We start from the raw sequence: 57,671 nt of genomic DNA, 5'->3' as shown, positions 1-57,671 counted from the left end.
CCTGGGAGTCATTCGACCTCGTCACGACCTGAACCATCCGGGCCTCCGCGCCTTATCACCAGATAGCACCTCGGCGACCCTCACCCGGCGGGCACCTCGTGCCCGCCGGGTCCGGTTCCCGGCCGAACCCCTCGCAGGAGAACCCATGACACGAGCAGCCGTTCCCCGTCCCTTCCTGGTGGCGACGCTGATGGCCATATTGCTGACGGCCCTCGGCGCCGTGACCACCACCTCCCCGGCCGCCGCCGCCACCTGGACCGGCACCTGGGCCGCCTCGCCCCAGAACAGCGGCACGACCTTCAACCGGCAGACGATCCGGCAGGTCGTGCACACCAGCATCGGCGGCACCTCGGCCCGCATCCAGTTGTCGAACGCCTTCGGCAACCAGGCCGTGACCTTCGACGACGTCCACGTGGCCCGCCGCACCTCCGACTCGGGCGTCGACCTCGCGACCGACCGGGTGGTGACCTTCGGCGGCCAGCGGTCGGTCACCGTCGCCGCCGGCGGCCTGGCGGTCAGCGACCAGATCGCCTTCACCGTCCCGGCGCAGGCCGACATCGTGGTCAGCGTCTACCTGCCCTCGCCGACCGGCCCCGCCACCTACCACCAGACCGCGACGCAGACCAACTACATCGCCTCGGGCGACGTCAGCGGCAACGCCTCCCTCTCGGGCGCGCAGCAGACCGGCAGCTACTACTTCCTGGCCAACGTGGACGTGCAGAACGCCGCCTCGCAGGGCGCCGTCGTCACGCTGGGCGCCTCGATCACCGACGGCGTGGGGTCGGCCAACAACGCCAACCACCGCTGGCCCAACCGGCTGGCCTCGCGGCTCATCGACTCCGGCCGCACGGTCGGGGTGCTGAACCAGGGCATCAGCGGCAACCGGCTGCTGGCCGACGGCGCCGGGCAGAGCGCTCCCCACCGCTTCGACCGTGACGTGCTCAACCAGCCGGACGCCCGCTGGGTGATCTTCACCGACGACCCGATCAACGACCTGGGCTCCTCCAACCCGCCGCCCTCGGCGACCTCACTGATCAACGCCGCCAAGGACCTGATCAGCCGCGCCCACGCGCGCAACATCAAGTTCATCTGCGCGACGCTGACCCCGTTCCGCGGGTCGGGCGGCTGGAACCAGTCGGCCGAGGACCAGCGGGTCGCGTACAACAACTTCGTGCGTGGCTCGGGCAGCGGGTGCGACGCGGTGCTCGACGCGGACGTGGCGACCCGGGACCCGGGCAACCCGACCATGTTCCTGCCCGCCTACGACACCGGCGACCACCTGCACCCCAACGAGGCGGGGCTGCAGGCCATCGCGAACGCCGTCGACCTGGGCTGGTTCGGCGGGACCACCACCCCCGTCCCCGCGCAGATCAGCCTGCGCTCGCGGGCCAACGGCCTGTTCGTGACCGCCCCCAACGGGTCGGCGCTGATCGCCAACGGCGCGAGCGCCGGCACGGCCCAGCAGTTCGAGCAGGTGAACCTGGGCAACGGGAACTTCGCCCTGAAGGCCAGGAGCAACGGCCAGTTCGTCTCGGCCGAGGCCGCCGGGGCACAGCCCCTGATCGCCAACCGCGCCTCGGCGGGGTCGTGGGAGACCTTCCAGCTCCTGCGTAACTCCGACGGCACCTACAGCCTCAAGGCGCAGGTCAACGGCAAGTACGTCTGCGCCGACGGCGGCGGCGCCCAGCCGCTGATCGCCAACCGCGCCGCCGTCGGCCCGTGGGAGTCGTTCGACCTCGTCACCAGCTAGCCGGACCGGTGCCCGCGGTTCCGACGCCACCTGGCGCCGGAATCGCGGGCGTCACGATTTCCGTCCGGCCCGGACCGGTCAGGTCAGGGCGGTGGAGTTGCGCATGATGTCGTCGCGGAACCGGCCCTCGGGGTCGACGCGGCGGCGCACCTCGTCCGCCCTGGCCACCTGGGCGGCGTCCAGGTGCCCCTGGGGCTGGGCGTGGCTCTCCACGAAGGTGGGCGCGGTCCTGCCGGTGTCCCACGGCGCCAGCGCGGCGCGCACCCGGGCGCAGTGCTCCTGGATCGCCTCCTTGGTGAGCGGCCCGCCCGGCACCCCCGCCCCCGAGTAGGCGTACCTGGCGTCGAGATGGGTGAGCGCGCCGCCCTCGGGGTCGGGCACCGCGTAGGCGCCGCCGAGCTGGCGCAGACCCGCGGTGATCAGCGGCGAGCCGGACCCGGCGCCGATCACGCGCAGCAGCTCCTCGACGCCGTCGTCCCCGATCTCGCCGAGCAGCATGTGGTCGCCCACGATGGCGACCGGGTCGGAGGGGTCCATGTGCGACTCCAGCACCCCGGCGGGCCCGGTCAGCTCCCAGCCGTCCAGCACCGGGTCGGCCAGCGCACGCAGCGGCCCGAGCAGCTCGTCGGCGTCCCGCTGCGCGGCGGCCACGTCGGCGCCGGTCTCGACCAGGATCACCCCGTCCACGCACAGCACCGGCCCGGCGGCCAGCACGGGCGGCACCTCGGGCAGCGCGGGCAGGTTCATCACCCGCGCGGACGTCGCCACCTCGGGCGGCGCGTTCTCGGTCCACGCGCGCCACGCCCGCAGCAGCGCCGGGGCGTCGGCGGCCGGCCAGAACGCGGCGCCGGTGATGACCTTGGCCACCGGGAACAGGGCGATCTCGACGGCGGTCACGACGCCGAAGCCCCCGCCGCCGCCGCGCAACGCCCAGAACAGCTCGGGGTCGGTGTCGGCGTCGACCCTGAGCAGGTCGCCGCCGGCCGTGACCAGCTCGATCGCGCGGACGCTGTTGACGGCCAGCCCGACCTTGCGGCTGTAGAAGCTCATGCCGCCGCGCAGCAGGTAGCCGACGACCCCGACGTCCGGCGACGAGCCGTGCGGCGGGGTCAGCCCGTGCGCCGACGCCGCCGCCACGACCGCGCCCCACGGGGTCCCCGCCGGGACGCGGGCCAAGCGGCGGGCGGCGTCGATCTCGACCGCCCCCGCCAGCCGCGTCCTGATCAGCAGGGCGTCCGGCATCGGGCGCGCGGTCGCGGACGCGTGCCCGGTCGTGTGGACGCGCACGGGCAGCCGCTCGGCGGCGGCGAAGCGCAGCGCGGACCTGATGTCCTCCACCGTGCGCGCCGTCACCGCCGCGAACGGCTCGGCGGGCGCGATCAGGTTGAAGACCCGGGTCGCGGCCTCGTACGCGGGCTCGCCGGGAAGCGCGATGCCCGTGTCCCGGTCGCTGACTGTGGTCATGAGCGGATGGCCTCCAGGTCGATCGTCGGCACGGTCACGCGTCGCGGGCCGGTCAGTCCCGTACGGCGGTGACGTAGGCGAAGCAGCCGGGGCCCGAGTAGTCACGCACCGACATCCCCGCGTCGGCCAGCCACCGCCGGAGCTCCACCTCGGTGAACAGCAGCATGCCCTCGGGGCGGCTCGGGAAGAAGTGGGACTCCTGGAAGTAGCGGGCGATCGGGTCGGAGTCGAACACGAAGGTCATCATCGTGAACGTGCCGCCAGGCCGCAGCACCCGGCCCACCTCGGAGATGGCCGTGGCCGCGTCGTCGGGGAAGGCGTGCAGGGCGTTCCAGCAGTTCACCGCGCCGAAGCTGGCGTCCTCGAACGGGATGTCCAGGGCGCTGGCCCGGACCGCGGGCACCGCCGGCAGCTTCTCGCGCAGCACGGTCAGCATCGGCAGGCCCATGTCGAGCGCGATCAGCCGGTCCGCGCCGACCGTCCGCGCCACGATGGCGGTCCACCGGCCCGCGCCGGCCGCGAGGTCGAGCACCGGCCCGTCGACCGGGGCGATGTGCTCGGCCACGTAGTCGTCCTCGTCGCCGGGCGTCACCGCGCCGCCCCAGTTGGCGCCGGCGATGCGCAGGTAGGCCGGCCGCAGGACGGACTCGTAGTACAGGCCCATGCTCGGCATCTCCGCGAGCTTCTGCAGCAGGTCGGAGGTGGCCTCGTGCGTGACGTCCGAGACGTCCTCGCTCACGCCCTCGGCGAGGTCCAGGATGCCGCGCGCGATCGGGTAGGTCACCGAGCAGCTCGCGCAGCGGACCTTGTCGTCCCCGAACTCCAGCGAGCCCTTGCAGGCCGGGCAGCGCAGGGCGTCGTCGTACTGGCCGAAGGTGTCCGCGCCGAGCTCGGCGGCGGGCGCCGCGGCGGCGCCGGCGGCCGCGGCCACGCCGGGGATCTCCACCGGGACGCCGTACCGCACCGCCCAGTACGCCATGGCGCCCGAGTAGCCCAGCATGGTCCGGGTGTCGTTCTCCCAGTTCTTGGCGATCTGCGCGGGGGTGAGGCCGCGGATCCACTCCTTGTCGAACTCGCGCTCGGCGTCGGTCAGCTTCCACACCGACGGGGAGGGCCAGACGCGGCCGAGGTCGGGGTCGGCGGGGTCCAGCTCGCGCACGCCGCGCTCCAGCCGGGTCTGGTCGCCCGGCTCCAGCTCAAGGTGCTCGGCGGCGGCCAGGACGCGCTCGCGGTCGGCGGGGAAGTGCGACACCAGGTACAGCAGGGCCAGGGTCAGCGGCGTCCCGTTGACGGCGGCGCCGAGCAGCTCCAGGTACCGGTCCATCCCCTGACGGACCGCCGCGACCACCTCGCCGGCGACGGGGTACTCGGCCTCGGCCAGCAGGCCGAGCAGGACGAGCAGGTAGCCCTTGCGGCCGTCGTCGACCTGGTCCAGGTGCGCCACGAGCAGGGGGGTCGCGGCCAGGGCCTCATCGGTCAGCTCTCCGTCGTTCCACAGCGCGCCCACCAGCCGCTGGTACTCCGCGTCGAGCTCGTCGGGCGCCGCGCCGTCGAAGTCGGTCAACAGGTCGGCGACGGTCAGCGGCGTAGTGGAAACACTCATGTGCGCGTCCTTTCACGAAAGGGAGGAAGGGGTGAGTCCGCGCGGCTCATTTCGCAGCCGCGCGTCGACCGCGCCCAGGTGCACCGCCAAATGGCCGCATGAGCGGCCCAGCTCACTCCGCGCTTCCGGCAGAAAATCCGTTTGTAAAAGCTTCGCACCGGCCGCCCCGGCCGTCTTCTCCGAACGTGCTTAGCGGGGGCGCCGCCGCCGGGCGGGGCGGCGGCACCGCAACCATAAAGATGCGAACGGGCCGAACGGCGCCCACGATAGGCGACATGGTGCGCGATTCCGGTCGCGTCGCGTTTCCTCGGTTCGGTACGGCGTGCGAAGCCGCTCGATTGGAGTGACCAATTTCATGACCAGGGAACTGATCGACCCGGCCGATATCGGCACGCATTACGACGAGCGCTCCCCCATCGGGGACGAGTTCCGCAACGGCCAGCTCCACATGTGGTACTGGTACGACAACGAGGACGACACCCCGCTGAAGGACGCCGTCCACCGGATCAGCCGCAAGGTGACCGACACGCTCGGGCTGCGCCCCGGCGACCGTCTCCTCGACGCGGGATGCGGGCCGGGCGAGACGGCGGTGTACACCGCGAAGACGTTCGGCGCCCAGGTCACCGGCATCACGGTGAGCGCCTTCGAGATCGACAAGGCCAAGGAGCGTGCGGCCGCCGTCGGGGTGAGCGACCTCGCGACGTTCGAGTACGGCGACTACATGGACCTCACCTACCCCGACGACTCGTTCGACGCGGTGCTGGCCCTGGAGTCGCTGCAGAACGCGCAGGACATCGGCCAGGTGCTCCGTGAGCTGTTCCGGGTGCTGCGGCCGGGAGGACGGATCTCGTTCTCCGACTTCAGCCTGGAATCGGCCTCCGACCCCGAGCGGGTCGCGAAGTTCATGGACACCCTCAAGCTGCGCGAACTGCCGACCCTGGCCGAATGGCTGGAGCACACGCGGGACGCCGGCTTCGAGGTCGAGGAGTACACGCAGTGCGGCCCGAGGGTCTTCGGGATGAAGTCGAAGTACATCAAGGCCGCGATGGACCAGCGCGACACGATCGTCTCGAAGTTCGGCGAAGAGGCGATCGCGGAGTTCTCCCGCAGGCATCTCGGGTTCTTCGCCCCGAGAAAACACCAGATCGGGTACGTCATCGTCTCGGCGCGCAAACCCCGGCACTGAGCAGGCGCCACGCTGGAGCACCCCTATCCCCCGTGGATTCCGTTGCCGTACCCGTACCGCACTCCCGACGCACCATCAGTGGAGCTGACATGACAACGGGTACAGAACAGACCTCGCCCGCCCCGGAGGGCACCTCCGACTACTACGACGTTTCCAACCTCGTACTGGTCGAGCTGTGGGACGACAACTTCCACCACGGCTACTGGCTCTCCGAGGACGACGAGAGCTCGAACAAGGTCGCCACCGACCGGCTCACCGACCTGCTCATCGAGAAGTCCGGGCTCGGGCGGGGCGGGCGGGTGCTGGACGTCGGTTGCGGCATCGGCACCTCCGCGTTCCGCCTGGCCGGGATCTCGCCCGCCGAGGTCGTGGGCGTCTCCAACAACCAGGCCCAGATCGACGAGGCCAACCGCCGGTCCGCGGCCCTCGGCCTGGCCGGCCGCGTGACCTTCGAGTTCGCCGACGTGCTCTCCCTGCCCTACGACGACGACGCCTTCGACGTCGTGTGGGTCTTCGAGGCGCTCATGCACATGGACCGTTCCCGTACCCTGCTCGAACTGCGCCGGGTGCTGCGGCCGAGCGGCCGGATCGTCATCACCGACCTGCTGCGGCACGGCCCGCTGGACGAGGCCGACGAGCGGACGGTGCGCGAGCACCTGGAGGAGATGCACTCCAGCCCCCTGCTCCCCGAGGCCGAGTACCGGGCCCTGGTGGCCGAGGCCGGCCTGGAGCTGGACGAGCTGCTCGACGTGAGCGAGAACACCAGGAAGACCGCGTGGCGGGTGTACGACGCGGTGAACGAGCGGTACCAGGAGATGGTGGAGCGCTTCGGCCCGGAGGTCGCCGGGCTGCTGGAGGTGTTCCGCAACCCGATCGGGCTGCTGCCGCAGATGGGGTACCTCATCGCGGTCGCGCGCAAGCCGGCCTGACCGCTCCCGGCGGCCGGTGGACGAGGGACGAAATGCTCTGCCGGCCGCGCCCAGCGTCATCGATGGGCGCGGCCGGCAGGGACCGGTGACCGGTCGGCGACCTCACGCGTGCGCGTCGTCGCCGACCCCGAACCGCGCCTTGGCCAGCTCGCGCTTCGCGATGGTGGACAGGAAGACGGCGAAGCCGGCGTGGCTGTGGAACATCGACATGTCCCGCCACACGCGCTCGATCCGCTCGCCCTGGCGGACCGCGCTCGAACCGGCGGTGGGGAACAGGTAGCTCTCGACGGCGTGCCAGCAGAGGTCGACCACCTCGTGGCAGATGGACGCGATCCGCATCTCGTGTTCCTGGGTGACCGCCGACGGGCCCAGCGCGCAGGTGTCGCGCCACTGCTGGACGGCGTTCAGGATGGCGGCCTCGCCCGTGGCGATCATGCCGGCGGCCTTGCCGTACCAGTACTGGTAGTCGGGCGCCTCGGCGCGGCCCATGGACGGCGGGAACGCGGTGGTCCGCGTCCGCATCAGGTCCTCGTAGGCGTCGAGCGCGCCCTTGGCCATGCCGACGGCCAGGACGGCGTCCTCGATGACCATGAAGCTGAGCTGGCCGCCGCCGTACTCGGGGTTGCCGTGCAGGTCACGGCCGGGCGTCCCGGCGGTGACGCTGATCTGGCTGATGTGGCTGTTCAGCGTGAAGTTCGACGGGACGATCCCGTCCAGCATGGTGATGCTGTGCGAGCCGCTGCCCTTGAGGCCGAGCTGCTTGCCCCAGTCGTGCAGGCGCGTCCACTCGCTGCGCGGGGCGATGAACAGCATCGGCGCCGGCGGCTCGCCCTCGGCGGGCGACACCAGGGTGTGGCCGATGAAGTGCGTCGCGTACGGCGAGCCGGAGCAGTAGTTCCAGGTGCCGTTGAGCACCCAGTCGCCCGCGGGCGTGCGCGCCGCGGTGCCGCTGGGCATCACCGTCGCGGGGGCGATGAAGTCGCCGTCGCCGAAGATCTCGGCCTGGGTGCGGTCGTCGAACAGCGAGGCGACGACCAGCGCGTGCGCGTGGCCGAGGCAGTACATCCACCCGGTCGACGGGCAGCCCCGCGTGAGCGCCATCACCACCCGCATGAAGGTGTCGATGCCGAGCTCCAGCCCGCCGTAGCGGCGCGGGACCAGGATCCGGTAGAAGCCGGCGCGCAGGAACTCCTCGTGGGTGTCCTGGGCGTAGAAGGTGCGCTCCTCGGTCTCGCCCTGGCGCGCGACAAGGGTCGGGGCGATGGCCTCGGCCCGGGCGATGATCTCGGCCTTCGTCGGCGCGGTTTCGGGGTGGAATACGACTCCGTATTCGGAGACATTCGTGACTGCCATCGCTGCGCAGGTCCTTTATCTCGAATGGTTGGCGGGGACAGTGGTGCCTGTTACTCCCTCAAGCGCGGCGCCGCCCCTCGCGGCCTCACCTTCACATCCGCCCATGCGTTCAGCGTCGCCCCCACCGGCCGCGCGGGGCATCTCCTGGAGTGCGGAGTGACCTTCGCGCGCGTGCCGCGCGGGCAAGAGCGCACTTTGGAAAATGCGACCGGACCACCGGAATGTAATGGTCTAGTCCTGCCGGTCGATGCACGGCGGCTCGCTCACCACCCCTGAGGCTGCCGACCGCCCCCCTCGATCGAGTCAGAACCGGCCAGAGCTGAGAAGGTGCGTCACATTGGTGGAGTTAACGAAACCCGTCGGTTCCCGTCCGGTGGCCCTGCCATCCCGATTGCCGTCGCTGACCGGAATGCGGTTCATCTCGGCGGCGATGGTCTTCCTGACCCACGCCCTCGGTGCGAACCTTTTCGCGTCGGCGGATTTCACGAGCACGTACACGATGCTGGTCGTGCAGGGCGGCTGGGCGGCCGTCTGTTACTTCTTCATCCTGAGTGGGTTCGTCCTGACCTACGCCCAGCGTTCCACCGACACGCCGAAGACGTTCCTGCGGCGGCGCTTCCTGAAGATCTATCCGAACTACGCGATCACGCTGATCGCGGCCCTGATCCTGGTGAGCGTGGTGGCCAAGACGGCCATCGACGGCAAGGTGGCGTTCCTGCACTTCGCCCTGCTGCAGGCGTACTTCCCCACCATGGACATCCGGATCGCCTTCAACTCGCCCGCCTGGTCGCTGTCGTGTGAGGCGCTGTTCTACCTCTGCTTCCCGCTGCTGGCCCGCTACATCGTGCGGATCAGGCCCGAGCGGCTCTGGGCGTGGACGGGCGCCGTCGTGGCCGTGATCTTCGCGGTGCCGCTGCTGTCCAAGCTGCTGCCCGCCCAGCCGCCGATCCCCGGCTTCGGCATGACCGAGTCGACCATGTGGTTCATCATGCAGTTCCCGCCGGTCCGGATGCTGGAGTTCATCTTCGGCATGCTGATGGCGCGCATCGTCATGACCGGCAGGAAGCTGCCGCTGAGCCTCGGCGGCTCGGTGGCGCTGGGCATCGCGCTCTACGCGCTGTCGCCGCTGTTCCCGCTGGACTACAACGTGGTGGCCACCTCCATCGTCCCCCTCGGCCTCATCATCGCCGCCGGGGCCGTGCGTGACTCCCAGGGGCGGACGAACTGGCTGGGCAGCCGGCCGATGATCAAGCTCGGTGAGTGGTCGTACGCCTTCTACATGTGGCACTACCTGATCCTGATCTACGCCCGCCAGTGGTTCGGCTCCCCGAAGGGCTGGAGCACCCCGGCCGGGTTCGGCATGCTCGGCGTGCTGTTCCTGATCACCCTGGGCCTGTCCTACCTGCTGTTCACGCTGGTCGAGGACCCGATCATGAAGCGGTTCGCCTCGTCCAAGAAGCGGCCGCGGCACTCGGTGAGCCCGCCTCCCCCGCCGCCCATCTCGGGCCTGGACTCCGCCCCCAAGGCCGAGGCCACCGCCGGCGCGACGGGAGCGCCCACCACCGCCTCCTGACCACCCCTACGGAGAACGCGGGCCGGCCGGCCCGCGTTCTTTCGTGTTCCGGGGAGAGGACGGCTCGTCCAGGACCGGGGCCTGCGGCTCGTCCAGGACCGGGGCCTGCGGCGCGTCAGGTCGTACGGCTTGGGATCGTGAAGCGGTGAGCGGGCCGTGGGGCGGCGTGAACGGGCGGGGACGCCAAGACGCCCCGCCGGCCGGGGGAACCTTGCGGGGCGTCGTCTGGGGGGCGCGTGCGCGCCGGGGTGGGGTTACGCGTCGGCGACCGCGGGGATGACGTCCTTGCCGACGACCTCGACCGTGCGGACCGGGTCGGGGCCGGAGATGATGCCGAGCGCCGTCTGGACGCCGAGCTCGGCGAGCCCGCGCAGCATCCCGGCCAGCTCCCCCGCCTTGGCGCCGTCGTCGCCGACGTCGAAGGGGAAGATGACGGTCTTCTCGATCGCGTCGTAGTCGCGGCCCTCGGTCTCGCAGTGCCCGCGCAGCACCTCGAGCTTGGCGGCCAGGTCCGGCCCCGGGTAGAGGTTGCACGCGTCGGCGTACCGGGCGACCAGGCGCAGCGTCCTCTTCTCGCCGCCGCCGCCGATCATGATCGGCGGATGCGGCCGGGTGAGGCTCTGCGGCAGGTTCAGCGGGCGCTCCAGCCGGAAGTGCTCGCCTTCGTACGGGCGCTCGTCGCCGCGCTCGCCCTCCCACATGCGCAGGCAGATCTGGACGGTCTCCTCCAGGGCCTCGAAACGCTCGGCCAGGGAGGGGAAGGGGATGCCGAGGCCGCGGGCCTCGTCGGCGTCCCAGCCGACGCCGAGGCCGAGCATCGCCCGGCCCCCCGACAGCACGTCCAGCGTCGTCAGCGTCTTGGCCAGCAGTCCTGGCCGCCGGAAGTGCACGCCCGCCACCACGGGGGCGAGCCGGCAGCGCCGGGTGTGGGCCGCGAGCAGCGCGAGCGTCGTGAAGCACTCGAGCTGCGGCGCCTCAGGGCCACCCGCGTGGGGGCCCTGCCAGAGGTGGTCGCCGACGCCGATGATCGAGAACCCGGCGTCGTCGGCGGTCTGCCCGATCTCGGCGAGGGTCTCCGCCATCCGGACGGCCCCGCCCTGCCAGGCGAAGTCACCGATCACCATTCCAACGTTCATGTCAGCCTCCCATCGGCCGATCTCATGCCTTCTCGTACCTCAGGACACAGACACCGGTGTCGAACACCCGGGTCTCGGCGAGGGTGAGGCCGATCCGCTCGCCGAGGTCGCCGAACAGGCTCCTGCCGGCGCCGAGGACGATCGGGTGGACCCACAGCCGGTACTCGTCGATCAGGCCGCGCCGCATCAGGCCCTGCGCGAGCTCGGCACTGCCGTAGATCAGCATGTGCCCGCCCGGCCGCGCCTTCAGGTCCTCGACCTCCTTGACGGCGTCCGCGGCGACGCGGGAGTTGACCCACTCGGTCCGCTCCAGCGCGCGGGAGAAGACGATCTTCTCGAGGCCGTTCATCTTGTCGGCGAACGCGCCGGTCTGCTCGGGCCAGTACCCGACGAAGACCTCGTAGGTCCTGCGTCCGAGCAGGAGGGTGTCCACACCCTCGATCTGCTCGTCGGCGTACTCCTCCATCGCCTCGTCGAAGTTCCCGATGTTCCAGTCCATCTCCTGGTCGGGGCCCTCGATGAAACCGTCGACCGTCACGAACATCGCCAGGATCACTTTCCGCATGGCGGTCTCCCCGGCCGGTCAGTGCGCTTCGGCGGGCACCCGGGCGCTGAGCAGGACGGGCAGGCTCCGGTGGCCGTTCATGATGAACGTCGGCAGCGGCCGCAGCCCCTCCGCCGGCACGGCCAGGGAGATCTCGGGGAAGCGCTCGAACAGGGTGGACAGCCCGATCGAGCCGATCAGCCTGGCGATGCCGGCGCCGAGGCAGTAGTGGGGGCCGAACCCGAAGGACAGGTGCTCCTTGTCGGCGCGGGTGATGTCGAAGGTGCCGGCGTCCGGGCCGTGCAGCTCCGGGTCACGTCCCACCGCGCTGTAGTTGATCAGGATCGGGTCGCCCTTGGGGATGGTGACGCCGTCCAGCTCGATGTCGTCGGCGGCGAAGCGCAGCGGGAGACTGGCCAGCGGCGCCTCCACGCGCAGGGTCTCCTCCATGACGTGGTCCCACGTCAGCTGCCCGCTGGTGACGAGCTCGCGCTGGTCGGGGTTGGTGAGCAGGCCGGTGGTGGCGTTGTCCAGGAAGTTGATCGTGGTCTCGGAGCCGGCGCCCAGGATCGCGAAGATGGTGTCGGTCAGCTCCTCCTCGCTCAGGCGGGAGCCGTCCTCGTCGCGGGCGGCGATCAGGTCGCTGGTGATGTCCTCGCCCGGGTTGGCGCGCTTGGAGGCGATCAGCTCGGCCATCGCGTCCCGCCAGCCGGCCAGGATCGACCCGGCCTGCTCGGGGCTGACGGTGGTGTCCACCATCATGTCGATGACGACGGCCGTCTTGGCCAGGGCGTCCTCCGACATGCCGATCAGGTCGGCGACCAGGCGGGCGGGCAGCGGGAAGCAGAAGCGCTCGCGCAGGTCCACCACCTCACCGGGCTCGGTGGCCGCGAGCCCGTCGAGGAGCTGGTTGGTCAGCTCCACGATGCGCGGCCGGATCGCCTCGACGCGGCGCGGGGTGAACGCCTTGCCGATCAGCCGCCGCAGGCGCAGGTGGTCCTTGCCGTAGGAGGTGGAGATGTTGTCCATCGCGACCCAGCTGATCAGCTCCCAGTCCGGCGGGATCTCGCCGTTGCGGAACGCCGGCCAGTGGTTGCGCGCGCTTTTGGTGACCCGGGGGTCGGTGAGCATCCGCCGGATGACGGCGTGACTGCTGACGTACCACACGAGGATGCCGCCGGGCAGTTCCACCTGCGTCGCGGCACCCTGCGCCCGCAGCCTGTCGGCCTCGGCGTGGATGTCCGTGCCGGTGATGTCGAGGGCGACAGGGCAGCGTTGTTCCATGGGTGTCTCCAAGATCTTGTGGTTACTCCGGGAGCCTGATCGACAGGGAGTGACGGAACTGGTTCGTCGGGTCGTAGCGCTTCTTGACCTGCTGCAGCCGCGGGTAGTTGTCCTTGTAGTACAAGGTGTGCCACGGCACCCCCGAGGTGTTCAGCTCGGGGTCGGCCAGGTCGGAGTCGGGATAGTTGATGTAGGCGCCGTCACTGACGTCGTCCGGGACCGGGACACCGCCGCTGTGGGCGTAGACGTCGGCGAACAGGTCGCGCATGCGCGCGATGTTGGTCTCGTCCTCCCCCTCGCTCGCCCATGCCCCGAGGTAGGCGGCCTTGAGGATCGAGTCGCGCTGCGCGGTGGCCGTCGCATCCGGGGCGACGGTGTTCACCTGGCCGCCGTAGCCGACGAGCAGGAGCTGGGTGGGGTTGTACTCCTCGGCACGGAAGTGCCGGTGGATCGCGGCGATCTGCCGGTCGGTGTACCCCTTGCGGAGGTAGGCCGCCTTGATCTTGAAGCGGCGCACGCCCGGGTTGCCGGGGTCGCCGTAGCCCGGGTAGGCCGCCGCGTACAACCACGGCTGGACGTCCTGGAAGCTCATCATCGGCGGGGCGCCGACGCCTTCGCCGACCTCGGTGAGGAAGGCGGTCATCAGCTCCTCGGCGCCGTCCACGCCGTCGTCCACCAGCCCGCCGACCGCCAGTCCCGGCGGGGTCGAGTGGTGGGTGCCGTGGAAGTAGGGGAACACGTTCGCCTGCGGCGTGCCGGGGGCGCTGTTGTTCTCGCACCAGGTCCCGAAGTTGCGCAGGAGGGTGGTGAAGGACTCCTCGGTCAACCCGTCCCACGACCAGATGGCCATCCCGGTGCGCGTCGCGGCGGGGGCCTTCGGCAGCAGCTCGGCCGGGTCGGACGAGGTCGCGTCCGGGGTGCGGACCCAGTAGCGGGTCACCACGCCGAAGTTCCCGCCGCCGCCGCCGGTGTGCGCCCACCACAGCTCGCGGTGCGGGTCGTCCTCCTCGCGGGTGGCCACGACCACGCGGGCGGTGCCGTCCTCGCCGACGACCACGACCTCCACGGCGTACAGGTAGTCCACGACCGCGCCCAGGCTGCGGGACAGGGGGCCGAAGCCGCCGCCGGCGAAGTGCCCGCCCACCCCGACGTCGGGGCACATGCCCGCGGGGACGGTCACCCCCCATCCCTTGAACAGCACGCGGAAGACGTGGCCCAGCATCGCGCCGGACTCGATGGCGAACGCCCGCCTGCCGCTGTCGTAGTAGACGGCGGTCATCTCCGAGACGTCCAGCAGGACCTTGACCTCGGGGTTGGCGATGAAGTTCTCCAGGCCGTGCCCGCCACTGCGTACGGCGATGCGCCGGCCGGAGGCGACGGCCTCGTTCACGGCGTCGACGACCTGCTCGGTCGAGGTGACCACGCGCACGTAGTCGGGGCTGCCGGCGAACCGGTGGTTGGTGCCGCGCAGCATGCTCTGGTAGCGCGGGTCGCCGGGGGTGATGGTGGACGGCCCGAAGGCCGGGTGGTGCCCGCCCCGCGCGTCGCCGGACAGACCGGTGCCGGCCCCCACGCCGTTCGGATAGCCGCGGCTCTGTACCTCGGTCATGTTCGTTCCTCCAGTGGCGGCCGGCGGCGTCGACATCCCCGCGCGACCGGTCAATGGTCAGCTCGGCTACCACCAGCGTGCGGGCAGGGCGACCGGGGTGTCATCTCCGCATGTGCTCTGTGCCGGGCCCGTGAACGGCCGTTCCGCTGTTCCCGCGCGTGGGGGCGCGCGCGGCGGAAAAGACAGCAACGGCAAAGATGCGGCCCTGCCGGGCGCTGGCGAGCATTGCCTCAGACATCAGGCAGTTCTGCGTCTAGCGAGCCTGGCCGCCCGGAGGGGTGACCAGGCCGATCATGCTGCGCGGGCTCACCCCTCTTGCTCTCATGAAAGGACGCGCAAGTGAGTGAGGCGAACCGCTCCGACAAAATCGTCATCGACGCCGTGTTCTCCGAATACACCTTCCCGAACTTCCTTGACCCCATCAAGGAACGGGCCAGGGAGTTCGAGGAGCTGCATCCCGAGTACCGCATCGAGATCGGCAGTTTCTACTTCCAGAACCTCGGCGAGGAGGTCTCCAAGGCCGCCCTGGCGGGCCGCCCGCCGACGATCGCGTCGTACTACAGCGGCGCCAGCCAGCTCGCCCGCGACACGCTCACGGCCGACGGCAGGCCGCTGTTCACCACGGTGGAGAAGGCGATCGGCGGGCGCGACGAGATCCTCGGCCACCCGGTCGTGATCGACGACATCGTGACCGCGTGCCGCGACTTCTACACCATCGACGGCTCCTTCGCCGCGATGCCGCTGACCCTGTCGACGATGCACATGTACACCAACACGACGCTGCTGCGCGCGGCGGGCGTGCGGGAGGTGCCGCGGACCTGGCAGGGCATCGAGGCCGCGTGCGCGGCGGTGGCCGAGCTGGTCGACGGGCCCTCCCACGGCATCAGCTGGGCCAACGACGGCAAGTTCTTCCAGCAGGCGATGGCCCAGCTCGGCGGCCGGCTCACCGACGCCGCCAACGGGCGGACCGGGCGGGCCACGAGCATCGACCTGGCCTCGCCCGAGATGATGTCGTACGTCACCTGGTGGCATCGGATGCACCGGGACGGCCACTACCTGTACACCGGGCAGGTGGAGGACTGGGCGGGCTCGTTCAAGGCGTTCGCCGAGCAGCAGGTGGTCTTCCGGCTGAGCTCCTCCTTCGACGCCGCCTACATGGTGCGCGCCGGGCAGGAGGGCGGCTTCGGCGTCGAGGTCACCCCGACGCCGTACAACGGCGATCTCCCCCTGGCGGGGAACTGGATCGGCGGTGACGGCATCTGGCTGGCCGACGGGCTGGACAAGGCCACCGAGGACGGCGCGCTGGCGTTCATGCAGTACCTGAGCAGCCCGAGGGCCGTCGCCGAGTGGCACAAGGTCTACGGCTCCTCGCCCACCACCTACGCCTCGGTCGCCCGGCTGGAGCGTGAGGGCTGGTTCGACGGGCACCCGCACCATCGGGTGGCCATCGAGCAGCTCGACTCGACGAACGGCACGCCCGGTGCCAGCGGCGCGATCCTCGGGCACTTCGCCCAGATCCAGCACCGCATGATGGACGCCATGGAGGACGTCATGGGCCGGGGCGCCGAGCCGGTCGCCCGGTTCACCGAGGTCGCCGCCGAGGCCGCGCGGCTGCTCGACGACTACGGCTCCTTCTGCCTGGCGACCGGCCCCCGGCCCGCGCACTGCCTGCTCATCGACAGCTAGGGATCCTTCGGAAAGCCGGATGGCCGGCAGGCGCACCGCCTGCCGGCCATTTCGCCGTCCTGGTCCCGTGCGGCGCGAGGCCGCACGGGACCGTGCCGATCAGGACGCGACGACCCGCTTGCGCGAGGGGACGTCCAGGGGCCGGCCCGCCGTGTGGTACAGCCACCACTGGACGAGCATGAGGTTGGCCACCCAGCCGATCCAGCGGGCCGCTTCGAGGTAGTAGGTGAAGTTGATGTCGAGCTTGAGCGCCATTCCCACGTTGACGATGAAGACGCCCCAGAGGTTGTTCATGACCAGGGCGAAGCTGTAGAGCATGAAGCGGCGGTGCAGCTCCCAGTTGCGCCTGCGGGCGGCCACGAACGCGGCCACGGTGGTGGCGATCCACAGGGTCGTCGAGAGGGTGACGCCGATCTGGCCGATCGGGGGCGCGAAACGCACGAGGATCAGGCCCGCCACGCCGCCGACGACGGCGCCGATCACGTACACCCGGCCGCTGACCCGGTGGAAGCGGGGGAAGCGCTTGCGCATCGCCGGCCACACCTGGAAGCAGGCGCTAAGGATCGCCAGCGTGCCGGACACGATGTGCACGACCAGCAGGGGGTAGTACATCGCGAAGCCGTCGTGCGGCGGCAGCGGCGCGGTCTTCTCCGGGATGTACGGGTTGATCTGGTAGTACAGGAACGCCACGACGACCAGCAGGAGCGGGATGATCCAGGGGCGCCGCCAGAAGCGCGGCGAGGTCTGGGACGCGGGGGTACGCGGGCTCCCGGCCGGTTCTCCGGCCGGACGCGGGGGTGCTCCGGCGTTGTGGGTGTCAAGGGTCACGGTTGCTTCCTCCTGCTCGGCAAAGCCCGGGGTCGAGCCGTCGCGGGCGACAAAGTGTCCGGTCTGTCACGGTGCGACTTGCCGGAGAGTCCTGACCGGCCTCGTCGAGTCGTCCACCTGCTCCACCTGTACTGAGGGTCACACTCGACCGTTCCAGGCGCATCTCCTGGATTGCGTTAGTCGCCCCTGAAGTCCGGTATGGGAGATCGAGGTCAGGGGCGGAACACGTAGGTCACGTCGGGCGGCTGCTTCCCGTCGAGCAGGGCGGCGAAGACCTCGGCGACGGCCTCGGGGCCCTGGGCCCGCCGGACGGTGAGCCACGACGCGGTGCTGTCGACGAACCCGTCCTCGGCCTGGGTGTACCTGGCCTGGTAGGGGCCGGCGCCCTCCTCCTCGATGGCCTGGGCCTCGACCAGAGGGGTGAAGAAGAACTCCGGCTGGGGGCCGGGCAGCGGCGGCGGGACGATGTCCGAGCCCGGGTGGGTGAAGCCGACCTGCACGGTGTGGCACAGGTCGCCGGCCAGGCTGTCGTACACGGCGGACAGCCGGCCCGCGTCGCCGGTGAGGTCGACGAACACGACGGGCCCGGTGGCGGACAGTGACGGCAGGTCGCCGTAGGAGATCACCGTGCCGTACAGGCCGAGGCCCTCGACGAAGGCGCGGTTCGCCTCGGAGGTGACCCCGATGGTGGCCAGGGCCGAGCCCTGGGAGGCCAGCCGCTGGGCCAGGCCGATGGCGACCTTGCTCGACGCGCTGGTCACCAGCACCGACCGGGCGCCGAGCGCCGCCTGCCGCTCGGCCAGGCCGGCGAGGTTGAACACCGCCGGGTAGACGGCCCTGACGACGGCCCTGCGGTCGTCGCGGCCGTCGGGCTCCCCCGCGGGCTGGTAGGTCCAGTACCACGGCGGCAGGTAGTGGAGCCGCTCGGTGGTGTCGGCGAACCCCTGGGCCGAGGGCCCGGGCGCCACGACGTGGTGGGAGGACATCGGCATGAAGCCGTAGTACCGGTCGCCCACGGCGACGTCGGGGTGGCGGGACTCCTCGACGCGCGCGAAGCCCCAGATCGGCACCCGCCCGTACCCGTCGGGCCCGGGGAAGGCGTCCCAGTAGGAGAACCCGGGCTCCACGAACCTCGCGTAGGTGACGTTGTTCGTCGTGAGCCCGAACGACTCGACGGCCAGGCCGACCTCGCCCTCCTTCAGGCGCGGCCTCGGCGGCGCGAGGACCTCGGCGACCGTCAGGTCGTCGCGCTTGAACACCAGATCCCATCTGTCCGGCTGAGGCACTGGCGTCTCCTTCGTTCGGCGCGCTGCGGTGCGGGTCGGGAACTCCTATCGTTATCCTCGGCCGCCGCGTCCGGCATCTTCTGGAATGCCGACCGGTGTTTCATCCGCCATGGAAAGACTTTCCCGGGAAAGTGAAACGTCGCCGTGGCGGGCGAAAATCCCGCCACGGCGACGAATTCCGTGCGACGCCCGCGCGGCCGGGGAACGGCCGGCGCGGGAGGGGGTCAGCCGAGGAGCGCGCGCACCTCGACGCCGCCCCGCCAGGTGCCGGGGCTCTGCTTGGCGATCTCGACGGCGTGGTCGAGGTCACGCGCCTCGATCACGGTGATCCCGCCCAGGACCTCCTTGGAGTCGATGAACGGGCCGTCGACCACACCGTCGCTGCGGATGGACTTGGCCTCCGAGCTGGGGTGGAGCGCGTAGCCGCCGGCGATGCTGCCGCCGAGCTCCTCGATCTGCCCGGCGAAGACCCCGTGCGCCTCCAGCTCGGCCTCGGGGGCCTCCGACCAGTCGGCGGGGGCCGGAGCGTAAAGGAGAATCGCGAACTGAGCCATAAGGGCTCTCCTCTCATTGTTGTCGTCTTGTTCCTGCGGTGAACCGGCCGACGCCCTGCCGATGCGCACCGGCGAAACAATCGTACGGTTCGAGTCCATTTCCGTCTTCTGATCGGCGAACACGGTCGATAATCGGCACGCCGGCCGGATATCGCCTTTGGGCCGCTACGATTCCTGGACGGCCAGCGGCTTTTCCTCGGCGACCGGCTCCCCCTCCCCGGCCTCCGGCTGCGGCGGCTGCTGCTGCCCGAAGGGCGGGATCTTGCGGAGCACGATCGCGTTGGTGACGGCCACGCCCAGCAGGAGCAGGGCGCTGAGGGCCGCCACGACGTGCAGGCCACTGGTGAAGGCCTGACGGGCGGGGGCGAGCAGCGCGGAGGCGAGCTGCTCGGGGAGCGTGGTCGCCGCGGACACGGCGCCGGCGACGCTGTCGCCCGCCGCCTCGGCCGCTCCGGCCGGGAGCCCGGCGGGGGCGGAGTCGGCGATCTGCGTGCGGTAGACCAGGGCGCCGATGGTGCCGATGGTGGCGATGCCGACCGCGTAGCCGAACTCGTTGGCGATCTGGGCGAGCGACGACGCCGATCCGGCCTTCTCCGGCGGGACCGAGCCGACGACCAGGCCGGTGCCCAGGGTCAGCAGGGGTCCGCCGCCGAGGCACCAGATGGCGTATCCGATGACCAGTCCGGTGGCGCTGCCGTCCGCGCCCGCCTGGGTGAGCACCACCATGCCCGCGACCACGATGAGCAGGCCGCCGGCGATGAGGTGGCTGGGCTTGAAGCGGCCGGCGAGCTGCGGGCCGACCGTCACGCTGACGATGCCGAGCAGCAGGCCGGGCAGCAGGCCGAAGCCCGCCTGGAGCGGGGTCAGCCCGGCGACCGACTGGAAGTACTGCGCGATGAACAGCATGGTCGTGCCGGTGAGCGCGCTGTAGAACAGCATGCTGGTCAGCTCGGTGTTGAAGACGCGGTTGCCGAACAGGCGCAGGTCGACCAGGGGGTCGGTCAGCGTCCGCTGGCGCCGGATGAACACGACGCCGAGGATGGCGCCCACCACCAGGGTCACGACCGGCAGGGTCGCCCAGCCCTCTCTGGCCAGCTCCTTGATGCCGTAGATCATCGGCAGGATCGCGGTCAGGGAGAGCACCACGCTCGCGACGTCGATGCGCCCGGCGTCGGGGTTGCGGTACTCGGGGAGCAGGATCGGGCCGGCGATCAGCAGCACGACCATCGGGGGCACGCCGACCAGGAACACCGAGCCCCACCAGAAGTGGTCGAGCAGCACGCCGCCGATGATCGGGCCGATGATCGCGCCGATCGAGAAGGAGCCGGCCCAGATGCCGATGGCGGAGGCGCGCTGCCTGTGGTCGCGGAACATGTTGCTGATCAGCGAGAGCGAGGAGGGGCCGAGGGTGGCGCCGCAGACGCCGAGCGCGGCCCGCGCGAGGATCAGCAGGAAGGGGCTGGTCGCGTAGGCCGCGACGACGGAGGCGACGCCGAAGCCCGCCGCGCCGATGAGCAGCAGCTTGCGGCGCCCGATGCGGTCACCGAGGTTGCCCATCGTGATCAGGAAGCCCGCGACCATGAACCCGTAGATGTCCACGATCCACAGCTGCTCGACGCTGGTGGTGCCCAGGGACGAGGTCAGGTGGGGCAGCGCGAGGAGCACCACGAACATGTCCAGGGAGACGAGCGTGGCGGGCAGGGCCAGCGCGGCCAGCCCCACCCATTCACGTCTCCCCGCTCTGACTTGCACATCGTCTGTCACGTTCCGTTTCCTCTCTTCGTCGGCCGCGTGTCAGGCGACTGGCCATGGGTGAGTGAGACTGTGCGAACTACGTGGATCCGCTCGTTGCCGGTCTCCGGGACAAGGGACAGGGGGCGAACCGGCCAGTGACCTCTGGCAGCGGCGCCCCCTCTCGTCGGCATCCCGGATCTCGTCGGTCACTCGGACGGCGCCTGCCGGAAGGGTTGTGCCCGGACGAAAGGAACGCCCAGGGACCGTCTCGACAGAATCCGGCGAGATACAGCGCGGTAATCCCGCACACCCCGCGTCACGAAGGTCAGGAAAGCGGGGAAGTGAGCAGGCGGCCCTGAATTGTCGATGAATCGGGCAGGGTCCGCTTTCAGGGAATCCGTCGGCACCGGCGGGTGAATGACAGGCCGGGCCCCATCGCCGGGGCCGGTCGTGATCCGCGCGCCTCCTGGCGATGTACGGCTTGGCCGTCCACCTTCGCTGCCGGCCGACACGTTCCCTCCTTCCGGTTCCGGGCGATGACCGCCCGTCGATGCTCTCCACAGCATTATCTCGTCGGGCGCGGGGCCAGACTTCTTTCAAAGTGCGCTCTGACTGGGGCGAATATGGCGGTAAATCCGATAAGTCGGATCATGTGCGGGCGGCCGTCTTCTCCACCCGGCGGGCCGGCCACGACTCGACGATGCGGTCACGGCCCTGGTTCCCGCGCGCCAGCAGGTCGGCGAGCGCCGCCACCGCGGCGCGGTCCATGGTCCGCAGCGCCAGCACGGCGTCGTCCAGCTCCCGGACCACCGACTCCAGCACCTTGGCGACCGCGCCGGCGTTCTGCTGGAGGATGTCGCACCACAGGGCGGGGTCGCCGGTCGCGATCCTGGTCGCGTCCTGCAGGCCCTTGCCCACCAGCGAGAGCACGGTCTCGTCGGCGCCCGCGAAGCCGGCCGACAGCGCCGCCGCCACCAGGTGCGGCGCGTGCGAGACGGCCGCGGCGATCCGGTCGTGCGCGGCGGCGGGGAGCACCTCGGGCTCGGCCCCGCACACCGCCACCAGCTCGGCCACCAGGTGCAGGTGCCCCGGCGGCGTCGCCAGATGCGGGCACAGCGCCCAGGGGCGGCCGGCGAACAGGTCCGCGCGCGCCGCGAACGGGCCCGACAGCTCGCGGCCGGCCATCGGATGGCCGGGCACGTACGTCGACATGTCGCAGCCCGCCAGCTCGGCCTCGGCGACGATCCGGGCCTTGGTGCTGGCCACGTCGGTGTACACGGTGCCGAGCCCCCGGTCCTGGGCGTCGAGCAGCACGCGGACGACGGTGGACGGCGGGGTGGCGATGACCACCACGTCGGCGGGGGGGTCGCCGGGCCGTAGGGGCTCGCCCGCCCCCATCAGCTCGGCCTTGGCGACCACGTCCTCGTCGCGGTCCGACAGCGAGACCAGGACGCCCGCCCGCCGCAGCGCGAGCGCGATCGAGGTCCCGATGACGCCGCTGCCGAGGATCGAGACGCGGTGAAGTGTGGACGGATACATCAGCCCTCCCGACGTGCTGACCGGACGCTCAGCCGGCCAGGAGTTCCCGCTGTGTGGACAGCCGGCGGCCCATGAATCCGGCCAGGTCCTCCAACGTGCGGGCGAGTACGTGCAGGTCCTCGGCGACCAGCGCCTGCGGCCCGTCGCACAGCGCGATGTCGGGATCGGGGTGCACGTCGACGATGAGGCCGTCGGCACCCGCCACGATCGCGGCGCGGCTGAGCGGGAGGACCAGGTCGCGGCGGCCGCCGGAGTGCGAGGGGTCGACGACGACCGGCAGGTGCGACAGCCGCTGCGCCACCGGCACCGCGGAGATGTCGAGGGTGTTGCGGGTCGCGGTCTCGAACGTGCGGATGCCGCGCTCGCACAGGACGATGTCGAGGTTGCCCCGCTGGGCGATGTACTCCGCGGCCATCAGCCACTCCTCGATGGTGGCGTTCATGCCGCGCTTCAGCATCACCGGCTTGCCCGCCGAGCCGACGGCCTGGAGCAGGGGGAAGTTCTGCATGTTGCGGGTGCCGACCTGCAGCATGTCGGCGTAGGAGGCCACCATGTCGACGTCGTGGGCGCCCACCACCTCGGTGACGATCGGCAGGCCGGTCTCCTCCCGCACCTCGGCGAGGATCCGCAGGCCGCGCTCGCCCAGCCCCTGGAAGGCGTAGGGCGAGGTCCGGGGCTTGAAGGCGCCGCCGCGCAGCAGCGTGGCGCCGGCCGCCTGCGCCATCCGGGCGGCCAGGAGCGTCTGCTCCGGCGTCTCGACGGCGCACGGACCGGCGATGAGCGTGACGGTGTCCGGGCCGATCGACACCTCTCCGACCCGGACGGACGAGCGCTGGGAATGGTGCTCGCGGCTGACCAGCTTGAACTTCGCCGAGATCCGCGTGACGTTGGCGACCCCACGCATCCCCACCAGGTTCAGCGTGGCGAACCGGTCGACGTCGCCGACGAGCCCGATGATGATCCGGCTGACCCCCCGGCTGACGAACGCCTCGCCTCCCGCCGACTGCACGACGGAGACGATCGCCTGGATATCCGACGCCGTGGCGCCCGCGGCCATCACGATTACCATATATTTGCGGCCTTTCTTCGTTTCAACTCCGATATCAGGCCATCGCCCGCGTGACGCCGATCTCGGTTTCGCACGGCCAGGGAAGCGGTGCCGCCGGTCACACTCCGGCGGGCGCGAACTGCCCGGGGGCGCGGCCCGCTCCTGCGGGTCCCCGGTAGCACTGCGCGATGTCCAGCCAGTGGTCGGCCTCGTCGCCGGTCGCGACGACCGCGAGGTCGTCCCGGTGGCGCCGCCGGGTCACCAGCAGGCAGAAGTCCTCGGCGGGACCGCTCACCCGCTGCGTCGCGTTCTCGGGGCCGTAGGCCCACAGTTCGCCCGACGGGCCGGTGATCTCGAAGCGGAAGTCGACCGACGGCGGGGTCAGGCCCCGCGACAGGTAGCCGAAGTCCTTGGTCAGCACGGCGAACACCACAAGGTGCTTGAGCCGGTCGGTCGCCTCGCGCCGCACGCCGAGCGCGTCGGCGATGTCCTGCCCGTGCGCGAACTGCTCCATGATGCCCGCGCACGCCAGGATGATCGGCGGCAGCGGGTTGACCAGCCACGGGACGACCTCTCCCGCCGGCACGGCGGCGAGGGCCTCGACCACGGCCGAGCGCTCGGCCCGCCAGCGCGAGAGCAGGACCTCGGGGCTGTCGCCTGTGTAGAGCGAGAGCGCGGCGTTGACCGCGCCGTTGAAGTCCTTCTCGGCCCCGGCGGTCATGGCCTTGAACGCCTCGGCGTTCGAGGCCGCCGTCCCGGCGAGCTTGAAGATGAAGGCGAGGTGGGCGATCTGGTCGTGGATCGTCCATCCGGGGGCGGGGGTGGGCAGCTCCCACTGCGACGCATCGATGCCGGCCACCAGACGGTCGAGCTCCTCGCCGTCCGTGGTCAGGGCCTGGAGAACTTCGTCCAGCTCGCTCACGCGTCTGTCCTCTCACTGGTGATTCGGAGTCCGGCGCGCCTGACCGGTCCCGCCCGTCCGGGGAACGGCGGACGCCAAGGAGAATGCATTCATCAGGGCGCGGTATTTATTGTCGAATTAAATTCATATCCTGCTAATCAAGCATGCATCAGCGGAATTCCCGTGTCTTCTCCGTGGGTGCCTTTCCGTCAGGGACGGTCACCGTTCCGCGATCCGGGAGGGCCGTCACGTCAGTACAGGGCCGTCCACGGCGGCCTTCGGCGCGGTCAGGGACCAGCTCCCCACCTCGCGCGCTGCGGCCATGCTCGCCCAGGACGTCAGCTCGACGAGCGACCGGTCCAGGGGCGCGCCGACGCGGTACTCGCCGATCACCTTGTCGTCGATCTGGTAGGAGGCCATGGCCGTGAGCAGCGCCAGGCGGCCCGCCGCGCGCTGGGCGGGCGGCAGCGCCGACACCGCGGCGGTGACCCACGCGCGGCTCGGGCCGGTCGGCTCGCCGTTCCACGCGGCCAGCTCGGCGGTGACCAGCTCGCGTACCGGCTCGGGCACCGACCTGCGCCCGCCGCGCTCGATGGCGGCGGCGGCCCGCGCGAAGGCGCCGGCGACCAGGGGGGAGCCGTCCGCCCAGGACAGGTCACCGGGCAGCGGCGCGTCCGGCAGCAGGCCGAGCGACTCGCCCGGCACCGCGGGCCTGCGGGCGACCGAGCTCATGACCCGGCCGAACACCTTCATCACCGTGCCGCGCACCCGATCGGGCACCTCGGGCGGCAGGGGGGACTCGCCGAGGAAGACGTGGACCATGCGGTTCAGGTACTGGAAGGTGGCCGCGACCCCGGCCAGCTCCCTGGCCTCCGCCGCGGGGGCGGGGGCCTCGTGCCGCGCGGCGCTCTCGCGTTTCGCGCTCGCCAGGGCCCAGGCGGCGGCCCGGCGAACGACCGGGTCGCCGACCGTGTCCAGCCGCCCGGCGGCGATCTCGGCCGCCTGGCCGCCCGGCACCAGGCCGTCCATCGTGGCCCGGTGCACGTCGACGCAGTACGGGCAGGCGTTGCCCGCCGACACGGCGGTGGCGACGGCCTCCTTGACCGGCCTCGGGACAAGGCCACCGGCGAGGAGCGTCTCCCTGAGCATCGACCAGGAGGCCGCCAGGGTGTCGGGGGCGGGCGAGTGCAGCAGCAGCGGCGGCGCCAGCATGCCGAAGTCCCGTTCCGCCTGCGCGTAGACCCTGGTCACCAGGCCGGACGCGTCGCGCGGCCGTACCGGCGACACGTGGCGCACCTGGGACAGCGTCCCCGGCAGCATGACCCGGCTGAGCAGCTTCCCCATCGCCCGTTCCCCTCTGTCTGTCAGTGCCGCAGCAGCGCGGGCACCAGCGGGAGCACACCGCGACGGCCGCTGACGGCGCCGTCGGGGGCCGGGGCCCCGTAGGTGACCTCGACACCGCGCATCCGCGCGGCCTCGACGATGCCGGGGACGGCGCGCTCGGCGAGCGCGGCGATCGTCATCGCCGGGTTGACGTTCAGCGCGCCCGGCACCGAGGCCCCGTCGGTGACGAAGATGCCGGGGTGGCCGCGCAGCTCGTTGCGGTCGTCGAGCGCCGAGGTCGCCGGGTCGTCGCCGATGCGGCAGGACGCGAGCGGGTGCACGGTGTACGCGCCCACCACGTCGTTGGTCCACGCCGCCACCTCGGCCAGCCCGTCCCGCTCCAGGATGTCCTTGACCTCGGCGTCGGCCTCGGCCCATCCGCGCAGCGTGTTGGGGGTCGGGTCGTACTTCAGCGGCCCGACGCCGAGCATCTGCTGGGAGAGCCGGTCGGCGTTGCCGTGCGCGGGGGGCGCGCCGAACACGCCCTCGTTGTCGTCCTCGGTCATCTGGAAGATGATCAGCCAGGAGCGCCAGCGCTTGAGGATCTCCTTCTTGTCCTTGCCGAACCAGCTCACCCCGGGGTGGCCGGGGACCTGCGCGAGGATGGTGCCGAGCCCCGGCGGGAAGTAGAGCTGCTCCAGCGAGAACCGCGAGTACTCCGGCAGCGACCCGTCGAGCTTGTCCCAGCTCGCCACGACCGGGCCCTTGCCGATCTGGTTCGCCTCGTAGGCCAGCCCGTCGCCGCGCTCGAGGCCGAGCACGTCGCGCACCTTGTCCTCGTTGAGTATCGCGGTGTTGAGGCGCTCGCCGTTGCCGGAGAAGTACCGGCCGACGGCCCTCGGCATCTCGCCGAGCGTCGCCTCGCTGCGCTGCAGGATGACCGGGGTGGCGCCCGCGCCGGCCGCCAGCACGATGACCTTGGCGTCGATCGTGCCGCTCCCGTGCCGGATGCGGTAGTCCTCGGCGTCGATGTGGTCGTAGTGGACGCGGTAGCCGCCGTCGTCGGTGCGGGAGATCTTCTGCACCTCGTGCAGCGGGCGGATCTCGGCCCCGTGCGCGAGGGCCGCGGGAAGGTAGGTGAACAGCAGGGACTGCTTGGCGTCGAAGCGGCAGCCGGCCATCATCCAGTTGCAGTTGGTGCACTTGGTGGTGTCGATGGCGACCGGCACCGGGTTGGCGGTGCGGCCCGCGTGGTTGCACGCCGCCGCCCACAGCCCTCCGGCGTAGGAGACGTCGTTCCAGTCCTGCTGGTGGATCGGGATCGACTCCTCGACCCGGTCGTACCAGGGGTTCAGCGTGTCACGGCTGACGGCCGAGGGCCACATGCGGCGCCCGATGCTGCCGTGCCGCTCGAAGACGTAACGCGGGGCGCGCGGCATCGCGGCGAAGTAGACGACGCTCCCGCCGCCCACGCAGTTGCCGCCGAGGATGCTCATGCCGTCGCCCACGACGAAGTCGAAGGCGCGGGTGTAGGAGGACCCGAGCTTGAAGTCGTGGTCGAAGTCCTTGCTCTGCAGCCACGGCCCGCGTTCGAGCACCACGACCTTCGCGCCGCCGGCCGCGAGGTGGTAGGCCGCGATCGCGCCGCCGAAGCCGCTGCCGACCACGAGGACGTCGGTGCGTTCGGTGCTGGTCATGCGGGGCTCCCTGAGGGGGTCGTGTCCGGGTGCAGGCGGGCCAGCGGACGGCCGTAGGAGTACTTCGGGAACCGCCAGAACCCGTCGGGGTCGGGCCTTTCGATGCCCATCGCGATCAGCCCGGGGTGCCCCTGGGCGATGGCGTCGGCGGTGTGCATGTGGGCCGCCGAGTCGAAGGCCATGTTGCAGAACAGGGCGAGGCTGACCCACAGCGGCTTCTCAGGGTGGCCGGGTGTGGTGAGGCGCCGCACCATGGCGGTGCGGTGGTCGAAGTCCAGCGCCACGAACGGGGGGACGGTCTCGTCGAGGTCCAGGCCGTGCTCGCCGGCGTACACCACGGTGTGGTCGTTCAGGGCGCTCGCCAGGCTGCCGAGCGCTTCGCTCAGGCCGGTCGCGTCCCATTCCAGCAGCTCCAGGGCGCCGGCCGCCACCGCGCCGCCTCCGGTGGAGACACCCGCCACGGCCCTGTCGTCGGGCGACCGCTTCTCGCCGGGGACGATCGTGTCCGCCCACGCCTCGATCGTCATCGTCCTGGCCTGCTCTTCGTCTGGAAATGGCGGTCGCATAGGCGTTTCCTCGTCCGTCCAGGTCGTCTGCTGACCAGTTCATCGTTCAGGCCCGGCCGCCCCGGGTGCATCTTCTGAGTTGCTTTCACGTCGGCATCCCGGTCGGGAAGGGGTCCCGCAGGGGGTTCCGAGGGGCTCGCCCCCGGTGCGCCCAATGTCCCTTCCCGCGTGATTCGACGGGAATCGATCACGCGTTTACCGACCCCCCCGGAAACCGTGTATCGGCAGGCAGGGGGCTGTTAGGGGTTGTCGCAGGAGGTGCTCCGGCCAATTCTGATGTCATGGCCAAGTGCCGTCGATGTGTCGTTGTCGAGCTTCGTTTTTCCCGGATTGCACACCGTATGCGAGCGGGAAGAATTCGCTGCCATGGCGGGAGAGCAGATGACGGAGGCTCGCGATGACGAGGTCTCCCGTGTTAATTCGGGGTCAATTACCACCACACCTCCAATGCACGGGAGGAGCAATGGAAAACGCGATTGAACAAGCCGTCATGCGCGTCGTCAAGAGTATGCACGAGAATCTCGGCGAGCAGCTCACCATTAACGACATGGCGCGGACGGCGATGTTCAGCAAGTTTCACTTCTCCCGTGTGTTCCAGCGGGTGACCGGGCTTTCCCCCGGTCGTTTCCTTTCCGCGGTGCGCCTTCAGGAGGCCAAAAGACTGCTCGCCTCGACGTCGCTGACCGTCACCGACATCAGCCACCGCGTCGGCTATTCGAGCGTCGGCACCTTCAGCTCCCGGTTCACCAGCAGCGTGGGGCTCTCCCCCACCAAGTACCGCCAGCTCAAGAGCGTCGCCCCGCGCGCCTCCGCGGCGAGCTGGGACGGCGCGGCCGGCGACCCGCCCGTGACGACCGTGCGCGGCGACATCTCCTCCCCCCTCAAAGACCAGCCGATCTTCGCGGGGCTGTTCCCCGACCGGATCCTCGAAGGCCAGCCCGTGCGGTATGTGATCCTCCGCAAGCCCGGCCCCTACGTCCTGGAGGACGTCCCGCAGGGCGAGTGGCACCTGATGGCCCAGTCGGTGGCCCCGGGCCGCGAGGACGCCGTCGACCACGCCCCCGGAGGCGACGAGGCCCTGTGCATCGGCCGCCAGGGGCCGATCACGGTCCACGCCGGCACGCACACCCGGGTCGCCGACCTCCACCTGCGCCCGATGCGCCCCCTCGACCCCCCGGTGCTGCTGGCCCTGCGCGACGTGCTGTCGGCACCCGTCCCGCAGCTCACCCACTGACCTCCGCCGCCCCCGCGCCACCGCCCGCGCCAGGGCGGTTCGCGTTTCCGGGGACGGTTCGCGTCGTCCGGCGGCCGGTGGGCAGACGGACGGCGGGAACCCCCGACCAGGGAGCGCCCGCCGCGTCCGCGTGTCCCGTCCCGCCGCGCGCCGGTCGGCCCGCGGCGGGACGATCGTCAGGCGGAGTGCACCGTCATCGGCAGCCCGCCGCGCACCCGCAGGGAGAGCATCGGCTCGGCCACCACCTTGTGCCCGGGGAGCTTGGCCAGCCTCAGGTCACGGGCGACCATGGCGATCACGAACGTGGCCTCCATCATGCCCAGGTGGTTGCCCACGCAGAAGCGGGGGCCGGCGCCGAACGGGATGTAGGCGTACCTCGGCCGGGTGGACGGCTTGGCCGGGTCGAACCGCTCGGGGTCGAACCGGTCGGGCGCGTCCCAGAAGGCCGGGTGCCGGTGCAGGGTGTAGGGGCTGATCAGCACGTCGGACCCGGCCGGCACGTGGTACCCGCCGACCTCGTCGTCCTTCTGCGCCTCACGGGGCAGCATCCACACCGGCGGGTAGAGGCGCATGACCTCCTCCACCACCATGGCGGTGTACTTCAGCCGGTGCAGGTCCTCGTAGACCGGCAGCCGGTCGCCCAGCACCTCGGCCGCCTCGGCGTGCAGCCGCTCGCGGACCTCCGGGTGCTGGTCGATGAGGTAGAACGTCCACGACAGCGTGCTCGCCGTCGTCTCGTGCCCGGCGAGCAGCAGGGTGACCAGCTCGTCCCGCATGCGCTGCCTGCCGACGCGCGGGTCGGCCTCGGCCTGGGTGGAGCCGATCAGGCGGGACATGACGTTGTCGCCGTCCTCGCCGGTCCGCGACATCCGGTCGGCGACCAGGTGGTCGACGATGCGCTGCAGCTCCTTGCGGGCCCGGCGGAACCGGATCTGCTTGGGCAGCGGCGCCCAGAGCGGCACCTTGCTCAGCGTCACCAGCTCGAACATCGCCTGGTCCTGCACGGCCTCGAAGGAGTGCCCGATGTTGCTGAACGCGCCGAGGTCGGCGTCCAGCAGGGTGCGCCCGAGCACGCCGAGGCTGAGCGAGGTCATCTCCTGGACGACGTCCACCGGCTCGCCGCCCGCGTGGGACCGCAGCCGGTCGACCAGGTTCGCCGCCTCCTTGGCGATGACCCCGGCCTGCTGGGAGATGCGCTTGTTCTGGAACACGGGCTGGATCATCTTGCGCTGCTTGCGCCACAGCGCGCCCTCGCTGGTCAGCAGCCCGTCACCGATGGCGCGCCGGGCCTGAACCAGGCCGACGCCCTTGTGGTAGTTGCCGCTGTTGTCGGCCAGCACGTGCTTGGCGTGGTCGGGGTGGTTGAAGAAGTACAGGGTCTTGGGCCCGATGGACAGCCGGGCCGCGTCGCCGTACGTCGCGGCGAGCGACATCAGCGCGATGCGGTCGGTCGCCAGCTTCTTGAACAGGCTGGGGGCCGCCCACGGTGGCGGGCCTGGCGGCACCCGGCGGCGGGACGGGGCCGCCGCCGGGTGCTCGGACGCCTGGCCGGCCTGGGGTCCGGTGAGGGTCACGCCGGCACCTCGCTCCAATCAGGGCTGATCTGGCGGAACTTGCCTTTGAAGACCAGCAGGGCGTCCCTGTCGGTCTGCTGGTGCAAGGAGATGACCTTGCCGATGAAGATGGTGTGGTCGCCGCCGTCGTAGGTGCGCCACAGCTCGCACTCCAGGCTGGCCAGCGTGCCGTCCAGCAACGGCGCGCCGGTCAGCCGGCCCGGCGTCCAGTCCACAGGCTCGAACTGGGCCGCGCCCAGGGCCCGCCAGCGGTCCGCGAAGTGCAGCGCCGCGGCCTCCTGGTGCGCGGCCAGCACGGACACCCCGAAGGAGCCCGTCGAGGTCAGGCACTGGTGCATCACGGCGCCGCGGTCGACGCAGATCAGCACCAGCGGAGGCTCCAGCGAGACCGAGGTGAAGGAGTTGGCGGTCATGGCGTGCGGCGAGGCGCCGCCCGTCGTGATCACCGTGCAACCGGTGGCGAACGTCCCGAATGCTCGCCGGAGCGACTTCGCGTCCGCCATCGGGCGGATCACCGTGGAGTTGTCGACGTTCACGCTGTCCTCCTGCCTGCCTGTCTTGATCGGCGCCTAAGACGCATACGCTTCGAGCGCCTGCGCCAAGGCGTCGGGGACCCTGGCCGGGACCGTCTTGGTGTTCGGCCCGCGCATGCACGCCACACGCTGGCGGCCACGGGCGACGAGCGTCTCGGCGTCGCCCGCGTCCAGCCGGACGTAGTCGAAGCTGAACTCGACCTGGGTCTGGCCCAGCTCCTGCAGGCGCATCCTGATGGACAGCTCGTCGAAGGCCGTGATCTCGGCGAAGAACTCGCAGTCGACCTTCAGCGTGAACAGCTTCAGGTCGTCCTGGAGGTCGGCGAGCACCTCGGGCGCCCGCTGCTTCAGGAACATCTCCCTGCAACGTCCCTGCCAGCGCAGGTAGTTGACGTAGTAGACGTTGCCGACGATGTTGGTCTCTTCGAAGCCGACCGTGTGCAGGTATTCGTAGTACTTGCCCATGGCCTACGACCGCCCTTCCGTAAGGACTGCGAACACGACAGGGGACGAGTCGTCCCTGAGCGCCGTGGCCAGCGTCGAGATGCGCACGCTGTCCGAGGCGAAGACCGCCCACGCGCCCCGGCCCGCCGGGGTGAGGGTGAGCGGGGCGTCCGGCGCGAGGCCGGCGGTCAGCAGGCCGTCCACGGCGGCCAGCACCCGCGTCGCCGCGGTGCTGATCCCCTCGCCGGTCTCGGCGGAGACCTGCTCGGCGAGCGGGGCCCGCGCGCCGAGCAGCTCGCGCCACTCCGCCGCGGTCCGCTCGGTCACCCGCGCGACCCCCGAGCCCACGGTGCCCTCGGTGGCGACGCAGAGCGTCACACCGGAGTCGTGGGACGCGGAGACCGCCAGGTCGCCGTCGATCTCCAGCCGCCCGTCCGGCAGGTGCCGGACCTCGACCTGACGGCCGAGCGCGCGCCCCGCGGCGACGGCCGCGCGGGCCTGCCGGTCGGCGTCGCTTTCGGCCGCGTCCTGGTCGTAGGGCTCCACGGCGACCGCGACCCGTATGCCGACCAGGTCCTCCAGCGTCCGCTCCAGGTAGGAGCCGAGCAGGGGGGTGACCCAGGGGCCGCGGCCGTCCTTCTTGCGGACGGCCTGCAGCCGCAGGCCCTCCCACCGCTCCACGACGTCACCGGCCGGCGTGCGGACGGCGATGTCGTAGATGTAGGTGTCGCCGTCGCGCTCCCGCTCGGTGGCGCAGTAGCGCAGCTCCCCCGCCTCGGCCAGCGCGGCGCCGCCGGGGTGGATCCGGTCGATGCCGACCGGCAGCAGGGTGGCGTCCGGCACGCAGACCTGGTTGCCGTGCATGAGCGCGTCGCGCATGCCCGGGTCGCCGAGCAGCAGCTCGCCCGACAGGAAGCCGGCGAACCAGTCCCGCGCGTCCCGCGCCGCCACGTCGGCGTCGACGTGCCGCGCGGCCGCCCGGTGGTAACGCTGCAGGCGGTGGAACCGCTCGCCCTGGAACAGCACGTCGCCGTACAGTTCGGTCGCCGGGTCCAGCGGCACGACCGGCAGTCCCTCGCCGATCTGCCCGGGCGGGCCCTCGGGCGCGCCCTCGCCGGTATACCGCAGCGCGGCCCGGAAGTGGTCCACCTCGTACCCGGTCTCCACGCTGCGGATCGCGACCTCGACGGTGTCGTCGTCGGTCACCGTCGCGGCGATCCGGATCGTGGTGCTGCCCTCCGGCGGCACGATGATCGGCCGCAGGAACTCGGCCCGCTCGATCACCGGGACGATGGTCCGCCCGGTGGCCGCGGAGGCGACCTGCGTCATGGCCTCCATGCCGAACACCGCGGGGAACAGCAGGTTGCCGTCCAGGAGGTGGTCGGCGAGGTAGAGGTCGGTGCCGGCGTTCATCTCGGCCTCGGTGACGAGCTCGACACCGTGGTAGCGGATCAGCGGCTTGTCGACGAACCGCAGCAGCGGCAGCTCCGGCAGGTCGTAGCGGACGGTGTCGATGCCCTCGGTGCGCCCGCTGATCACCACGATCGGCGGGACGTCGGGGTCGGCGACCAGGCGCCGCATGATCTGCACCCCCTGCTCGGGGGAGATCGGCGAGATGCCCTTGCGCGCGAGGCCCTCGACGACCGAGAGCCGCTCGCCCATGCCGACGTCCGACCAGACCGACCACTCCATGCAGATGGCCCGGCAGCCCGGGTTCCGCTCGCCGAACTCGCGGGTCAGCTCGGCCATCCAGTCGTTGGCCGTGGAGTAGTGCGCCTCGCCCTGCAGACCGGCCCGGCCGATGATGCTGCCGAACGTGACCAGCAGGCGCAGCCCGCCGTGGTCGACGGAGTCCAGAACGTTCTGCAGACCGTCGATCTTGGGGGCGAAGGTGCGGCGGAACGCGGCGGTGTCGAGCGAGGTGAGCGCGCCGGGCTCGTTGCGCCCGGCTCCGTGCAGCACCGCGGTGACCGGCCCGAGGGCCGCCTCCAGCTCGGTGATGCCCGCCCGTACCGCGGCGGCGTCGGTGACGTCGGCCCGCGCGTACCGGACCGTCACCCCCGAGCCCGCCATCCTGGCCAGGTTGTCGGCCAGCTCCTGGTCGGCGGCCGGGTCGGAGCGCCCGAGCACCGCCAGTTTGGTGCCGGTGTCGGTGGCGACCGCCAGCGCGCACTCGGCGGTGATGCCCTTGCCGCCACCGGTGACCAGCAGGACGTCGTCCCCGCCGAGCGGCAGGTCGGTGCGGGCGGACCGCACCGGCAGCGCGCGCATCGTCGGCACCCGCCGCACGCCCTCGGCGTCGTAGAACGCCTCGGCGAACCGCGTGGTCGAGGCCACCTCGGCCACCACCAGCCCGACGGCCTCCGGCGTCGCCGGGACGTGGACGATGGTGGTGCGCAGGTGGGGCGCCTCGAGCTGGAGCGTCTTGGCCAGGCCGGCCGCGCCGCGGTCGTGCTGGACCACGACGAACCGGGTGCCGGCCACGCCGGCGACGGCCGCCTTGGCGCCCAGCAGCGCCTGCTCCAGGTGCTCCTCCGCGCAGTTCTGCGGCAGGACCACCAGGACGCCGGAGCCGACCTTGCCGCCTTCGAGCGCCTGGCGCAGCGGCCCGGCGAGCGGGGAGTCCCCGGCCGCGAAGAGCTGCCACTGGCCGTTCTCCTGGGGCGAGGTCCGCGCCGGGAGGCGCAGCTCGTCCAGGTCGACGGCGAACGGGCGCGCCCAGGGCGCGGCACCGGCCACCAGCGTCGCGGGGGCGGAGTCGGCGGACCCGGCGTTCTGGGCCAGCGCGTCCAGCGCCTCCGACAGCTCGCGCAGGCTCGCGGTGGCGAGGTTGGTCGGCGCCTGCGAGGCGGGGACCCCCAGCCGCTGCGTGGCCTGGTCGATGATGTGCATGACGGTGACCGAGCTCAGGTGCAGCTCGTCCAGCGGTCTGCTGTCCTCGCTGACCATCTCCAGCGGCAGCTCGGCGCGCTCGGCGGCGAGGCGGCGCAGCAGGTCGATGCTCGACTCGGCCGGGTCCCCCTCCTGCCGGGTGTCGCCGGCGACCGCGGGGGCCGCCTTCACCGACGCCGCCCGGGGGGCGGCGGCGCGGATGCTGACCTGCGGCGCCTTCTCCACGGGGCTCTGGAAGTAGGTGAACTCGGTGCCGACCTCCAGCGGCCGGAGCAGCCGGCCGTGGAACAGCTCCTCGTGCACGATCGGCACGCCGGCGACGTAGGCCGCGCCGGCCACCCGCAGCAGCCCGGTCAGCGACTCGTCGTCGGTGTCCAGCGCGACGGCCGGGACGTCGGTGACCGACGCCGCCAGCCCGCTGAGCACCCGGCCGGGACCGACCTCGACCAGCAGGTCCATGTCCTTGGCCGCGACCTCCACCGCCTGGGTGAACAGGACGGGGTCGGTGATCTGCTTGCGCAGCAGCTCGGGGATGTCGGTGTCCGGGGACAGCACCACCCCGGTCACCGTGGAGACGATCTGCCCGCTGACCGGGCCGAACTCCTCCTCGGCGAGCCGGACGCCGAACTCGTCGGCGGCCGGCGCGACCAGCGGGGAGTGGAAGGCGTGGGACACCGGCAGCTTGGTCCACTTCAGGCCCGCGCCGGTGGCCTTGCGGCCGAACTCCTCGATCGCGTCGACCGGGCCGGCGATGACCGTCTGGTCGGGGCCGTTGTACCCGGCGATGACGACGGGCAGCTCGCCCGTCAGCTCGGTGACGGTGTCGGGGGTGGCCCGGACGCTGGCCATGGTGCCCGAGGCGCTGTGCTCGGTCATGGCCTTGCCCCGGCCGGCGGCGACCCGCAGCAGGGTCTCCTCGTCCATCGCCCCGGCCCAGTGCAGGGCCGAGATCTCGCCCAGGCTGTGGCCGACCGCGACGTCCGCCTCGACGCCGATCGTGGCCAGGGCCCGCAGGCCCGCCATCGAACCGGTCACGATACGCGGCTGGGCGACGGCGGTCGCCACCATGTCGCCGCTGGTGGGCAGGTCCGCCTGGAGGTAGATCTCCTCGACCTCGGCGAAGCGCCGGCGCAGCGCGCCGCCGCTGGTGCCCCGGCCCGACCCCTGCCCGGGGAACAGGAAGCCGACCCGGCCCGGACCGTCGGCCTGGCCGAAGAAGGCCCGGCCGTCCGGGGCGAACAGGCTGGTCTCGCCCGCGTCGAGCGCGGTCAGCACCCGCTGGAGCTGCCGCTGGGCGTCCTCGGGCGAGGACACCACGACGGCGGCGCGGTACGGCTGCTCGCGCAGGTCGCGCTGCAGGGTGGCGGCGAGGTCGGAGAGCTGGCCGTAGGACACCTTCTCCACGAAGGAGGCCAGTTCGGCGACCCGCTCGCGCAGCGCCTGCGGTGAGGCGGCGTCGGCGAGCAGCAGTTCCACGTCCTGCAGGGAGGCGGCCAGCGCCTTGGTGCGCGTCGAGAACGGCGCGCGCTTGCGTGGCGCGGTCTTGTCCAGCACGACGTGGGTGTTGATGCCGCCGAAGCCCATGGCGGTGATGCCGGCCCGCACGGGCGTGCCGGCGGGCCAGGGCTCGGCCTTGCGCAGGACGCGCAGCGTCGCCGCGTCCGAGGTGAGGATGTCGTGCGGGTCGACGCAGCCGATGGCCGGCGGGAGCACCTGCTCGTGCACCGCCATCGCGGCCTTGATCAGCCCGGCGACGCCGGCCGCGGCCTTGGCGTGCCCGATCATCCCCTTGATGGAGGTGACCGCGGCGCGCGTGGCCTCGGGGTCGGCCTCGGACCTGGCCTCCGACAGCGCGGTGAGCTCGGTGGCGTCCCCGACGGCGGTGCCGGTGCCGTGGCCCTCGAACAGCTCCACGGTCTCGATGCCGAAGCCGGCCCGCTCGTAGGCCCGGCGCAGCGCCAGCTTGTAGCCGCTGACCTCGGGCCGGGTGATGCCGCCCTTGCCGTCGGAGGAGATGCCCCAGCCGGCGATGGTGGCGTAGATGCGGTGGCGGGCCTTGATGGCCTCCTCCTCGCGCATCAGCACGATCATGCCGCAGCCCTCGCCGGGCCAGAAGCCGTTGGAGTGCCGGTCGTACAGCCGCATCTCGTTCTTGGCCAGGGCGCCGGTCTTGGCGAAGCCCACGATCTCGAACGGGTCGATCGACAGGTCGACGCCTCCGGCGATCGCCACGTCGATGTCGCCGTCCAGGATCGCCTTGCAGGCCGTCGTGACCGACAGCAGCGAGGAGGAGCAGGCGCCGTCGACGGTGTAGCCGCCGCCGTTGAGGTCGAAGTAGTTGCAGATCCGGCCGGCGATGGTGTTGGACAGCCCGCCCGCCAGGGTGTCCTCGTCGATGGCGGGGAACGGGCTCTTGTAGGTGGCCTCGAAGTCCTCGAGGAATGTGGCCAGCCTGTCGTCGTCCCAGCCCTGGTCCTGCAGCACGGCGGCGACGGTGCGCTTCACGTACGGCCAGCGCAGCCGCATGACGTTGGCGCGGGTGAACTCGCCGGTGAGGGTGTTGCCCACGATCACGCCGGTGCGTTCACGGGGCAGTCCCTCGGCGCCGGGGAAGCCGGCGTCGGCCAGGGCCAGCGACGCCATGTCGAGCGCGAGCCAGTGGGTGAGGTCGGTCGAGCGGTACGTGCTGCCGCCGATCTTGAAGCCGACGCGGTCGAACTCGTAGCCCTCGATGACGGCCGCGGTCCGCGCGTAGAAGGTGTCCGGATGGGCCGGGTCGGCGTCCCAGTAGTCCTCCAGCCGCATGCGCACGTCGGGCAGCCTGCGGAAGGCCCGCCGGCCGGCCAGTGCGTTCTCCCAGAGTTCTCTGGGCGATGAGGCGTCGGGGTAGCGGCACGACATCCCGACGATCGCGATCCTGCTGCTCATACGGTCGCGGCCTCTTTCCCGACGGCGGGGACGGTCTCGACCGGTACGGCCGGACGGCGCGCCTCGGCCTCACGCTGTTCGCGGGCCTTGTTGACGAAGTGCAGGGCCCAGAAGAACCCGCCGCGGATGGCGCAGACGCCGGCCGTGGCGAAGAACAGGGCGTAGGAGATGTGCACGGCGGTCAGCAGCCCGTAGAACAGGGCGACGCCACCACCGAAGGCCACTTGGGCCGCCGGTCTGGACGGGCTGGTGCCCGGGTCGGTCACCATGTAGTTGCTGAACAGCACGAAGGCGACGCCGGTCATCATGCCGAGCGCGGCGGGGATCGAGGTGCCGAAGAAGATGCCGCGCACGATGGCCTGGACGATGAAGAAGCCCACCCAGCCCATGATCAGCGGCATTCGTCCGGTGAGCTTCCCGTTCAGCATCGTGCCGCCGATGATGATGATGCAGGGGATGATCCAGTCGAACCAGGTGTCGGTGTACTCCGTGAAGTGGTACGGAGGCGCGATGCTGGCCCAGGGCAGGACCAGCAGGATGACCGCGATGCCGAAGTTCGACGGGTTCATGTAGTGGCGCATCCGGCCCTTGACCGGGGCCCGCAGCACCCACTTGGCGCCGACCGCGACGACCACACCGAAGATCAGGACCAGGACCTGGTCGTTGACGTAGATCAGCATGTTCATCGCGAGGCTGGTGATGTGCGCCGGGTACAGGAACTGCATCAGGCCCTTGAACCCGTTGCCCTTGTAGCGCGGGTCGCGGCCCTCCACGCGGGCGCCGATCCACTCCAGCGCGATCTCGGTGGAGTAGCCGGTCGCCAGGGCGAGGAAGGGCCACACCCACGGCTGCTCGAAGCCGAGCACCGTGTAACCGAGGATGTTGAAGACCGTGATCGACATCGCGAAGTTGCGTAGAGCGATGATCACCTTTGGATCGTGGCGCGGCGACGCGCCGGCCTTGGCTTCAGCCATGTCGATCACTTCTCCTTGGCCTGCTGGCCGAGCACGAGCGAGTGCCAGCCCGTGGTCAGCGAAAGATCTTGGTCATGCACCTGTCCGGTGCGGTCGCGCCACTGGATGTGCGTCTGGACCGGCCCGGTGACGTTCTGGCCGAGCCCGATGTGGACGTCGGTGGTCCGCCGGCCGGAGTGGCCGCTGCTGCCGTCGACGCGGGCGATGAAGCACCGGCCGTCGGGCAGCTTCACCGTGATCTGCGCACCCGTGACCGGCGAGCCGGCGGCCGGGAGCGTCCCGGCGACGGGGGTGGCGTCGCGGGTCAGCTTCAGCCCGAGGAAGGCGCCCGCTGCCGGGCTCTGGTTCTGGTAGAAGACCGGCTCGCCCCACTGGCGGGCCACGGCGAAGTCCACCAGGCCGTCACCGTCGGAGTCGCCGCTGGCGATGCCGCGCGTGGGGATCGGGATGGCCAGGCCGAGCTTCGGCGCCAGGTCCACGTAGCGGCCCGTCGGGCCCTTGGCGAAGAAGTGCAGCGTCTGGTTGCCGCCGATGTCGTCGCCGGCCTGCGCGTTCGGCCACCAGAAGGGGTTCTGCAGCAACTGGTCGTTGGCGGTGGCCAGCTCCTGGAGCTGGGGCCAGCGGTCGATCTGGCCCTTCACGAAGCCGGTGGCCTGGGCGATCGACAGCTCGCCGGCGTTGTTGAAGTCCTCCATCTTGACGTCCCAGCCCCAGCCGGACCACGCGGTGCCGGACGGGCCGCTCTTGTCCACCCACGGCGCCTGGCCGTCGCGCAGCTTGGCGCGCAGGTCGGCCTGGTTCTTGGCGGTGGACATGTACTGGAAGTTGCTCTCCTCGATGCCCCACGAGGTGGTGATGTTGCTGACGAACATGTCGTAGATGCCGTCGTGGTTCAGGTCACCGAAGTCCAGGCCCATGCCCTTGAAGGAGTCGTGACCGACCACCTTGGACTTGGGGACCAGCGGGGTGCGCACGCCCTCGACGGGCGACAGCTTGATGTGACCCGGCGTGGAGCGGTTGTAGAACATCCGGTCGGGGCCGAAGTCGTTGGCCAGGTACAGCTCGGGGAGCTGGTCGCCGTCCAGGTCGTTGGAGGCCGCGCCGAGCTCCCAGCCCTTCGAGGAGTCCTTGGGCAGCACGTTGTCCAGGCACTGGTAGGTGACCTTGGACTGGTCGCCGGTGGTGGCCCCGGTCCAGCGGAAGAAGTAGTCCTCGCCGCCGTTGAAGCCCTGCGACATCGAGTGGTTCATGTGGACGCCGCCGCTGACCGTGGAGTCCAGCACCGGGCCGTCGGCGAAGTAGTTGCCGATGAAGATGTCGTCGTGGCCGTCGCCGTCGAAGTCGGCGATGGTGGCGGCGTTGGTGTTCCACTGCGGGCCGGTGTACTTGCCGTTGGTCGAGTTCGCGCCGGGCACCAGCTCGGTCGGCTCGTAGGCGTAGGCGCTCAGCTTGGTCGCGCTCGGCTTGGCCAGGTACAGGATCGGCGTGCGGCCCCACATGTAGACCAGAAGGTCGATGCGGCCGTCCTCGTTGTAGTCACCGGGGACGCAGCCCATCGGCGCCATGTGGTCGTTCATCGGCAGCGTGCCGGGGTTCAGGGCGAACGGGGCGTAACGGTCCGCGCGCGCTCCGGGGGTCGGCGTCACGACGGCCTGGTCGATACGCGTGTCCACCAGGCACAGGTCGTTGGAGAGCCCGTCACCGTCGAGGTCGTTCATCGCGATGGCCGCGCCGACCGAGGAGATCCAGGCGTCGATGTGCTCGTAGTCCTTGTTCACCTTGCGGATCGTCTGCTGGTTGAAGCCGCTGGGGAGGGAGATGGAGAGCGGCTTGAACGCGAACTTGCTCGCGATGTTCTCCGTCTCGGCGGCGGAGTAGGAAGGCAGACGGGCGATCAAGAAGACGCTCGTGACCAGCACGAGGGCGACGATTCCCGGTAGCTGCCTGCGCAGCCAGCCAAGGGTCGCAGTCACGGGCTAACACCTCCAAGAGAGACAAATTGGTTGGCGATGCGCTGCCGCCACACTTCATAGCCCGGCACATCACCCTGGTTCGGCTGGTCAGGGCGGGAATCGTTACTGACCCGCGCCGCCTGCTCCGGCGTCACGCCGCAGAACACCTGTGTCGCGATCTCCGTGGCCGGCACCACCAGCCCCGGCTTCACCCGGGCCTCGGCCGCGAAGGCCGAACCCTGGGCGAGCTGGGGGCGGTACTCGCCCGCCAGGTCCCTGAACGCCCGTAGCTCGTCCTCTTCGGCGCCGCACGCGTAGGTGGCGGCCAGCCCGGCGCCCGCGTACAGGTCGCCGCGGCGGGACTCGGGGAACTCACGGATCATCTTGGTGACGACTTCGACGTCGGTGCCTCCGACGAACCACATGGCCCGCCCGATGCCCTGGTCGATGACCCGGTTCGCGTAGCCGGCCGGGGCGTCGGCCGGCCAGGGGAAGTGCGGGTCCTGGTACTGCCCTCGGACGTACTTGTCGGTGCTGAAGTAGGCCTGGTGGAAGCCGTACCCGTCGAGCGCCAGGTAGCGCAGCAGCGGGTCGGGCAGGTGGAGTTTCGGCCACAGGAACTTCGGCAGCCGGGCCATCGCCCAGCCGACGCCGACGTAGATCAGGTAGATCTGGTCGCCGCCCTTGCCCTCGAGGAAGCGCTGGACCTTGGGCCCGCGTGACAGCGGGGTCGCGTCGAGGACGGCGAAGCCCATGCCCGCGCCCTCGTAGGCGAACCCGCGGAACCTCGGCGGGATCTGCTCCAGACGCTCCTCGGCCTCGGCGGGTGTGCGCGCCTCCGCCGCGTAGGCGTAGCCGGTGAGGAACATCTCGCCGACCTTTTCCAAGAGGTCTCGGGCCTCAGGACTCTTCTCGTGGAAACCACGCGTCGAGAGCTTCGTCTCCGAGACGTTGGGCGTGATTAATCGACTCCTCAACGACCTCAGAATGCTGGTCAAGTGCCTCTCCCTCCCCCCGGGGTTTCCCCTTCTCCGTGGGGTAATCTTTACCTAAAGGTAGCCATATCGATTGACTCAGGGTCCACTTCAAACGTGCTCACTGAACGGTTGGACACCGCTTTTTCCGCACGCCGGATAGAACCGTCCAGCTGAATTCGATCCCGCATTATGCGAGATATCCGGTCACCGCGGGGGCGGTGCCGTCAGGCGAGGATCCGGTCCCCGGAGGAGGCGAAGTGCGCGCGGACTCCGGCCCGCCACAGCTCGTACGCCGGGGTGCCGTCGGACCCGGGGGTCTCCACCGCGGTGGCGTCGGCGAGCGCGACGGCGCCGTCGATCGACAGGTCGGTGAGCGCGGCGGTGGCGACCTCGGTGTGCTCCGGCACGAACCCCGCGAAGGTCCGCGCCTTGGCCGCGAAGACCGACCCCTGCGCGAGCTGGGCGTGGTGCTCACCGGACGCGCGCCGCAGCGCGGCCAGGCCCTCGGGCCCGCTGCCGCCGGCGAACGTCGCGGCCAGCCCGACGCCGCTCCACAGGTCCGGCTGCCGGTGGGTGGCGAACCCGCCGACGCGGGCGGCGATGTCGGCGACCTGGCCACCGTGCATGAACCACAGCGCCCGGCCGATGCCCTGGTCGACGGCCCGCAGGAAGTAGTCGGGCGACCCCTCCCAGGCGTAGGGGGCCGGCACGCGCTGCTCGTCGACCCAGCGGCGGGTGTCGAAGTAGGCGCGGTCGAAGCCGAAGCCGTCGACCGCCAGCCAGCTCATCGTCGGGTAGTACGCCGAGCCGCTCAGGTCGGGCATGATCTTCTTCCACAGCGGCCGGGGGAGCCGGGCCATCGCGAAGCCGATGCCGATGTAGGTGAGGAAGATGTGCGGCTGCCCAGGACCGAGGAGGAGGTCACGGGTGCGGGTGCCACGCTGGCCGCCCATGGCGTCGACGATCGTGAACGCCATCGTCGCGCCCTCGTAGGCGAAGCCGCGCAGCTCCTGGTCGACCATGCTCAGCCGGCGCTCGACCTCCCACTGGTCGCGCGCGTCGATTCCCCATTCGAATCCGGTGATCACCGCCTGGGGAATGGCCTCCAGCCTGCGGGTGGCGTCCGTGGGAGTGACCGGAAATCCCCGGACGGCGAAAGTCACCTCGGCGAGCGAGGGTGTCAACATGAGCCTGCGCACTGAGCCGATCAGGGTTGGCATAATGCTCCTCGTAATTCCACCGTCAGCCGATGACGGTCACTCAACACCAGTCTGACCATTTCATGGTCATATACCGGATCCCGAGGCACATCTCCCGTATTGCGGTGCTATGTAATGATCTGCAGGTAAAGCGGGACAGGCCCGGCATGACAGAAGCCCCTACGCGCGCAGGGGCTTCGATTCGGTTTCCTGAGGGGATCCGTTTCGCGACCGGACGGGCCTCTCGTCCGCCGGGCCTCGTACCGGTGCGGGGGTGGCCGGGGCGGCTAGCGGGCCCAGCCGCTGACGCGCCACGCGTCGGGGCTCGCGCTCGGCGCGGCCGGCGGGCGCGAGGAGCGGGCCCCGTCGATCCACGCGGAGGCCGCGCACGCCTCCTCCGAGCGGGCGGTGGCCCGCGCGGTCAGGACCATGATGAGCGCCGCCAGCTCCTCGGGAGTGGGGTTGCCGCGGACCACCTTCAGATACAAGTCCTGCGCCACAAGGCACCTCCAGGTCGCGATCGCGCTCCTTTCGAGGGTCACCCGGTCAGGCGAGGCGGGGCAACTTCTCGAATGCGCACCTCGCCGCCGGGCGGCCGGCCTGTCAAGGCGTGTCAATGGCAGGAAGCGGACCGCCGCAGGCAGCTTGCTGACTCCCATCTCTCTGTATCGCGGCAGCTCGGAGCCGCAGAGTTGGTGGTGCGAGAACGATTGAAAAGCCGAGAATCGAGGGTAGAGAATGTCGAACGCAGTGGCTTTCCCGGTCCGGTCGAGTGTCACCGTCGAGCTGAGGGACCTGGAGGAACTGGCCGAGTCCACCGGCCTGTCGTGCGGGCTTGAATGGCCGCAGCGGCCCCCGCTGGTGGCACTGGGCGCGCAGAGCCCGGCCACGCCGCACATCGAACTGAACTCCGACGAGCCGGGAATCCGCGGCCTGTTCAGCTACAGCCCGGAAACGGCCCTCCCGTTGAAGGCCCTGTCGGAGGTCCTGCTCTGCCGCGACAGTTCGCTGACCCGCGGTGAACGCGAGCTGATCGCGGCCTATGTCTCGGCGCTGAACCAGTGCCGGTTCTGTTTCTTCACCCACGCGACGTTCGCGGCCGTCCGTGCCCCGGAGGGGATGACGATCGTGGAGCAGGTGTGCGCCGACCTTTCGACGGCGCCGGTCTCCGACAAGATGCGGGCGCTTCTGGCCATCGCCGGCGCGGTGCAGCAGGGCGGCAAGACCGTCTCCAAGGCACACATCGCCGACGCCAGGGCGGCGGGCGCTACGGACAACGAGATCCACGACAGCGTGCTGATCGCGGCGGCGTTCTGCATGTACAACCGCTACGTCGACGGGCTTTCGACCTTCGCCCCCGACGACCCCTCCGTCTACGTCGCACGGGCCAAGCAGACCGGGGGCTACCTCGCGGTCATGACCGACTCGCCGTGAGCACCCTGGAGAGGGCGCACGGTGCCGGCCCGCCGGCCTCGGAGGCCCACGGGCGCGGTCATCGGGACTACCTTGGGCCGGACGCGTTCACCGGGTGAACGCGGACGGTCACGAGAAGAATTCGTCGATGACGTAGGAATCCTGCGGGAAGCTCCAGCGGCCGGTGATTTTCCCGCCGGCGATGGTGAACACGTGAACACCGCGTTCGTCCAATATCTTGCCGTCGTGGTTCCCGCGGATGCGCAGCATCACCGCGACATGCTCGTCGTCGGCGAGATACACATCCGGCTCGTACCTTAATGAGCTTCCGGTCTGGTCGGATAGTTTGGCCAGGTAGCTCAAGACGTCCGCCTTGCCGGTGTGGACGCCCGCAAGGGAACCGCGCCCCGGAACGTGGAAGACCACGTCATCGGCGAGCAGGTTATCTCGAATGTGGTCCAGGTCGCCCTTCGCGATCGCGTCGTAACTCTCACGAGCTGGATTGACGTTGGGATGTTCGGACATGAACGGCCTCCTAGAGATGGTGCGGATCTTTTGGGGGGCGACGGTGACGCTACGCCGCGCCTGGGGAGCAAACAAGGGAGTGAGGAGAGACTTACCGTATGGTCACGTACGCGTAACGACGCGGGAAAAGGCTGGAACGCCAGGTGGGACGGTTATGGAAACCCGTCGTTGACAGCAAGGTGGTGGCTTGGCGAACATGAGCGATTGTCGGATGGATCTGTTCGCCATAACTGCGTGAGAGGCATGTCCTCCTCGCCGGCAAGGGAGCGGCCGTGCCCCATATCAGCCTCAATTCGGACGAGCCCGGGATCCGTGGTCTGTTCCGGTTCCGTCCGGAGACGGCCCGCCCGCTGAACGAGCTGGTCGAGGTGCTGCTCCGCCAGGAGAGCACCCTGACCCCCGGCGAGCGCGAGCTGATCGCGGCGTACGTGTCGGCCCTGAACGAGTGCCGCTACTGCTACAACTCCCACGCGGCGTACGCGGCGGCGCAACTGCCCGAGGGCATGGAACTGGTCGAGCAGGTGCGCGCCGACCTGGACGCGGCACCCATCTCCGGCAAGCTGCGGGCGCTCCTCGCCATCGCCGGCGCCGTCCAGCAGGGCGGCCTGAAGGTCGGGGACAAGGACGTCACCGCCGCCCGCGAGCAGGGCGCGACCGACCTGGAGATCCACGACACGGTGCTGATCGCGGCGGCCTTCTGCATGTTCAACCGCTACGTCGACGGCCTCGCGACGATCGCGCCCACCGACCCCGCCGACTACGCGGCGCGGGCCGAGCGCATCGTCTCGATCGGCTACCTGGGGCTGCTCGCCCAATCGCAGAGCCGCACCTGACCCGCGGCACCGCTCTCTCCTGCCCCGCGCTCTGAGGAGCACGGAGAAGAAACACCCATGCCGAGGGTCCGCCGGACCCGTCCCGGGAGGAAAGACCATGGCCAGCCACTCCGGCGCCTTACCACCCAGCGCGGGCATGCTCACCGCGCTCAACACCGACCGCCACAAGCTCGGGCTGAACATCTTCCTGTTCATCGTGGTGGCCCACTGGGCCGAGCACGTCGCCCAGGCCATCCAGATCTACGCGCTGGGCTGGCCGCTGCCGGAGGCGCGGGGGGTGCTCGGGCGGCCGTTCCCCTGGCTGGTCACCTCGGAGTGGATGCATTACGGCTACGCGCTGCTCATGCTCGCCGGCCTGATCATCCTGCGTAAGGGGTTCACCGGCCGCGCCCGCACCTGGTGGAACATCTCGCTGGGCATCCAGGTCTGGCACCACCTGGAGCACCTGCTGCTGCTCCTCCAGGCGCTCACCGGCTACCACCTGCTGGGCAGGCCCACGGTCACCAGCATCGTCCAGCTCATCGTGCCGAGAGTAGAGCTCCACCTGTTCTACAACGCGATCGTCTTCGTGCCGATGGTGGTGGCCATGTGGCTGCACCGCAGGCCCACTCCGGAAGAGCGCCGGGAAATGACCTGCAACTGCGCCCCTGACGCGGCCTGATGACCTCGACGGGGAACGACGGGCACATCCACCGTTATCTGATCATCGGCGCCGGACCCGGCGGGCTGCAGCTCAGCTACTTCCTGCAGCGCGCCGGTGCCGACTACCTCACGCTGGAGCGCGAGGCGGCGCCCGGTGGGTTCTTCCGCCGTTACCCGCGCCACCGCAGGCTGATCTCGCTGAACAAGGTCCACACCGGCGAGAAGGACCCGGAGATCAACCTGCGGTGGGACTGGAACTCCCTGCTCAACGACTCGCCGGACCTGCAGTTCCCGCGCTACTCGCGCGAGTACTTCCCCGGCGCGGACGACCTGGTGCGCTACCTGGCCGACTTCCAGCGCGAGCACGCGCTCAACGTCCGCTACTCCACCGCCGCCGACCGCGTCGAGAAGGTGGACGGGGTCTTCGTCGTGCACGCCGGCGACGAGGTGTTCCGCGCCGAGTGCCTGGTCATCGCGGCCGGATGGGGCGGCCCGTACGTCCCCGACATCCCCGGGATCGAGCTGGCGACCGGGTACGAGGACGTCTCGGTGGCGGCGGAGGACTTCACCGACAAGCGCGTGCTGATCATCGGCAAGGGCAACTCGGCGTTCGAGACCGCCCAGGCGATGCTCGGCCACGCCGCCGTCATCCACCTGGCCAGCCCGAGCCCGGTCCGGTTCGCCTGGACGAGCAAGCACCCCGGTCACGTGCGCGGCCAGTACGGCGCCCTGCTGGACAGCTACTGGTTCAAGACCCTGCACGGGGTACTGGAATGCCGCGTCGACCGCATCTGGCGGGACGGCGACCGGTTCAAGGCGACGATCACCTACACGCTCGCCGACGGCGAGCAGGCGCTCCTGGAGTACGACGCGATCCTGCGATGCACCGGCTTCACGATGGACACCGGCCTGTTCGCCGCGTCCTGCACGCCCGAGATGACGCCCAGCGGGCGGCTCCCGGCGATCCGTCCCGACTTCCAGTCGACCAACGTGGACGGCCTGTACTTCGCCGGCACGCTGATGCAGGCCAGGGACTTCAAACGGGCCTCCTCGGCGTTCATCGACGGGTTCCGGTACAACCTGCGCACCCTGGCCGCGCTGCTCGCCGAACGCTACGAGGGGGAGCCGCTGCGCGAGGAGGTGCTGCCGGTCGACGCCGACCAGCTCACCACCAGCATGCTCGACCGGGTCAATTACAGCTCGGCGCTGTGGACCCAGTTCGAGTACCTGTGCGACGCGTACGTGGTCGACGAGGCGTCCGGGCAGGTGCTGCACTACACCGACCTGCCCGAGGACTACGCGGTCGACCGGTTCGCCGGGCATCCCCTGTACTTCACCGTCACCCTGCGGTGGGGGCGCCAGGACTACGGCGACGTGTTCGCGATCCAGCGGCACCCGACGCCGGAGCGGGCGCACGAGAGCGCGTTCCTGCATCCGGTCGTCCGCGCGTGGCGCAACGGGGACCAGGTCGCCGAGCAGCACCTGCTGGAGGACCTGCTGGCGCAGTGGCGCGACCCGGTCAGGCACGTGCGCCCGCTGCGCGCGTTCCTGTCCTCCCGCCTCACCACCACTCCCGACGACCGCCCGCCGGACACCCCGCTCCCCTGACCCGGGCCGGATCCGTCACGCCCGGTGATCCACCGCCGGGCCTGACGGCCGCCGGACCGGTCAGGCACGTACCTCCGCGCCGCTGCGGTCCACGAGGGTGGCCACAAGGTGGTCGACGACGTCGGTGAGGCGGCCACGCCGGTCGTGGGCGGCCCGCTGGCGGGCCGCTCCGGTGCCCTCGGCGCGCAGCCGCTCCAGCCCCCGGGTCACCATGCCGAGGTCGCCGGTCGCCTCCAGCGCCGGGCCGAGGTGCCGCAGCAGCCCGTCGACCAGCTCGCCCGCCGGCCGCAGCCGTCCCGAGACCGGGTCGATCCCGTGCCCGTCCAGCCCGTCACGGGCCGCGCGCCAGTACGCGACCCGCAGCCGTTCTCCCGACAGCCTCGGGCCCTTGTCGCCGCGTTCCACCTCGCGCAGCGACACCACGACCAGGGCGCGCGCCAGGGCCGCGAGCAGCGCGGACTCCTCGGCGGTCGCGGGCACGTCGGTGACCCGGACCTCCAGCGTGGGCAGCCGCGCCGACGGCCGCACGTCCCAGAAGATGGTGCCGGGGTCCACCAGCGCCCCCGACTCGGTCAGCGCCCCCACCACGTCGTCGAACTCGGCCAGCGACTCGAAGTACGGCGGCGGCCCGGCCACCGGCCACTTGCCCCAGCTCAGGGTGCGCCAGCTCGCGTACCCGGTGTCGCGGCCCGCCCAGTACGGCGAGTTGGCCATCAGGGCGATCAGCACCGGCAGCCACGGCCGGAGGTGGTTGCTCACCAGGACCGCCCGCTCCCGATCCGGCAGGTGGACGTGGACGTGGCCCGCGCAGATGCTCTGCTCGTCGTGCAACGCGCGGTAGTTGGCGATGCCGACCCCGTACCGGGGGTGGTCGGTGATCGGCGGCGGGACCACGTCGCCCAGGACCGGCGTGCCGGAGGCGACGACGGCCAGCCCCTCCTCGCCGGCCGCGGCGGCCACCAGCGACCGCATCCGCCGGAGCTGGTCGGCCAGGTCGGCGACGTCGGAGCAGGGCGTCGTCTTTGTCTCCACCTGGAAGCGGGTGATCTCGGTGCCGACCAGGTCGCCCAGCTCGGCGGCGGCGCGCTCCACGACCGGCGCGGCCATCGGCGCCGCGGCCCGGGTCCGCGGGTCGACGACGAGGTACTCCTCCTCCACCCCCATCAGCGGGCGGACCGCGTCGAAAGGTACCTGCTGCGGTGCGTCCACGGTCGCCGTCATGCCCACTCCCCCAAGATCGACCCGTCGACGGGCCCTGCTCTCTGACGACGCAACGTTACCCACCCATCTCCCTCCTCCGCAGGCCCAGAAGGCCCCTCCCCTAAGGAAAAGCGCACTCTGAGAGAAGCCTTTCCCCGACCGGCGAACGGCCCCCCGCCCGACCAGGGACGGCCTGCGCCCGAACCGCCCGCCCGGCCAGGACCGGCCCCTATGAGGGGTGGCCGCCGGCGGGCCCGTTGCGGTCGGGGCCGTTCGACGCGTTCTGGCCGCGATCGGGGTCGAGCAGGCCGAAGAGGCGGCCGGCCACCGAACCGTCCTGCGCCGTGCCCGTCGCCTGCCCGGCGAACAGGGCGTGGATCCGCTCGACCGTCGCGCGGGCGACGCCGCTGCGGCCGAGGACGTCCAGGAAGACGGCCTCCACCAGCAGCCGCCGGACGTCGGGCGCGCACATCAGGGCCATCGCGGCCAGCAGCGGGGCCGACGGCGTCAGCGACGGGGAGAAGAACACCTCCTCCAGCGCCCGCCGGTCGAGCGCGGGGCCGTACGCCGCGGTCAGGAGCGCCTGGTGCCTGCGGCGCTGGGCCTCGGGGTCCCCGGGGTGCAGCCGCTGGATCGCGGCCACGAGCTGCCCGCACTCCCCCAGCGTCCTGCCGATCTCGGCGCGCTCGGCCGGGTCCTCGCCCCGCGTCGTGAGCTCGGAGAACACCGCCCGCGCGAACAGGTCGTCAGGCTGCCGCAGCACCGCGCCGGCGAGCTCGTGAACCGGCAGTGACGCAAGGAGCGCGCCCAACGAGCCCGGCGCCGCCTCCGACGCCCCGTCTTCCAGATCCAGGTCAATGTCCCGATCCCGGTCCCGGCCCAGATCCCCGTCCCGGCCCAGGTCCACGTCCACGCCGGGGTCCGGGTCCCGGTGCCGACCCCGATCCAGGTCCAGGTCCAGGTCCCACTCCGGGTACAGGTCCTGGTCCCGGTCCGGCCTCCGATCAAGGTCCGGGTCCTGGCCGCCGAACCTGGCGAGGACGGCCGCGCGGTCGTCGGCGTTCATCGGCCTCGGCTCGGTCTCGCGCGCGAACCGGGCCACCAGCCCCGCGAGTCCGCCGAGGCTCGTCAGGGCCCGCTGGTACCGGTGCCCGGTCTCCTGGTCCGCGGGGATCGTCACCGGCCGGCCCCACGGGACGGCGTGCGCCCCTTCCGGGGCGTGCCTGGCGAACGACAGCTTGATCCGATGCCGCGTCGCGCTGCTGGTCCACGTCGAGGCGGTGAGCCTGGCCCGGAACCCGTACGGCAGCAGCGCGGCCACCGCGTCCAGGAACCGCAGCCGGTCGCGCAGCGGCACGTTCTCCCCGCCGACCACACACACCCGCTTCCCGTCGAGCAGCAGCGCCGCCGCGCCCACGGCGGTCTCGTCGGCGGCGGCGGCCAGCGCCGCGGGGTCCAGCGGCGGCACATCGAGGACGAGCGGCCCCTCGACCGGCAGGACGCACCCCGCGATGCTCTCGTAGAGGGTGCCGTACGACACCGGCCCGGCGGCGAGCCGGGCGAACGGCGCGCAGAAGTAGCGGGTCAGCACGATGTCGCGGCCCAGCCCGTCCCGCCCGTCGGACCCTTCCTGGACGGCCAGCCCGAGGCGGGCGTCCGGCCCGCCGCCGACCCAGCTCACCGTCACCTGGGGCAGCTCGGCCGGGGTCCCCGGCGCGTACCGGGTCATGATCTCGCCGAAGTCGACGGGGCCGAGCCATCCCTGGCTGCACGACAGGACGCCGTCCCCGTCCCGCGTACCCGGCCGTTTCCCCCAAAGCGCCCACTCGGCGGTGATTCGCACGATCAACGGAACCTCACTGGGCGAACCGGCTACGACTGGAGAACGAGGATGATGACCAGATAGATCAGGCCGCACACGAAACCGACGCCCAGTACCACGATCAATGTGATGCGCCAGGGTTCGGGCCAGCCGTGGCCACCGGATCGCGGCTCCTGGCGCAACATGGCCACGAACTCGTTGCCGTCACGCTGCTGGAGCGAACCCTCCGCGAACGACGGCCCGGGGCCGAGGGACTCCTTGACGACCTCACGGGTTGCGGGCGCGCGCTCGCGGGACGCTGGGGGGTGCTCATGGAGCGCGGGCGCGCGCTCGCGGGAGGCCGGGGCGGCCAGGCACTCCCGCACCTGGTTCCGGGTCGCCGGGTCGAGCTGGGCGTGGCGGACGAACGCCTCCATCAGCACCCGCTCGGACTCCCACCCGTACAGGCTCGACGCCGCGACGGTCAGCGACACCGACCGCGGCACGGCCGGGCAGCCGACGATCTCCTCGTACGCCTGCCGGTCCAGCGCGGTCCCGTACGCGGCGGTCAGCAGGTGGCGGAACATCGTGAACCGCATGTCGCCGTCCTGCGGATGGCACGCCTCGACGGCGTCGGCGAGGTAGCCGTGCTCGTACAGCGCCGCCGCGATGCCGGTGTCCTCGGTGCCGCCGTCGGCGCCGCGCGCGACGAGCTCGGTGTAGGCCATCCACAGGATGTCCTCGTCGAACGGCTCCCGCGCGGCGGCCCTGACCAGGTCCGCGGTCTGCAGCGCCGCGAGCGCGCGGGCCTGCTCCTCCCCGTCGAGGCAGGACACCAGCCGCAGGGAGACGGCGGGCTCCGCCGGGGGCATGCGCGCCATGGCCAGCACCAGCGGCCTCGGCAGGTCGGGGGCGCTCCGCCGGACGTCCCCCAGCCCCTCCAGGGTCAGTTCGGGCCCGTAGCCGGCGGCCAGGACGACGTCGTAGAAGCGGTCCCGCAGCCCGCCGAGCGACCTCGGCCCGGCCCGCAGGAGCGACCGGCCCTCGATGATCTCCCGGTTGCCCCGCACCTCGTCGTCGGTGAGCCTGGCGGCGACAAGAAGGTGGTAGAGGCGCTCCAGGGGGTCCTTCAGTTCCTGGTGCCTCTTGTGCCCGATGAAGTCGGCGCAGAGGTTCAGGTCCTCACCGGCCGTGCGGCCCGGCGGGCCGGGCCACCCGGCGTGTACGAGCGTCTGCCGGGAGTCGTCGAGCAGGGCCAGGGTCTGGTGCCCGGCGGTCCGGAAGGACATCGGCTCGGTCATCATGGCAAGCCTGCCGACGAGGTCCTCGGGTGAGCCCGCGAGCAGCGTCTCGAAGTACCGGGTCGCGACGTCGTGGCGCAGGGGGTGCTCATTCTCGTACGCCCCCCACACGACCGAGTGCGCCCCCTCCCTGGCGTGCTTGGCGAACGACAGCATGATGCGGTGCTTGGCCGAGCTGTCGGTCCACGTCGAGGCGGTCAGCCGGGTCCGCAGGCCGTACGGCAGGAGCGCGGCCACCGCGTCCAGGAACCGCAGCCGGTCGGGCATCGGCACCGACTCGCCACGGACGACGCAGACCTCCTTGCCGGTGAGCAGCAGGGAGGCGGCGCCCATGACCGTCTTGTCGACCGTCTCCGCGATGGCATGCGGGTCCAGCACGTCCACCTCGACCGACAGCGGCCCCGCGACGGGCAGGGCGCACACGTCGAACGCGTGGTGGAGCGCCGTGTAGGACACCGGCGACGCGGCGGCCTGGGCGTAGGGGACGCCGAAGTAGCGGGTCTCGGCGATGTCGCGGCTCAGGCCGTCCTGCCTGCCCGACCAGTCCTGGATCGCCATGCCGATGTAGGCGGTGTCGCCGCCGCCGACCCAGCTCAGGGTCACCTGGGGCAGGTGCTCGAGCGTCCCCGGCGCGTACCGGGTCATGATCTCGGCGAAGTCGTCGCGGCTCAGCGGGCCCTTGCTGCAGTCCAGGATCCCGTAGTCGTCCCGGGTGCCGGACCTCTTCCCCCACACCGCCCACTCGGCGGTGACCCGGGTCCGCCCGCTCAACCGCCGGCCTCCTTGCCCTGCTGCTCGCCCGCCATGCGCTGGCCGAGCCAGATCATCGGCTCCATCACGTTGATCGGGCCCACCGGCCCGCGAATCCGGATCCGGTTCCCCGAGCCCGGCCCCTGCGGGCCGTCCGCCGACGCCTCCGGCGTGAGGTTCTGGACGTCGTCCGGGTCGAACCGGCCCTTCTCGGGATCGACGTAGAAGCCGATCGACGACGTCACGAAGAACTTGATCCGCTCCGGGTGGAAGAACTGGTTGAGCGTGGGCAGCACCAGCCGCGCGTTGCCGCTGGGCGAGGCGGCGCACAGCTCACGGAACAGCTCCTCGGCGTCCTCGTCGTCGACCCTCGGGCTCTCCTGGACGTCCTCGGGATAACCCAGCAGTCCCAGCTTCTCCGCCGTCTCCAGCACCTTGATCTCGTCGAACTTGGTGACACAGACCGCGAGGTAGTGGGGCAGCATGTCGTCGCCGAACTCGTCCTTCGCGAGCATCCGCCCGGCCAGGTCGGCCAGCACCCCGTGCAGGTGGGAGAACGCGTCGCCGTCGGTCAGCTCGCGGATCGGGTCGAACAGGTAGACGATGCCCCTGCTGAGCGCCAGCTCGTCGATCAGCGCCTCCCTGTCGGTGCCGTGCCCGGTGCGCTCGGCGCCGAACGAGCGGCCGGGCGCGTCCAGCACGTTGACGCCGATCCGCCAGGCCGGGCTCCCCTTACGCCTGCCGAGAAGCCCCTTGACCTGCTCCTCGGGTCTCCGGCTCAGCAGCCAGCGGTAGTCGCTCAAGGTGCTGGTCGCCTCGGGGAACCGCCGCTGATGGGTGAGCTTGTCGGTCATCTCCTTCAGGAAGTCGAGGGAGCCGGGATCGGCACCGATGATCCTCCAGGGGCCGTTCTTGAGGATGAGCGCGATGTTCAGCGCGGCGAGGAACGTGGTCTTGCCGCTGCCCGGAGCGCCCCAGATCGCGATGCTGTGCGGATCACCCGGTCGTCTTCCCTGGTCACTGCTCACCTAGGACCTCATTCCGTCTACACGCTGATATGCCCGTCATGGCATCGCCATCAGGGGGAAGGGCACCCGCTGGACCCCGGGCGCCGTCACTCCGAGGTCCGCGCAGAACCCCTGGGGGTCGAGGGTGTCCAGATGCGCCGACGCGTTCTCGCCCAGGCGGGCCCAGGCGGGGTGCGCCCGCTCAGGGGGCTGGTCGCAGATCGCGCCGAACACCAGGCCCGGGTGCCGCTGGAGGTCGCGCACCTGCCGCTCCCAGTCGACGCGGCGCGGGCAGGGCAGGATCTCCGAGGCGTGCCTGCGGGGCGGATGCGGCGGCCGGGCCCCCACCGTCAGCAGCACCGTCCGCCGCCGCCCGCCGGGCGGGCCGAGCCTGCCGGCCACCTCCGCCAGCATGTCCTCGACCTGCGCCGCGTACGGGTACCCGGGCTCGGCGGCCCCGTGACCGGTAGCGCGCCCCGCCCGGGACTCCTCGAGGATCTTCAGGGACTCCTGGGCGTCGTCGGGCGAGACCTCCCAGTCCACGACGTCGACCGGTCGCTCGGGAATCCTCGGGTCGTAGGAGTGGGCGCCGTAGGTGACCAGGGAGACCTGGAGCAGGCCGGACAGCTCGCCCGCCAGTTCCGTGACGAGCTGGCTGACCCGCCTGAGCCGCTCGCCGAGCTGGACCTCGGGGCCGGTGGTCTCCACGGCGCAGATCAGGTGGGCGGGACCGGACGGGGGGCCGAGCCGGGCGGGCACCGAGGACACCAGTTCGGTCCAGCTCCGGTCCTCCCGGGTGAGAGAGGGCAGGCCGGAGAAACGGACCCGGCCCGGGCGCTCCAGCATCGCAGTGACCTCGTAGCGTCCCGGCGGCAGCTTCACGGCGTGGACCGACACCAGCACCGGCCGCCGGTCCTGCCAGGCCACCACGGCGAACACCGTGCCCCGCTCGTCGCTCGGCTCGCACTGGACGGTGACCTCGGAAAGCGCGCCGCGCCGGGTCTCCATGGCGAACAGCGGCTGACAGGCGAGCCGCAGCCGCCCGGTGACCGGGTGCCGCCGCAGCACGACCAGGTCGTACGGCCGGCGCAGCGGCTCGGCGGCGACGATCTCGCGGAGCAGGACGGCGACGGGGACGCCGCCTCCGTTGAGGGCCAGGGCGTCCGGGCGGGCGGCCCGCAGCGCTTCCATCGCCCGGCCGACCGGGCCGCCGTCGGGCGCCGACCGGACGAGGACCACCCGGGCGTCCACCGGCAGCCACGTGGCCCTGACGGCGGCCTCCTCGGCGGGGAACGCGGTCGCGCCGTCGCGTCCTCCCTCGGCGGGGGTCGCGCCCTCGCTTCCCTCCTCGAAGGGGGACGGGGTCGCGCCGTCGCCTCCCCCCTCCGCCGTCTGCCCGGCCCATCGGGTCATCGGTCTCTCCCGGCCGCGCGACGTGCCGGCCTCGTCCCGATGAAGGTCGAAGGCGGTGACGCCCTCGGCGGCGACCTCGACCACGACGAGGCGCCGGGAGCCGGCGAGCTCCGCGATCGCCTCGGTGAGAGCCCTGCGCAGGAGGTCCTCACCAGACTCGGTCAATTACGGCCCCCAGCTTGGGTCTGGTGAAAATCGGTCATTCCCTCTTAAATCACGCCCACAACCGTCGAGCTGGAGTCCCAGAAGCGGCATTCGGCCTCACCCCATCCACCCCCCGAAACCCGCTTCAATGAACATATCCAGTTACATGTATAGCCTAATCGCGGCGCACATCGATGGAAGGCGGGAAGAGTGATTTAGGATGTGGGCGGCTCCGCCTGGTGCGCGATTCCGGAGAGGAAATAGATGAGAAAGTTGCTGATCGTCCTATCCGGTGCCCGTCCCGAGATCCTCGAACATTGCCCGTCCGAACGCGGCAAGTTCGAGGGCATCGGCGGAGCGGTGCTCACCACCAGCGTCCTGGCCACCGTCTCCATGGCCTTCGCCCTGCACAGCGCCCTCGGCGCCCCCCTCTACATCGCCGTCCCGGCGAGCGTCATCTGGGGTCTGGCGATCATGAGTCTCGACCGCTGGCTGGTCGGCTCCATCCAGACCGACGGGCCGCGACGGTGGCGGCTGGCCGTCCCCCGCATCCTGATGGCCGTGCTCCTGGGCGTGGTCATCTCCACCCCGCTGGTCCTCCAGATCTTCAAGTCCGAGATCGACGCCCAGATCGTCGAGATGCGGCAGTCCCGCGCCGACTCGTTCGCCCAGGAGCAGGAGCGGGGCACGATCGGCAAGGAGGTCGCCCGCCTGCGCGCGTCCTCCGCCGACCTGCAGAAGGTGATCGCCTCCGGGGGCGAGGTGCCGCAGGACCCGGCCAAGGACCCGAGGATCAGGTCGCTGACCGCCGAGCGCGACGCCCAGCAGGTCCAGGCGAAGAAGCACTACGACGAGTGGCAGTGCCAGCTCTACGGCGGGCCGGCCTGCCCCCGCAAGGGCGACGGCGTCCTGTCCCAGGCGAGCAGGACCGACTACTTCAAGGCCAAGAGCCGGGTGGACAGGCTCAACAGGCAGATCGAGGCACGCAAACGGGAACTCACCGCGACCGACACCGGCGCCAAGCGGATCCGCCTCGACTCCGCCCGCGAGGAGCTGCCCAAGGTCCGTACGCAGCTCGACGCGGCGGTACGGCGGCAGAACGACCTGCAGGCCTCGTTCGACGCGGAGAACTCGACCGTCAACGGGCTGCTGATCAGGCTGCGGGCGCTCAACGAGGTGTCCGGCAAGGACCTCACCCTCAACGGGGCCCGGCTCCTGCTGTTCCTGCTGTTCCTGCTGATCGAGTGCCTCCCGGTGGCGGTCAAGCTGATGCAGAAACCCGGCAACTACGAGAAGGTCCAGGCACTGGTCGCCCAGCGGGAGTTCCGCGAGGCCAGGAAGAACTTCACCGCGCGATCGGCGAACGGCGTCAACGGCGGATCGGCGAGCATACGAGCGATCTGGACCCGAGACCCCTCCCCAGACCAACACCAGACCACCTCAGACCCCGGCCAACGGAACACCACCTCCGAACAGGGCCAACAGCATGGTGCCTCTGATCCGGGTCAACGACATGGCGCCTCGGATCCAGGTCAATGGAATACCGCTCAGGATCCTGGTCAATGGCATTCCGCTCCGGGTCAGGAGACCGGCCGCCCGGACACCATCCCCGAGTCCTCGCCGGACTCCCGTACCAGGGTCAACTCGGTCACCCTGTCCGACCTCGGCCCCGACCTGGATCCCGACCCCGACCACGGTTCGATGGAGGACGAGGCCCTACGCCGCGAGATGGCCGACTCCCGCACCGCCTCCATGTCCGACTCCCGCGGCCCCCGCTCCGAACGCTCCCGCGGCATAGAACTCTTCCCCGACGACGACCAGTAACCCACCGGTGGCCCCACGACCACCCCCGCCTCTACGACGACCAGCGAGCCACCAGTGACGCTCAGCACCACCCCCCGAAGCAGCCGAGCCCAACCCCGACGACCGCCAGTGAGCCGCCCGTGACGTCCGGGAGCAGGAACCAGGTGATCCAGGAGCGCTACCGGCTCCTGCGCCCTCTCGGCGCGGGAGGCATGGGCACCGTCTGGCTCGCCGACGACGAGCTGCTCAGGCGCCGGGTCGCCATCAAGGAGCTGGTGCTGTCCCCCGGCGGCGAGGACCCGTCGGTGCGCCGCAGGCGGATGCTCGTCGAGGCGCGGGCCGCCGCACGCATCGCGCACCCCGGCATCGTCCCCATCTACGACGTGCTCGTCGACGCCGACCCTCCCTGGATCGTCATGGCCTACGTCCAGGGCCGTACGCTCGCCGACCTGATCGAGGACGGCCCGCTGGACGAGGGTGAGCTGGCGCGCATCGGCCGTCGTGTGCTCGGCGCGCTCACGGCCGCGCACACGGCCGACGTGCTGCACCGGGACGTCAAGCCCGCCAACATCGTGATCGGCGAGGCGGGCAAGGTGTTCCTGGTCGACTTCGGCATCGCCCAGATAGGCGGCCAGAGCGACCTCACGGCGCACAACACCCTGCCGGGGACCCTGGAGTTCATGGCGCCGGAACGGATCAACGGCCACCGCCTGGGACCGCCCTCCGACCTGTGGTCCCTCGGGGTCACGCTCTTCTGGGCCCTCGAAGGACGCTCACCGTTCCGCCGGAGCACCCCGGTCGCGACGATGCGCGCCGTCACCGACGCCCTCCTCCCCCCGATCACCCGCCCCGGCCGACTGGCCAACGCGATCACCGGCCTCCTCCGCAAAGACCCCTCCCACCGCCTGACCCCCCAAGACCTGACCCCCCT

General features: G+C 71.0%; 45 protein-coding genes (1 of these 45 running past the window's edge). 13 read left to right on the top strand and 32 right to left on the bottom strand.

What is annotated here, in order from left to right; genetic code table 11:
• Together NYZ98_RS10705 and NYZ98_RS10700 are read left to right on the top strand one after the other, a co-directional pair.
• Window positions 1-32: the final stretch of a glycosyl hydrolase family 95 catalytic domain-containing protein gene (locus tag NYZ98_RS10705; RefSeq protein ID WP_262842442.1), read on the top strand. The gene continues 3,094 nt to the left of window position 1, outside the view; only the last 32 of its 3,126 coding nucleotides appear in the window; its start codon lies beyond the left edge, outside the window; it ends in the stop codon at window positions 30-32.
• Window positions 33-145: 113 nt separating this feature from the next.
• Entirely contained in the window at window positions 146-1,750 is a 1,605-nt protein-coding gene (locus NYZ98_RS10700) for a GDSL-type esterase/lipase family protein (RefSeq protein ID WP_262842441.1), read from the top strand.
• Window positions 1,751-1,828: 78 nt separating this feature from the next.
• Here the strand turns inward: NYZ98_RS10700 and NYZ98_RS10695 are convergent, their stop codons facing one another.
• Together NYZ98_RS10695 and NYZ98_RS10690 are read right to left on the bottom strand one after the other, a co-directional pair.
• On the bottom strand, window positions 1,829-3,214 hold the full coding sequence (locus NYZ98_RS10695; RefSeq protein WP_262842440.1) for an FAD-binding oxidoreductase: 1,386 nt from the start codon (window positions 3,212-3,214) through the stop codon (window positions 1,829-1,831).
• A gap of 52 nt (window positions 3,215-3,266) precedes the next feature.
• Window positions 3,267-4,817, bottom strand: a complete 1,551-nt coding sequence (locus tag NYZ98_RS10690) for a class I SAM-dependent methyltransferase (protein WP_262842439.1) — start codon at window positions 4,815-4,817, stop codon at window positions 3,267-3,269.
• 355 nt (window positions 4,818-5,172) lie between these two features.
• Between NYZ98_RS10690 and NYZ98_RS10685 the strand changes: the two genes are divergently transcribed.
• Together NYZ98_RS10685 and NYZ98_RS10680 are read left to right on the top strand one after the other, a co-directional pair.
• On the top strand, window positions 5,173-6,003 hold the full coding sequence (locus tag NYZ98_RS10685) for a methyltransferase domain-containing protein (RefSeq protein ID WP_262842438.1): 831 nt from the start codon (window positions 5,173-5,175) through the stop codon (window positions 6,001-6,003).
• Between the two features lie 89 nt (window positions 6,004-6,092).
• The gene (locus NYZ98_RS10680) at window positions 6,093-6,932 is read left to right on the top strand and encodes a methyltransferase domain-containing protein (protein ID WP_262842437.1); all 840 of its coding nucleotides are present in this window, start codon (window positions 6,093-6,095) and stop codon (window positions 6,930-6,932) included.
• Between the two features lie 102 nt (window positions 6,933-7,034).
• On the opposite strand, the gene NYZ98_RS10675 is transcribed toward NYZ98_RS10680, so the two are convergent.
• Window positions 7,035-8,285, bottom strand: a complete 1,251-nt coding sequence (locus NYZ98_RS10675) for an acyl-CoA dehydrogenase family protein (protein WP_262842436.1) — start codon at window positions 8,283-8,285, stop codon at window positions 7,035-7,037.
• A gap of 340 nt (window positions 8,286-8,625) precedes the next feature.
• Between NYZ98_RS10675 and NYZ98_RS10670 the strand changes: the two genes are divergently transcribed.
• Window positions 8,626-9,858, top strand: a complete 1,233-nt coding sequence (locus NYZ98_RS10670) for an acyltransferase family protein (RefSeq protein WP_262842435.1) — start codon at window positions 8,626-8,628, stop codon at window positions 9,856-9,858.
• Window positions 9,859-10,112: 254 nt separating this feature from the next.
• On the opposite strand, the gene NYZ98_RS10665 is transcribed toward NYZ98_RS10670, so the two are convergent.
• From NYZ98_RS10665 to NYZ98_RS10650, 4 genes are read right to left on the bottom strand one after another with little or no spacing between them, the layout of a single operon-like run.
• Entirely contained in the window at window positions 10,113-10,994 is an 882-nt protein-coding gene (locus NYZ98_RS10665; RefSeq protein WP_262842434.1) for an LLM class F420-dependent oxidoreductase, read from the bottom strand.
• 22 nt (window positions 10,995-11,016) lie between these two features.
• Window positions 11,017-11,559, bottom strand: coding sequence for a dihydrofolate reductase family protein (locus tag NYZ98_RS10660; protein WP_262842433.1), 543 nt, complete (start codon window positions 11,557-11,559; stop codon window positions 11,017-11,019).
• Window positions 11,560-11,577: 18 nt separating this feature from the next.
• Window positions 11,578-12,822, bottom strand: coding sequence for a cytochrome P450 family protein (locus tag NYZ98_RS10655; protein ID WP_262842432.1), 1,245 nt, complete (start codon window positions 12,820-12,822; stop codon window positions 11,578-11,580).
• 22 nt (window positions 12,823-12,844) lie between these two features.
• Complete coding sequence (locus NYZ98_RS10650; protein WP_262842431.1) at window positions 12,845-14,431, bottom strand: FAD-dependent oxidoreductase; 1,587 nt, start codon at window positions 14,429-14,431, stop codon at window positions 12,845-12,847.
• A 339-nt stretch (window positions 14,432-14,770) separates the two neighbouring features.
• Here NYZ98_RS10650 and NYZ98_RS10645 point away from each other — a divergent pair, with 339 nt between their 5' ends.
• Window positions 14,771-16,117 (top strand): extracellular solute-binding protein, encoded by a 1,347-nt coding sequence (locus NYZ98_RS10645; protein WP_262842430.1) that lies wholly within the window; start codon window positions 14,771-14,773, stop codon window positions 16,115-16,117.
• Between the two features lie 99 nt (window positions 16,118-16,216).
• Here the strand turns inward: NYZ98_RS10645 and NYZ98_RS10640 are convergent, their stop codons facing one another.
• From NYZ98_RS10640 to NYZ98_RS10595, 10 genes are all read right to left on the bottom strand, one after another.
• The gene (locus tag NYZ98_RS10640; protein WP_262842429.1) at window positions 16,217-16,945 is read right to left on the bottom strand and encodes a DUF2306 domain-containing protein; all 729 of its coding nucleotides are present in this window, start codon (window positions 16,943-16,945) and stop codon (window positions 16,217-16,219) included.
• A gap of 212 nt (window positions 16,946-17,157) precedes the next feature.
• Window positions 17,158-18,231 (bottom strand): DUF2855 family protein, encoded by a 1,074-nt coding sequence (locus NYZ98_RS10635; RefSeq protein WP_262842428.1) that lies wholly within the window; start codon window positions 18,229-18,231, stop codon window positions 17,158-17,160.
• 224 nt (window positions 18,232-18,455) lie between these two features.
• Window positions 18,456-18,785 (bottom strand): YciI family protein, encoded by a 330-nt coding sequence (locus NYZ98_RS10630; RefSeq protein WP_262842427.1) that lies wholly within the window; start codon window positions 18,783-18,785, stop codon window positions 18,456-18,458.
• Between the two features lie 165 nt (window positions 18,786-18,950).
• Window positions 18,951-20,549, bottom strand: a complete 1,599-nt coding sequence (locus tag NYZ98_RS10625; RefSeq protein WP_262842426.1) for an MFS transporter — start codon at window positions 20,547-20,549, stop codon at window positions 18,951-18,953.
• 618 nt (window positions 20,550-21,167) lie between these two features.
• Window positions 21,168-22,058 (bottom strand): prephenate dehydrogenase, encoded by an 891-nt coding sequence (locus NYZ98_RS10620; RefSeq protein WP_262842425.1) that lies wholly within the window; start codon window positions 22,056-22,058, stop codon window positions 21,168-21,170.
• 28 nt (window positions 22,059-22,086) lie between these two features.
• On the bottom strand, window positions 22,087-23,127 hold the full coding sequence (gene aroF / locus NYZ98_RS10615; RefSeq protein ID WP_262842424.1) for a 3-deoxy-7-phosphoheptulonate synthase: 1,041 nt from the start codon (window positions 23,125-23,127) through the stop codon (window positions 22,087-22,089).
• 97 nt (window positions 23,128-23,224) lie between these two features.
• Window positions 23,225-24,028 (bottom strand): TIGR03084 family metal-binding protein, encoded by an 804-nt coding sequence (locus tag NYZ98_RS10610; RefSeq protein WP_262842423.1) that lies wholly within the window; start codon window positions 24,026-24,028, stop codon window positions 23,225-23,227.
• Window positions 24,029-24,253: 225 nt separating this feature from the next.
• The gene (locus NYZ98_RS10605) at window positions 24,254-25,351 is read right to left on the bottom strand and encodes a carboxymuconolactone decarboxylase family protein (protein ID WP_262842422.1); all 1,098 of its coding nucleotides are present in this window, start codon (window positions 25,349-25,351) and stop codon (window positions 24,254-24,256) included.
• A 20-nt stretch (window positions 25,352-25,371) separates the two neighbouring features.
• Window positions 25,372-27,027: an FAD-dependent oxidoreductase gene (locus NYZ98_RS10600; protein ID WP_262842421.1), complete on the bottom strand. Its 1,656-nt coding sequence runs from the start codon at window positions 27,025-27,027 to the stop codon at window positions 25,372-25,374.
• Complete coding sequence (locus tag NYZ98_RS10595; protein WP_262842420.1) at window positions 27,024-27,593, bottom strand: DUF5987 family protein; 570 nt, start codon at window positions 27,591-27,593, stop codon at window positions 27,024-27,026. Before NYZ98_RS10595 ends, NYZ98_RS10600 begins: the two co-directional genes overlap by 4 nt.
• 463 nt (window positions 27,594-28,056) lie before the next feature.
• Here NYZ98_RS10595 and NYZ98_RS10590 point away from each other — a divergent pair, with 463 nt between their 5' ends.
• Window positions 28,057-28,827: a helix-turn-helix transcriptional regulator gene (locus NYZ98_RS10590; protein ID WP_262842419.1), complete on the top strand. Its 771-nt coding sequence runs from the start codon at window positions 28,057-28,059 to the stop codon at window positions 28,825-28,827.
• A 176-nt stretch (window positions 28,828-29,003) separates the two neighbouring features.
• Here NYZ98_RS10590 and NYZ98_RS10585 read toward each other — a convergent pair whose 3' ends face one another.
• From NYZ98_RS10585 to NYZ98_RS10545, 9 genes are all read right to left on the bottom strand, one after another.
• Window positions 29,004-30,401, bottom strand: a complete 1,398-nt coding sequence (locus NYZ98_RS10585; protein WP_262842418.1) for a cytochrome P450 — start codon at window positions 30,399-30,401, stop codon at window positions 29,004-29,006.
• Entirely contained in the window at window positions 30,398-30,937 is a 540-nt protein-coding gene (locus tag NYZ98_RS10580; protein WP_262842417.1) for a flavin reductase family protein, read from the bottom strand. The genes NYZ98_RS10585 and NYZ98_RS10580 overlap by 4 nt, the downstream gene beginning before the upstream one ends.
• Before the next feature lie 33 nt (window positions 30,938-30,970).
• Complete coding sequence (locus NYZ98_RS10575; RefSeq protein WP_262842416.1) at window positions 30,971-31,399, bottom strand: acyl-CoA thioesterase; 429 nt, start codon at window positions 31,397-31,399, stop codon at window positions 30,971-30,973.
• A 3-nt stretch (window positions 31,400-31,402) separates the two neighbouring features.
• On the bottom strand, window positions 31,403-37,198 hold the full coding sequence (locus tag NYZ98_RS10570; protein WP_262842415.1) for a type I polyketide synthase: 5,796 nt from the start codon (window positions 37,196-37,198) through the stop codon (window positions 31,403-31,405).
• Entirely contained in the window at window positions 37,195-38,172 is a 978-nt protein-coding gene (locus NYZ98_RS10565) for an enediyne biosynthesis protein (protein ID WP_262842414.1), read from the bottom strand. The genes NYZ98_RS10570 and NYZ98_RS10565 overlap by 4 nt, the downstream gene beginning before the upstream one ends.
• A 5-nt stretch (window positions 38,173-38,177) precedes the next feature.
• The gene (locus tag NYZ98_RS10560) at window positions 38,178-40,145 is read right to left on the bottom strand and encodes a CRTAC1 family protein (protein WP_262842413.1); all 1,968 of its coding nucleotides are present in this window, start codon (window positions 40,143-40,145) and stop codon (window positions 38,178-38,180) included.
• Window positions 40,142-41,101, bottom strand: a complete 960-nt coding sequence (locus NYZ98_RS10555) for a DUF1702 family protein (RefSeq protein ID WP_262842412.1) — start codon at window positions 41,099-41,101, stop codon at window positions 40,142-40,144. Before NYZ98_RS10555 ends, NYZ98_RS10560 begins: the two co-directional genes overlap by 4 nt.
• Window positions 41,102-41,325: 224 nt before the next feature.
• Complete coding sequence (locus NYZ98_RS10550) at window positions 41,326-42,321, bottom strand: DUF1702 family protein (RefSeq protein ID WP_262842411.1); 996 nt, start codon at window positions 42,319-42,321, stop codon at window positions 41,326-41,328.
• 266 nt (window positions 42,322-42,587) lie between these two features.
• The gene (locus tag NYZ98_RS10545) at window positions 42,588-42,800 is read right to left on the bottom strand and encodes an acyl-CoA carboxylase subunit epsilon (RefSeq protein ID WP_262842410.1); all 213 of its coding nucleotides are present in this window, start codon (window positions 42,798-42,800) and stop codon (window positions 42,588-42,590) included.
• 238 nt (window positions 42,801-43,038) lie between these two features.
• Here NYZ98_RS10545 and NYZ98_RS10540 point away from each other — a divergent pair, with 238 nt between their 5' ends.
• Window positions 43,039-43,734 carry a carboxymuconolactone decarboxylase family protein gene (locus NYZ98_RS10540; protein ID WP_262842409.1) on the top strand — a complete coding sequence of 232 codons (696 nt, stop codon included), beginning with the start codon at window positions 43,039-43,041 and terminating at the stop codon, window positions 43,732-43,734.
• Between the two features lie 108 nt (window positions 43,735-43,842).
• On the opposite strand, the gene NYZ98_RS10535 is transcribed toward NYZ98_RS10540, so the two are convergent.
• Window positions 43,843-44,238, bottom strand: coding sequence for a nuclear transport factor 2 family protein (locus NYZ98_RS10535; protein WP_262842408.1), 396 nt, complete (start codon window positions 44,236-44,238; stop codon window positions 43,843-43,845).
• A gap of 272 nt (window positions 44,239-44,510) precedes the next feature.
• On the opposite strand from NYZ98_RS10535, the gene NYZ98_RS10530 reads away from it, so the two are divergent.
• From NYZ98_RS10530 to NYZ98_RS10520, 3 genes are all read left to right on the top strand, one after another.
• Window positions 44,511-45,071, top strand: a complete 561-nt coding sequence (locus NYZ98_RS10530; RefSeq protein ID WP_262842407.1) for a carboxymuconolactone decarboxylase family protein — start codon at window positions 44,511-44,513, stop codon at window positions 45,069-45,071.
• A 97-nt stretch (window positions 45,072-45,168) separates the two neighbouring features.
• Window positions 45,169-45,732: a hypothetical protein gene (locus NYZ98_RS10525; RefSeq protein WP_262842406.1), complete on the top strand. Its 564-nt coding sequence runs from the start codon at window positions 45,169-45,171 to the stop codon at window positions 45,730-45,732.
• On the top strand, window positions 45,732-47,321 hold the full coding sequence (locus tag NYZ98_RS10520; protein ID WP_262842405.1) for an NAD(P)-binding domain-containing protein: 1,590 nt from the start codon (window positions 45,732-45,734) through the stop codon (window positions 47,319-47,321). The genes NYZ98_RS10525 and NYZ98_RS10520 overlap by 1 nt, the downstream gene beginning before the upstream one ends.
• Window positions 47,322-47,381: 60 nt before the next feature.
• Here the strand turns inward: NYZ98_RS10520 and NYZ98_RS10515 are convergent, their stop codons facing one another.
• The 5 genes from NYZ98_RS10515 to NYZ98_RS10495 form a co-directional block, all read right to left on the bottom strand.
• Window positions 47,382-48,542, bottom strand: a complete 1,161-nt coding sequence (locus NYZ98_RS10515) for a carboxylate-amine ligase (protein ID WP_262842404.1) — start codon at window positions 48,540-48,542, stop codon at window positions 47,382-47,384.
• A 208-nt stretch (window positions 48,543-48,750) separates the two neighbouring features.
• Window positions 48,751-50,370 carry a hypothetical protein gene (locus tag NYZ98_RS10510; protein WP_262842403.1) on the bottom strand — a complete coding sequence of 540 codons (1,620 nt, stop codon included), beginning with the start codon at window positions 50,368-50,370 and terminating at the stop codon, window positions 48,751-48,753.
• Window positions 50,371-50,393: 23 nt separating this feature from the next.
• Window positions 50,394-52,394 carry a hypothetical protein gene (locus NYZ98_RS10505; RefSeq protein WP_262842402.1) on the bottom strand — a complete coding sequence of 667 codons (2,001 nt, stop codon included), beginning with the start codon at window positions 52,392-52,394 and terminating at the stop codon, window positions 50,394-50,396.
• Entirely contained in the window at window positions 52,391-53,401 is a 1,011-nt protein-coding gene (locus NYZ98_RS10500; RefSeq protein ID WP_262842401.1) for a hypothetical protein, read from the bottom strand. The genes NYZ98_RS10505 and NYZ98_RS10500 overlap by 4 nt, the downstream gene beginning before the upstream one ends.
• Window positions 53,402-53,437: 36 nt before the next feature.
• Window positions 53,438-54,958 carry a hypothetical protein gene (locus tag NYZ98_RS10495; RefSeq protein WP_262842400.1) on the bottom strand — a complete coding sequence of 507 codons (1,521 nt, stop codon included), beginning with the start codon at window positions 54,956-54,958 and terminating at the stop codon, window positions 53,438-53,440.
• 243 nt (window positions 54,959-55,201) lie between these two features.
• Between NYZ98_RS10495 and NYZ98_RS10490 the strand changes: the two genes are divergently transcribed.
• Both NYZ98_RS10490 and NYZ98_RS10485 read left to right on the top strand, forming a co-directional pair.
• A complete protein-coding gene (locus NYZ98_RS10490; RefSeq protein WP_262842399.1) occupies window positions 55,202-56,761 on the top strand; it encodes a DUF4407 domain-containing protein in 1,560 nt (519 codons plus the stop codon).
• A 119-nt stretch (window positions 56,762-56,880) separates the two neighbouring features.
• Window positions 56,881-57,671, top strand: a 791-nt coding sequence (locus NYZ98_RS10485) for a serine/threonine-protein kinase (RefSeq protein WP_262842398.1), incomplete at its 3' end; no start/stop codon positions are given.

The sequence above is a fragment of the Sphaerisporangium corydalis genome (assembly GCF_025506355.1).
In the GTDB taxonomy this organism is placed as follows: domain Bacteria; phylum Actinomycetota; class Actinomycetes; order Streptosporangiales; family Streptosporangiaceae; genus Sphaerisporangium; species Sphaerisporangium corydalis.
This window is presented reverse-complemented; position numbering and strand designations above follow the sequence as displayed.

Coding starts and splice junctions, on each gene's coding strand:
- NYZ98_RS10700 (WP_262842441.1), top strand. CDS start 146: ATGACACGAGCAGCCGTTCCCCGTCCCTTCCTGGTGGCGACGCTGATG.
- NYZ98_RS10695 (WP_262842440.1), bottom strand. CDS start 3,214: ATGACCACAGTCAGCGACCGGGACACGGGCATCGCGCTTCCCGGCGAG.
- NYZ98_RS10690 (WP_262842439.1), bottom strand. CDS start 4,817: ATGAGTGTTTCCACTACGCCGCTGACCGTCGCCGACCTGTTGACCGAC.
- NYZ98_RS10685 (WP_262842438.1), top strand. CDS start 5,173: ATGACCAGGGAACTGATCGACCCGGCCGATATCGGCACGCATTACGAC.
- NYZ98_RS10680 (WP_262842437.1), top strand. CDS start 6,093: ATGACAACGGGTACAGAACAGACCTCGCCCGCCCCGGAGGGCACCTCC.
- NYZ98_RS10675 (WP_262842436.1), bottom strand. CDS start 8,285: ATGGCAGTCACGAATGTCTCCGAATACGGAGTCGTATTCCACCCCGAA.
- NYZ98_RS10665 (WP_262842434.1), bottom strand. CDS start 10,994: ATGAACGTTGGAATGGTGATCGGTGACTTCGCCTGGCAGGGCGGGGCC.
- NYZ98_RS10660 (WP_262842433.1), bottom strand. CDS start 11,559: ATGCGGAAAGTGATCCTGGCGATGTTCGTGACGGTCGACGGTTTCATC.
- NYZ98_RS10655 (WP_262842432.1), bottom strand. CDS start 12,822: ATGGAACAACGCTGCCCTGTCGCCCTCGACATCACCGGCACGGACATC.
- NYZ98_RS10650 (WP_262842431.1), bottom strand. CDS start 14,431: ATGACCGAGGTACAGAGCCGCGGCTATCCGAACGGCGTGGGGGCCGGC.
- NYZ98_RS10630 (WP_262842427.1), bottom strand. CDS start 18,785: ATGGCTCAGTTCGCGATTCTCCTTTACGCTCCGGCCCCCGCCGACTGG.
- NYZ98_RS10620 (WP_262842425.1), bottom strand. CDS start 22,058: ATGTATCCGTCCACACTTCACCGCGTCTCGATCCTCGGCAGCGGCGTC.
- aroF (WP_262842424.1), bottom strand. CDS start 23,127: ATGGTAATCGTGATGGCCGCGGGCGCCACGGCGTCGGATATCCAGGCG.
- NYZ98_RS10605 (WP_262842422.1), bottom strand. CDS start 25,351: ATGGGGAAGCTGCTCAGCCGGGTCATGCTGCCGGGGACGCTGTCCCAG.
- NYZ98_RS10600 (WP_262842421.1), bottom strand. CDS start 27,027: ATGACCAGCACCGAACGCACCGACGTCCTCGTGGTCGGCAGCGGCTTC.
- NYZ98_RS10595 (WP_262842420.1), bottom strand. CDS start 27,593: ATGCGACCGCCATTTCCAGACGAAGAGCAGGCCAGGACGATGACGATC.
- NYZ98_RS10590 (WP_262842419.1), top strand. CDS start 28,057: ATGGAAAACGCGATTGAACAAGCCGTCATGCGCGTCGTCAAGAGTATG.
- NYZ98_RS10575 (WP_262842416.1), bottom strand. CDS start 31,399: ATGGGCAAGTACTACGAATACCTGCACACGGTCGGCTTCGAAGAGACC.
- NYZ98_RS10570 (WP_262842415.1), bottom strand. CDS start 37,198: ATGAGCAGCAGGATCGCGATCGTCGGGATGTCGTGCCGCTACCCCGAC.
- NYZ98_RS10565 (WP_262842414.1), bottom strand. CDS start 38,172: ATGGCTGAAGCCAAGGCCGGCGCGTCGCCGCGCCACGATCCAAAGGTG.
- NYZ98_RS10550 (WP_262842411.1), bottom strand. CDS start 42,321: ATGCCAACCCTGATCGGCTCAGTGCGCAGGCTCATGTTGACACCCTCG.
- NYZ98_RS10540 (WP_262842409.1), top strand. CDS start 43,039: ATGTCGAACGCAGTGGCTTTCCCGGTCCGGTCGAGTGTCACCGTCGAG.
- NYZ98_RS10535 (WP_262842408.1), bottom strand. CDS start 44,238: ATGTCCGAACATCCCAACGTCAATCCAGCTCGTGAGAGTTACGACGCG.
- NYZ98_RS10525 (WP_262842406.1), top strand. CDS start 45,169: ATGGCCAGCCACTCCGGCGCCTTACCACCCAGCGCGGGCATGCTCACC.
- NYZ98_RS10520 (WP_262842405.1), top strand. CDS start 45,732: ATGACCTCGACGGGGAACGACGGGCACATCCACCGTTATCTGATCATC.
- NYZ98_RS10515 (WP_262842404.1), bottom strand. CDS start 48,542: ATGACGGCGACCGTGGACGCACCGCAGCAGGTACCTTTCGACGCGGTC.
- NYZ98_RS10490 (WP_262842399.1), top strand. CDS start 55,202: ATGAGAAAGTTGCTGATCGTCCTATCCGGTGCCCGTCCCGAGATCCTC.